The sequence below is a fragment of the Lentzea xinjiangensis genome, assembly GCF_900110955.1.
GTDB lineage: Bacteria > Actinomycetota > Actinomycetes > Mycobacteriales > Pseudonocardiaceae > Lentzea > Lentzea xinjiangensis.
In genome coordinates this window covers 1-57,056 of the sequence record NZ_FOFR01000031.1, presented here as the reverse complement: position 1 = coordinate 57,056, position 57,056 = coordinate 1, and the positions used below count along the sequence as shown (strand labels likewise).

The 57,056-nt window shown below is 71.9% G+C and carries 52 protein-coding genes and 4 pseudogenes (1 of these 56 running past the window's edge); 20 read left to right on the top strand and 36 right to left on the bottom strand.

All coding sequences use genetic code 11. The features are described 5' to 3' along the window. The 6 genes from BMW88_RS38260 to BMW88_RS38235 all read left to right on the top strand — a co-directional run. A protein-coding gene (locus BMW88_RS38260) for a PucR family transcriptional regulator (protein ID WP_143116461.1) crosses the window boundary here: on the top strand, positions 1–987 show its 3' portion. The gene continues 120 nt to the left of window position 1, outside the view; the window shows 987 of its 1,107 coding nt (coding positions 121–1,107); the start codon falls outside the window, past its left edge; the stop codon is at positions 985–987. A 132-nt stretch (positions 988–1,119) separates the two neighbouring features. Continuing rightward, positions 1,120–1,551 carry an NfeD family protein gene (locus tag BMW88_RS38255; protein ID WP_089961274.1) on the top strand — a complete coding sequence of 144 codons (432 nt, stop codon included), beginning with the start codon at positions 1,120–1,122 and terminating at the stop codon, positions 1,549–1,551. Between the two features lie 3 nt (positions 1,552–1,554). Further along, positions 1,555–2,598: an SPFH domain-containing protein gene (locus tag BMW88_RS38250; protein WP_089961271.1), complete on the top strand. Its 1,044-nt coding sequence runs from the start codon at positions 1,555–1,557 to the stop codon at positions 2,596–2,598. A 134-nt stretch (positions 2,599–2,732) separates the two neighbouring features. Further along, positions 2,733–4,040 carry a Na+/H+ antiporter NhaA gene (gene nhaA / locus BMW88_RS38245; protein ID WP_089961268.1) on the top strand — a complete coding sequence of 436 codons (1,308 nt, stop codon included), beginning with the start codon at positions 2,733–2,735 and terminating at the stop codon, positions 4,038–4,040. A 123-nt stretch (positions 4,041–4,163) separates the two neighbouring features. After that, on the top strand, positions 4,164–4,613 hold the full coding sequence (locus tag BMW88_RS38240; RefSeq protein WP_089961265.1) for an NAD-binding protein: 450 nt from the start codon (positions 4,164–4,166) through the stop codon (positions 4,611–4,613). A gap of 406 nt (positions 4,614–5,019) precedes the next feature. Continuing rightward, the gene (locus BMW88_RS38235; RefSeq protein WP_089961262.1) at positions 5,020–7,080 is read left to right on the top strand and encodes an acyltransferase family protein; all 2,061 of its coding nucleotides are present in this window, start codon (positions 5,020–5,022) and stop codon (positions 7,078–7,080) included. A gap of 240 nt (positions 7,081–7,320) precedes the next feature. On the opposite strand, the gene BMW88_RS38230 is transcribed toward BMW88_RS38235, so the two are convergent. After that, positions 7,321–8,523, bottom strand: a complete 1,203-nt coding sequence (locus tag BMW88_RS38230) for a cation:proton antiporter (protein WP_089961259.1) — start codon at positions 8,521–8,523, stop codon at positions 7,321–7,323. Positions 8,524–8,682: 159 nt separating this feature from the next. On the opposite strand from BMW88_RS38230, the gene BMW88_RS44210 reads away from it, so the two are divergent. The 3 genes from BMW88_RS44210 to BMW88_RS38215 are packed head-to-tail and all read left to right on the top strand — an operon-like array spanning position 8,683 to position 11,007. After that, positions 8,683–9,291 (top strand): TetR/AcrR family transcriptional regulator, encoded by a 609-nt coding sequence (locus tag BMW88_RS44210; RefSeq protein WP_089961258.1) that lies wholly within the window; start codon positions 8,683–8,685, stop codon positions 9,289–9,291. Next, a complete protein-coding gene (locus BMW88_RS38220) occupies positions 9,288–10,538 on the top strand; it encodes a glycosyltransferase (RefSeq protein WP_089961255.1) in 1,251 nt (416 codons plus the stop codon). The genes BMW88_RS44210 and BMW88_RS38220 overlap by 4 nt, the downstream gene beginning before the upstream one ends. Further along, entirely contained in the window at positions 10,525–11,007 is a 483-nt protein-coding gene (locus BMW88_RS38215; protein ID WP_089961253.1) for a DUF6653 family protein, read from the top strand. The genes BMW88_RS38220 and BMW88_RS38215 overlap by 14 nt, the downstream gene beginning before the upstream one ends. Here the strand turns inward: BMW88_RS38215 and BMW88_RS38210 are convergent. Then, a complete protein-coding gene (locus tag BMW88_RS38210) occupies positions 10,995–11,774 on the bottom strand; it encodes an ABC transporter permease (RefSeq protein ID WP_089961249.1) in 780 nt (259 codons plus the stop codon). The genes BMW88_RS38215 and BMW88_RS38210 overlap by 13 nt on opposite strands. Beyond that, positions 11,771–12,670 (bottom strand): ABC transporter ATP-binding protein, encoded by a 900-nt coding sequence (locus BMW88_RS38205; RefSeq protein WP_089961378.1) that lies wholly within the window; start codon positions 12,668–12,670, stop codon positions 11,771–11,773. Before BMW88_RS38205 ends, BMW88_RS38210 begins: the two co-directional genes overlap by 4 nt. 245 nt (positions 12,671–12,915) lie before the next feature. On the opposite strand from BMW88_RS38205, the gene BMW88_RS38200 reads away from it, so the two are divergent. Further along, positions 12,916–13,134 (top strand): DUF3188 domain-containing protein, encoded by a 219-nt coding sequence (locus tag BMW88_RS38200; RefSeq protein ID WP_089961247.1) that lies wholly within the window; start codon positions 12,916–12,918, stop codon positions 13,132–13,134. Between the two features lie 43 nt (positions 13,135–13,177). Beyond that, on the top strand, positions 13,178–13,384 hold the full coding sequence (locus BMW88_RS38195; RefSeq protein WP_089961243.1) for a three-helix bundle dimerization domain-containing protein: 207 nt from the start codon (positions 13,178–13,180) through the stop codon (positions 13,382–13,384). Positions 13,385–13,417: 33 nt separating this feature from the next. Here BMW88_RS38195 and BMW88_RS38190 read toward each other — a convergent pair whose 3' ends face one another. After that, positions 13,418–13,834: a hypothetical protein gene (locus BMW88_RS38190; protein WP_143116460.1), complete on the bottom strand. Its 417-nt coding sequence runs from the start codon at positions 13,832–13,834 to the stop codon at positions 13,418–13,420. A gap of 79 nt (positions 13,835–13,913) precedes the next feature. Then, positions 13,914–14,768 (bottom strand): class I SAM-dependent methyltransferase, encoded by an 855-nt coding sequence (locus BMW88_RS38185; protein WP_089961237.1) that lies wholly within the window; start codon positions 14,766–14,768, stop codon positions 13,914–13,916. 126 nt (positions 14,769–14,894) lie between these two features. Between BMW88_RS38185 and BMW88_RS38180 the strand changes: the two genes are divergently transcribed. Genes BMW88_RS38180 through BMW88_RS38170 form a run of 3 tightly spaced genes read left to right on the top strand, consistent with a single transcriptional unit; the run spans position 14,895 to position 16,994 of the window. Continuing rightward, positions 14,895–15,314 (top strand): DUF3592 domain-containing protein, encoded by a 420-nt coding sequence (locus BMW88_RS38180; protein ID WP_089961233.1) that lies wholly within the window; start codon positions 14,895–14,897, stop codon positions 15,312–15,314. A gap of 22 nt (positions 15,315–15,336) precedes the next feature. Continuing rightward, a complete protein-coding gene (locus BMW88_RS38175; RefSeq protein ID WP_089961230.1) occupies positions 15,337–15,816 on the top strand; it encodes a cation:proton antiporter regulatory subunit in 480 nt (159 codons plus the stop codon). Positions 15,817–15,818: 2 nt separating this feature from the next. Then, positions 15,819–16,994 (top strand): cation:proton antiporter, encoded by a 1,176-nt coding sequence (locus tag BMW88_RS38170; protein WP_089961226.1) that lies wholly within the window; start codon positions 15,819–15,821, stop codon positions 16,992–16,994. Between the two features lie 126 nt (positions 16,995–17,120). Here the strand turns inward: BMW88_RS38170 and BMW88_RS38165 are convergent, their stop codons facing one another. The 5 genes and pseudogenes from BMW88_RS38165 to BMW88_RS38145 form a co-directional block, all read right to left on the bottom strand. Further along, complete coding sequence (locus tag BMW88_RS38165; protein WP_245778342.1) at positions 17,121–18,128, bottom strand: PEP-utilizing enzyme; 1,008 nt, start codon at positions 18,126–18,128, stop codon at positions 17,121–17,123. A gap of 520 nt (positions 18,129–18,648) precedes the next feature. Beyond that, positions 18,649–18,963: a hypothetical protein gene (locus BMW88_RS38160; RefSeq protein WP_218148380.1), complete on the bottom strand. Its 315-nt coding sequence runs from the start codon at positions 18,961–18,963 to the stop codon at positions 18,649–18,651. A 743-nt stretch (positions 18,964–19,706) separates the two neighbouring features. Beyond that, positions 19,707–20,411 (bottom strand): cold shock domain-containing protein, encoded by a 705-nt coding sequence (locus BMW88_RS44390; RefSeq protein ID WP_342715340.1) that lies wholly within the window; start codon positions 20,409–20,411, stop codon positions 19,707–19,709. Positions 20,412–20,441: 30 nt separating this feature from the next. Further along, positions 20,442–20,645, bottom strand: a pseudogene (locus tag BMW88_RS43800) (cold-shock protein); the annotation flags it as partial. Positions 20,646–20,761: 116 nt separating this feature from the next. Further along, the gene (locus BMW88_RS38145) at positions 20,762–20,989 is read right to left on the bottom strand and encodes a hypothetical protein (protein ID WP_089961216.1); all 228 of its coding nucleotides are present in this window, start codon (positions 20,987–20,989) and stop codon (positions 20,762–20,764) included. Positions 20,990–21,712: 723 nt separating this feature from the next. Between BMW88_RS38145 and BMW88_RS38140 the strand changes: the two genes are divergently transcribed. Together BMW88_RS38140 and BMW88_RS38135 are read left to right on the top strand one after the other, a co-directional pair. Further along, complete coding sequence (locus BMW88_RS38140) at positions 21,713–25,045, top strand: ATP-binding protein (RefSeq protein ID WP_177221624.1); 3,333 nt, start codon at positions 21,713–21,715, stop codon at positions 25,043–25,045. Between the two features lie 139 nt (positions 25,046–25,184). Continuing rightward, positions 25,185–28,610, top strand: coding sequence for an ATP-binding protein (locus tag BMW88_RS38135; protein ID WP_089961210.1), 3,426 nt, complete (start codon positions 25,185–25,187; stop codon positions 28,608–28,610). Between the two features lie 84 nt (positions 28,611–28,694). On the opposite strand, the gene BMW88_RS42550 is transcribed toward BMW88_RS38135, so the two are convergent. From BMW88_RS42550 to BMW88_RS42545, 13 genes and pseudogenes are all read right to left on the bottom strand, one after another. After that, on the bottom strand, positions 28,695–28,865 hold the full coding sequence (locus tag BMW88_RS42550; protein WP_177221623.1) for a hypothetical protein: 171 nt from the start codon (positions 28,863–28,865) through the stop codon (positions 28,695–28,697). 1 nt (position 28,866) lies between these two features. After that, positions 28,867–29,490, bottom strand: coding sequence for a response regulator transcription factor (locus BMW88_RS38130; protein ID WP_245778341.1), 624 nt, complete (start codon positions 29,488–29,490; stop codon positions 28,867–28,869). A 112-nt stretch (positions 29,491–29,602) separates the two neighbouring features. Beyond that, positions 29,603–30,661, bottom strand: a complete 1,059-nt coding sequence (locus BMW88_RS38125) for an NAD-dependent epimerase/dehydratase family protein (RefSeq protein WP_177221622.1) — start codon at positions 30,659–30,661, stop codon at positions 29,603–29,605. Positions 30,662–30,721: 60 nt separating this feature from the next. Continuing rightward, complete coding sequence (locus BMW88_RS38120) at positions 30,722–31,786, bottom strand: NADase-type glycan-binding domain-containing protein (protein ID WP_245778353.1); 1,065 nt, start codon at positions 31,784–31,786, stop codon at positions 30,722–30,724. Positions 31,787–31,954: 168 nt separating this feature from the next. After that, positions 31,955–32,029: pseudogene (locus BMW88_RS43795) on the bottom strand (zinc ribbon domain-containing protein); the annotation flags it as partial. Beyond that, positions 32,029–32,589, bottom strand: coding sequence for a phage tail protein (locus BMW88_RS38115; RefSeq protein ID WP_089961200.1), 561 nt, complete (start codon positions 32,587–32,589; stop codon positions 32,029–32,031). The pseudogene BMW88_RS43795 and the gene BMW88_RS38115, both read right to left, overlap by 1 nt. After that, positions 32,586–34,520: a putative baseplate assembly protein gene (locus tag BMW88_RS38110; protein ID WP_089961198.1), complete on the bottom strand. Its 1,935-nt coding sequence runs from the start codon at positions 34,518–34,520 to the stop codon at positions 32,586–32,588. Before BMW88_RS38110 ends, BMW88_RS38115 begins: the two co-directional genes overlap by 4 nt. Further along, positions 34,520–34,930 carry a GPW/gp25 family protein gene (locus BMW88_RS38105; RefSeq protein WP_089961196.1) on the bottom strand — a complete coding sequence of 137 codons (411 nt, stop codon included), beginning with the start codon at positions 34,928–34,930 and terminating at the stop codon, positions 34,520–34,522. Before BMW88_RS38105 ends, BMW88_RS38110 begins: the two co-directional genes overlap by 1 nt. Then, entirely contained in the window at positions 34,927–35,241 is a 315-nt protein-coding gene (locus tag BMW88_RS38100) for a PAAR domain-containing protein (protein ID WP_089961195.1), read from the bottom strand. Before BMW88_RS38100 ends, BMW88_RS38105 begins: the two co-directional genes overlap by 4 nt. Positions 35,242–35,261: 20 nt before the next feature. Further along, a complete protein-coding gene (locus BMW88_RS38095) occupies positions 35,262–36,959 on the bottom strand; it encodes a VgrG-related protein (protein ID WP_089961192.1) in 1,698 nt (565 codons plus the stop codon). Beyond that, positions 36,956–37,720 carry a CIS tube protein gene (locus tag BMW88_RS38090; RefSeq protein WP_245778340.1) on the bottom strand — a complete coding sequence of 255 codons (765 nt, stop codon included), beginning with the start codon at positions 37,718–37,720 and terminating at the stop codon, positions 36,956–36,958. Before BMW88_RS38090 ends, BMW88_RS38095 begins: the two co-directional genes overlap by 4 nt. Positions 37,721–37,749: 29 nt before the next feature. Then, positions 37,750–38,190 (bottom strand): phage tail protein, encoded by a 441-nt coding sequence (locus tag BMW88_RS38085; RefSeq protein WP_089961190.1) that lies wholly within the window; start codon positions 38,188–38,190, stop codon positions 37,750–37,752. A 25-nt stretch (positions 38,191–38,215) separates the two neighbouring features. After that, positions 38,216–38,680 (bottom strand): hypothetical protein, encoded by a 465-nt coding sequence (locus BMW88_RS42545; RefSeq protein ID WP_089961188.1) that lies wholly within the window; start codon positions 38,678–38,680, stop codon positions 38,216–38,218. 22 nt (positions 38,681–38,702) lie between these two features. On the opposite strand from BMW88_RS42545, the gene BMW88_RS38075 reads away from it, so the two are divergent. Then, on the top strand, positions 38,703–40,832 hold the full coding sequence (locus BMW88_RS38075; protein WP_089961185.1) for a hypothetical protein: 2,130 nt from the start codon (positions 38,703–38,705) through the stop codon (positions 40,830–40,832). Positions 40,833–41,132: 300 nt separating this feature from the next. On the opposite strand, the gene BMW88_RS42540 is transcribed toward BMW88_RS38075, so the two are convergent. The 4 genes from BMW88_RS42540 to BMW88_RS38060 are packed head-to-tail and all read right to left on the bottom strand — an operon-like array spanning position 41,133 to position 43,756. Next, the gene (locus tag BMW88_RS42540) at positions 41,133–41,291 is read right to left on the bottom strand and encodes a DUF6760 family protein (RefSeq protein WP_176947121.1); all 159 of its coding nucleotides are present in this window, start codon (positions 41,289–41,291) and stop codon (positions 41,133–41,135) included. Further along, positions 41,288–41,752 (bottom strand): hypothetical protein, encoded by a 465-nt coding sequence (locus BMW88_RS38070; protein ID WP_089961182.1) that lies wholly within the window; start codon positions 41,750–41,752, stop codon positions 41,288–41,290. The genes BMW88_RS42540 and BMW88_RS38070 overlap by 4 nt, the downstream gene beginning before the upstream one ends. Continuing rightward, positions 41,749–42,189, bottom strand: a complete 441-nt coding sequence (locus tag BMW88_RS38065; protein WP_089961179.1) for a phage tail protein — start codon at positions 42,187–42,189, stop codon at positions 41,749–41,751. Before BMW88_RS38065 ends, BMW88_RS38070 begins: the two co-directional genes overlap by 4 nt. A 43-nt stretch (positions 42,190–42,232) precedes the next feature. Next, positions 42,233–43,756, bottom strand: a complete 1,524-nt coding sequence (locus tag BMW88_RS38060; protein WP_089961176.1) for a phage tail sheath family protein — start codon at positions 43,754–43,756, stop codon at positions 42,233–42,235. A gap of 266 nt (positions 43,757–44,022) precedes the next feature. Here BMW88_RS38060 and BMW88_RS38055 point away from each other — a divergent pair, with 266 nt between their 5' ends. Continuing rightward, positions 44,023–44,898: a hypothetical protein gene (locus BMW88_RS38055; protein WP_089961173.1), complete on the top strand. Its 876-nt coding sequence runs from the start codon at positions 44,023–44,025 to the stop codon at positions 44,896–44,898. A gap of 74 nt (positions 44,899–44,972) precedes the next feature. On the opposite strand, the gene BMW88_RS41455 is transcribed toward BMW88_RS38055, so the two are convergent. Next, the gene (locus BMW88_RS41455; protein ID WP_143116458.1) at positions 44,973–45,185 is read right to left on the bottom strand and encodes a hypothetical protein; all 213 of its coding nucleotides are present in this window, start codon (positions 45,183–45,185) and stop codon (positions 44,973–44,975) included. 201 nt (positions 45,186–45,386) lie between these two features. Here BMW88_RS41455 and BMW88_RS38050 point away from each other — a divergent pair, with 201 nt between their 5' ends. Further along, the gene (locus tag BMW88_RS38050; RefSeq protein WP_245778339.1) at positions 45,387–47,114 is read left to right on the top strand and encodes an eCIS core domain-containing protein; all 1,728 of its coding nucleotides are present in this window, start codon (positions 45,387–45,389) and stop codon (positions 47,112–47,114) included. Positions 47,115–47,231: 117 nt separating this feature from the next. On the opposite strand, the gene BMW88_RS38045 is transcribed toward BMW88_RS38050, so the two are convergent. The 4 genes from BMW88_RS38045 to BMW88_RS38030 form a co-directional block, all read right to left on the bottom strand. Further along, positions 47,232–49,316, bottom strand: coding sequence for an ATP-binding protein (locus BMW88_RS38045; protein WP_089961170.1), 2,085 nt, complete (start codon positions 49,314–49,316; stop codon positions 47,232–47,234). Then, a complete protein-coding gene (locus tag BMW88_RS38040; protein WP_089961364.1) occupies positions 49,313–50,002 on the bottom strand; it encodes a Pvc16 family protein in 690 nt (229 codons plus the stop codon). Before BMW88_RS38040 ends, BMW88_RS38045 begins: the two co-directional genes overlap by 4 nt. Before the next feature lie 25 nt (positions 50,003–50,027). After that, positions 50,028–53,054: a PD40 domain-containing protein gene (locus BMW88_RS38035; protein WP_089961167.1), complete on the bottom strand. Its 3,027-nt coding sequence runs from the start codon at positions 53,052–53,054 to the stop codon at positions 50,028–50,030. 128 nt (positions 53,055–53,182) lie between these two features. Then, on the bottom strand, positions 53,183–53,806 hold the full coding sequence (locus BMW88_RS38030; protein WP_089961164.1) for a helix-turn-helix transcriptional regulator: 624 nt from the start codon (positions 53,804–53,806) through the stop codon (positions 53,183–53,185). 211 nt (positions 53,807–54,017) lie between these two features. Between BMW88_RS38030 and BMW88_RS38025 the strand changes: the two genes are divergently transcribed. Then, positions 54,018–55,268, top strand: coding sequence for a COG1470 family protein (locus BMW88_RS38025; protein WP_245778338.1), 1,251 nt, complete (start codon positions 54,018–54,020; stop codon positions 55,266–55,268). Between the two features lie 52 nt (positions 55,269–55,320). On the opposite strand, the pseudogene BMW88_RS38020 reads toward BMW88_RS38025, so the two are convergent. The 4 genes and pseudogenes from BMW88_RS38020 to BMW88_RS38005 form a co-directional block, all read right to left on the bottom strand. Continuing rightward, positions 55,321–55,514, bottom strand: a pseudogene (locus BMW88_RS38020) (carbohydrate ABC transporter permease); the annotation flags it as partial. A 593-nt stretch (positions 55,515–56,107) separates the two neighbouring features. Further along, positions 56,108–56,320: a hypothetical protein gene (locus BMW88_RS38015; protein ID WP_089961157.1), complete on the bottom strand. Its 213-nt coding sequence runs from the start codon at positions 56,318–56,320 to the stop codon at positions 56,108–56,110. Beyond that, on the bottom strand, positions 56,317–56,691 hold the full coding sequence (locus BMW88_RS38010) for a hypothetical protein (RefSeq protein ID WP_245778337.1): 375 nt from the start codon (positions 56,689–56,691) through the stop codon (positions 56,317–56,319). The genes BMW88_RS38015 and BMW88_RS38010 overlap by 4 nt, the downstream gene beginning before the upstream one ends. A gap of 194 nt (positions 56,692–56,885) precedes the next feature. After that, positions 56,886–57,056 (bottom strand): annotated as a pseudogene (locus BMW88_RS38005) (IS5 family transposase); the annotation flags it as partial.

The window sequence follows — 57,056 nt, the reverse complement described above, 5'->3', positions numbered from 1 at the left end:
GCGGGCGCCACCGCGGCAGAAGACGGCCTACCGCTGCGAAACCTGATCACAGGGCATCTCGAGGAGATGTGGCGGTCATGGGCGTCCCTGCCCGGTGTCACGGGCGCCCGCACGACCGACGACCTGAAACGGGTCGGTGAGAACGTCATCCGGGCGGCCGAGGACGCCGTCGGAGAGCTCACCAAGGGCTACGAGGAGACCCAGCGCTGGACAGTGCGCAGGGAGGAGTCGCTGCGACGCGAGTTCATCGACGACCTGCTCACCGGACACGATGTCGGCCATCTCGCGGAACGTGCCGAGCGCTACGGGTTGCGGCTCGCGGGCACGAACGTCGTGGCCGCGGCGTGCTCATCCAAGCCCTTCCTCGACTCGGACGCGGCCTCGGCGAACGTGCAGTCCGCCATGAGCCTGCGCTTCAGCTCCCGCCAGGTGCTCGTCGCCACGCGAGAAGGGCTGCTCGTGTGCGTGGTGCCGCACGACCTCGCAGGCGCACCGGAGGAGTTCGCCCGCCGCGTCGGTGAGGTCGTCGGGCGGGGCGCGCAGTGGCGGGTGGGTCTGGGTCAGCCCCAGTCCGGACCCGGCGGCACCGTTCGCTCGTTCGAACAGGCGCGCAATGCGTTGGAGCTGGCCGACCGCCTCGACCTGGCCGACCGGTTGGTCAAGGCTGCGGACCTCCTCGTCTACCAGGTGCTGCTGCGCGACAGCGCGGCGCTGGGCGAACTCGTCACGGCCGTGCTGGAACCGCTGCGACAGGCCAGAGGCGGAGCCGAGCGCCTGGTCGACACGCTGACCGCCTACTTCGCTTCCGGGCGGGTGACGACCGCGACCGCCCAGTCACTGGGCATCGGCGTTCGCACGGTCACCTACCGCCTCGACCGCGTCCGCGAGCTGACCGGGTACCGCGCCGACGATCCGGCTCAGGGGTTCACCCTCCAGGTCGCGGTGCTCGGCGCTCGCCTGCTCGGCTGGCCCAACTCGGCGCCGTGACTGCCGGGCGTCGGCAGTCAGCGGCAGCCGAAATGGCCGGGTCGGTGCCTGTGCTGGAGCACGAAACGGGCCGACGATGGTGGGGAGACGTCGCGTGTTCGACGCGCACCTCCACCTGAGGAGGGTCGCACCATGGATCCCTGGCTCGTCTGGCTGGTCATCGCTCTGGTCCTGGCCATCGCCGAGCTGTTCACCCTGACGGCGGCGCTGGGCATGCTCGCCGCCGCGGGCTTCGTCACGGCGGGCGCGGCGGCGCTCGGGTTGCCGGTGCCCGGCCAGCTGATCGTGTTCAGCGTGGTGTCCGCGCTGGGGGTTCTGCTCGCCAGGCCCTGGGCACGGCGAGCGATGTCGCAGCCGCGCCTCGAACGGTTCGGCGTCGAGGCACTCGTCGGCGCCTCTGCCCAGGTGTTGCGCGAGGTGAACGCCCACGAGGGACTGGTGCGTCTGCGCGGAGAGGAGTGGACGGCCCGTTCCTACGACGAGTCCGTCGTCATCCCAGCCGGGAGCACGGTCGACGTTCTGCACATCGACGGCAGCATCGCCGTCGTCTACCCACGGGAGTGAGCCATGTCCACACTGCTCATCGCCGGACTGGTGCTCGCGGTCTTCGCGGCGTTCACGGTCTTGCGCGCAGTGCGCATCGTGCCGCAGGCACGCGCGCGCAACGTCGAACGCCTCGGCCGCTACCAGCGCACCCTCACCCCCGGCCTCAACTTCGTGATCCCGTACATCGACCGCGTCTACCCGGCGATCGACCTGCGCGAGCAGGTGGTGTCCTTCCAGCCGCAGCCGGTGATCACCGAGGACAACCTGGTCGTGCAGATCGACACGGTGCTGTACTTCCAGGTCACCGACCCCCGTGCCGCGGCCTACGAGATCGCGAGCTTCCTGCAGGCCGTCGAGCAGCTCACCGTCACCACCCTGCGCAACGTCGTCGGGTCGATGGACCTCGAGAAGACCCTCACCTCCCGCGACACGATCAACAGCCAGCTGCGCGGCGTGCTCGACGACGCGACCGGCAAGTGGGGGCTGCGGGTCAACCGCGTGGAGATCAAGGCCATCGACCCGCCGCAGACGATCAAGGACGCGATGGAGAAGCAGATGCGCGCCGAGCGGGACAAGCGCGCCACCATCCTCACAGCCGAGGGACAACGGCAGTCGCAGATCCTCACCGCCCAGGGTGACAAGCAGGCCGCCGTGTTGCGCGCCGAAGGCGATCGTGCCGCGGACATCCTCCGCGCGGAGGGACAGTCCCGTGCGATCGACCAGGTGTTCCAGGCGGTGCACCGCAACGACCCGGATCCCAAGCTGCTCGCCTACCAGTACCTCCAGGTGCTCCCCCAACTGGCCAAGGGTGAGGGGAACACCTTCTGGGTGATTCCGAGTGAGGTCACCACCGCTCTGCGCGACGTGTCGAAGGCGTTCTCCGAGGCGTTGCCGCGATCCGGAGCCGCCAGGACCGACGACTCGGCCGAGACCGCGGCCGCGCAGGCGGAGAAGGACATCGCGCAGGCGGGCGAAGCGGCGGCGATCGCGGTGGCGGACGCCGAGGAAGCCGCCGGGACAGGGCCTGGGGGCACCGTGCTCGAACAGCAGCTGGCGGATCGCTGAACGCACGCCGACAAGATCACATCCACGGCGCGGCACACCCGATCGTCAGGTACGGTCGGGTGGTTGCCGTGTGAACGGCATGGTGTGCCGGGAAGTCTGGTCGGCGTTGCGGCCGACGACACCCGGAGTGAACCTTGCACCAGCAGAAGACCCGGTTGTTCAGCCGCGGTTCCTGGCCCGAGGCCACGCGCATCTCCGACCTCCTCCGGCTGGAGACCGTCGGCGGCGTCATCATGCTCGCCGCCGCCGCGATCGGCTTGATCTGGGCCAACTCACCGTGGGCCTCCGTCTACGAGACCTTGCGGTCCGTGGAGATCGGTCCCGAATCACTGCACCTGCGGCTCAGCCTGGCCGAATGGGCGTCCGACGGTCTGCTGGCGATCTTCTTCTTCGTGGCCGGCCTGGAGCTCAAGCGGGAGTTCGTCGCCGGTGACCTGAGAGACCCCCGGCGCGCCGCCGTGCCGGTCGCGGCGGCGTTCGGCGGTGTCGCGGTGCCCGCGCTGATCTACACGGGCATCAACCTCGGCGGTGGTCCCGCACTGGCGGGCTGGGCCATCCCGACCGCCACCGACATCGCGTTCGCACTCGCGGTGCTCGCGGTGATCGGGCGCTGCCTCCCGTCAGCCCTGCGCACCTTCCTGCTCACCCTCGCGGTCGTGGACGACCTGATCGCGATCGTGATCATCGCGCTCTTCTACACCGACCACCTGTCGGTGCTGCCCCTGGCGTTGATGTTCGTCCCGCTGGCGCTGTTCACCGTTCTGGTGCAGCGCCGGGTCCGCTCGTGGTGGTTGCTCATCCCTTTGGCCGTGGCAACGTGGGCGTTGATGCACGCTTCCGGGGTGCACGCCACGGTGGCGGGTGTGCTGCTCGGTTTCGCCGTGCCGGTGATCCGCCGCTGCGGTGAGGGCCCCGGACTCGCCGAGATCTTCCAGCACCACTGGCAGCCGCTCTCGACCGGCGTCGCCGTCCCGGTGTTCGCCTTCTTCGCGGCCGGTGTGTCCATCGGTGGTCTCAGCGGCTTCGTCAGCTCACTCACCGACAGCGTCACTCTCGGCATCGTGCTCGGCCTCCTGGTCGGCAAGCCGATCGGCATCACCGCTGCCACCTACCTCGTCGCGCGGTTCACCAAGGCGGAGCTGGACGACGACCTGGCGTGGATCGACGCGGTCGGACTGTCGGTTCTGGCCGGTATCGGGTTCACCGTCGCGTTGCTGGTCAGCGAACTGTCCTTCGGCGAAGGCAGCAGCGAGTACAGCAACGCCAAGGTCGCCGTCCTGCTGGGGTCCGTGCTCTCCGCCCTGGTCGCGACCGTGATCCTGCGCATGCGCAACCGGGTCTACCGACGCATCCACGAGGAAGAGAACCGCGACGCGGACAACGACGGCATCCCCGACGTGCACCAAGAAACGACGCAAAACAGCCGAGCCACGAACGAGTGACTCTCCCGCGGCCACGCCGGGTGTGTAACGCCGGGACCACCACCGACGGTTATCCTCCCGTACGAGGTGTGCCGGGAAGACTGGTCGGCGGCTGGTTTGCCGTGCCGTCTCCCGGGAGTCGCAGTGAGCTCACACACCGTCCTCACCGGCTTCGGAGAGCGCGGCCGGCAAGTGGTCGGCGCGATGTACGAGCCTCAACTGCAGTTCCTCGCCGTGCTCGACATCGATCTCACGTGCGCCGGCGGAATCTCGCGATGCGGTGCCCGGTCGGTGATCGGCAACGGCGCCGATGTCGTCGCACTCCGCGAAGCCGGCGTCCCGCACGCCGGCCGCGTGATCGTCACCGCGTCGGATGACATGGTCGCCCTCCGCGTCCTGACACGCGACCCCGAGGACCTGGTGCTCGTCGAGCGGGCCGTTCTGGCACACGAGGTCGGCAAGCACCTGTCCGAATGGGCACCACATGTCCTCGACGCCGTGCACAGCAACGGCCACCGCTGGCGAGACCAGTCCGAACCACACGTGCTGAGCGCAGGAGACCTGCTCCTCGAACTGTGCACCGAGCCCGCGTGAGTGCTCTGCCGAACTCCGGCGTTCAACAACGAACAGACCGCGAAGCGGTTGTGGAGGCCTCATTGCGCACGATCACGCACGCCGTGACTGACGGGGTTCGCCGGATTCCGTGGTATCGCTCTTTGAGCGCGGTGTACGCCGCCCTTGCTCTGATGCACGGCGCAGTCGGTGGACTGTGGCGTGTTGGGTGGCATCTTGTGCTGGCGGTCCTCTTCGCTGTCGTTGCAGCATGTCTACTCGGGGAGGTCCGGCGTCTGAGCCGGAGAGCCTGCGCGGGAGCTGAAGACCCGAGCCGCCGATTGGCGCACACCCGGCGAAGACCGGTACGGTTTCCGCGCTGACGTCCTTCGAGACGTCATGGTGTGCCGGGAAGTCTGGTCGGCGACAGAGCCGAACCACCCCGGAGATGATCTTGTCTGTGCCTGTTGCCGGCGATGTGCGCACGACGATCCCCGGTCGAGGTGGGCGACGGCGCCACCGGCCCGAGATCCAGGGGCTTCGCGCTCTCGCCGTCGTGCTGGTCGTCGTTTACCACGTGTGGCTGAGCCGGGTGTCGGGCGGTGTGGACGTCTTCTTCTTCCTGTCGGGTTTTCTCCTGACAGGCCAACTGGTCCGCGCGGCGGAGAGCGATGGGATCGGTTTCGCGGCCCTCTGGGCCCGCATGATCAAACGGCTGTTCCCGGCCGCGCTCGTCGTACTGGCGGCGACGATGGCCGTGAGCATCCTGGTCCTGCCGGAGAACCGCTGGCTCCAGACCATCAAAGAGGCCGTCGCCGCCGCGCTGTACCTCGAGAACTGGCAGCTCGCGGCGGACTCGGCGGACTACTTCAACCAGCACGACGAAGCCAGCGTCGTCCAGCACTTCTGGTCGCTGTCCATCCAAGGTCAGTTCTACCTGGTGTGGCCGCTCCTGATCGCGGTGGCGGCGCTCATCGGCGCACGCGTGGCACAGTCGGTCCGCACCTCGGCGGCATGGTGCCTGGCAGTGGTGTTCGCCGCGTCGTTGACCTACTCGATCATCCTCACCGAGACGCACCAGCAACTCGCATATTTCCATTCACTCACCCGAGTGTGGGAGTTCGCGCTCGGCGGCATGCTCGCGTTGGTCATCGAGTCCGTGGCGCTGCCACGCTGGTCACGCGTGGTGCTCGGCTGGGCAGGCGTCGTCGGCCTGGTGGCGTGCGGCCTCGTCCTGCAGGTCGGTACCGTGTTCCCCGGCCATGCGGCGCTGTGGCCGACGCTGTGCGCCGCGGCCGTGGTCACAGCGGGAACGACCGGAAGCCGCCTGGGAGCGGACAGATGGCTGAACTCGCGGCCCCTGCACTACATCGGCGATCTCAGCTACGCGCTCTACCTCTGGCACTGGCCGGTGCTCGTGTTCTACCTGGTGCTCCGGGAGCGCACCGCTGTCGGCCTCGCGGGAGGATCGGTCATCATCGCGGTGTCCTTCGCACTCGCCGTACTGACCTACCACCTGGTCGAGCACCCGGTTCGCGAGTCCCGTGTGGGCACACGCTCGCGCTGGGGGGCCTACGCATTGGGCGCCACGATGCTCGTGCCGGTACTGGTCGCCGCCGGTCTCTGGAACGAGGTCAGCGTGCGCAAGGCGCGAACGTACGCGAGCCTCGTCGCCGACCCGGACCACCCGGGTGCCCTCGTGCGACAGCCCGGATTCGAGTTCTGGGGCAACCCGGACGCCGCGTTGGTGCCGCCCTTGGTGGCCCTGCCTCGAGACTTCGCCGCCATCGAGGGCGCCACCTGCACACGAGCCGCCCACAACACCGTCCTCGAGATCTGCACGTCACCGGTGTCTCCGCCGGCGACCAAGCGGATCGTGGTCGTCGGTGACTCGCACATGCAGCAGTACCTCGCGGCTCTGGCTCCCATCGCCCGCCGGCACAACTGGCAGATCATCCACATGCTCAAAGGCGCCTGCCCGTTCTCCGTGGACGCCGACTCGATGCCAGGAGACCGCGAGTGCATCAAGTGGAACGCCGACGCGGCGCAGGAGATCATCCGCATGAAGCCGGACGCGGTCTTCACCAACGGCAGTCGCAACGTCCGGGTCGGCCTCACCGAGGAAACGCCGTCCGGCTTCGTCGCCCAGTGGCGCAAGCTCGAAGAGGCGGAGATTCCCGTAGTTGCCGCGCGGGACAATCCGAGGCACTCGTTCTCCCCACCGCAGTGCGCCGCCACGTACGGTCGGGAGGCGCCGCAGTGCAGTGTGCCGCGAGCGGACCTGCTCGCGCCGGAGGCACCGTACTCGCTGATCGAGGACCTGCCGGGCAACACGTCTTTCGTGGACTTCAGCGACTACTTCTGCACCGAGGACCTGTGTCCGCCGCAGATCGGCAACGTACAGGTCTACCTCGACGACAACCACGTGAGCGGCACCTACATGGGCACCATGAGCCCGATCGTGGAGGAGGCACTGCTGGCTCAGCTCGCCGACCTGGCGGGGGCGTGAGGTCAGTTCGCGCCCAGTGCCCACAGCTCTCGGCGACGGTTCAGCAGCTCGGTGAAGAGCACCGCATCGTGCACGGGTAGAAGCCACTCGTCATCGATGGACATCAACAGGACGGCCGGTCCTGCCTGGGCGTACAACGTGATGCCTCCGGACAGAACGGTCCACGGCCGCAGCTCCGGAAAAGCCGGTCACGGCCCAGCCCGAGCGCCGCCCGGACGAGGATCAGGTCGAGCGGTTCCATCAGTCCTGCTTGCGTTCCTCCGGCTGACCTGTGGGCAGTCCGTCCGGTGGCTCGAAACTCAGCGCCTTGGCCACGGGCACGTCGGTCGAGGAGTGCAGCACGATCGACAACGCGATGGTGATCGCCACGAGGTCGAAGACGTGCTCGCCGGTCGGGATCCCGGCTTGCAGGACGAGCAGACCGTAGACCACCGACGCGAACCCCTTGGGCCCGAACCACGCCGCGGCGGACCGTTCCCGTGCGGGCAGCGGCGTGCGCAGGAGGGACAGCATCATCGCCGCCGGGCGCACGAGCAGGATGGCGATGACGGCGACCGCCCAGTCCCCCGCGCTCAGGTGCGAGATGCGTTCAGGCGTGATCAGCGCGCCGAAGACGAGCAGCGCCGCGAACTTCGTGATCTCCGAGAGCAGGTCGCCGAAGTGCTCGAAGTGTTCCGCCGCAACACGGTCCAGGGTGGCGATGGTCGAGCCCGCGGCGAACGCGGCGAGGTAGGGGTTGGCGTGCGTCAGGTGGCAGGCCGCGTACAGCATCACCGCGATCGCCAGCGGGCCGAGTGCCTGCAGCCGCGGTTCGGCGGTGAAGATCCGCAGCCGCCACGCCAGCACGACGGCGGCGGGGATGACGATGCCCAGTGCGAGCCCCGCGGCCAGTTCGATGCCGATGGTGGCGAAGTCGGTGTCCCTGTTCGCGGCCGTGGCCAGGAAGATGAGCACGAACGGCAGCGCGAGACCGTCGTTGAGTCCTGATTCGACGTTGAGCAGGCGCCGCAGCCGCGCCGGCACATCGGTTCGGCCCACGATCGCGGAGGCGAACACGGGGTCGGTCGGCGAGAGGATCGCGCCGATCAGGAACGACGTGGTCCAGTCCAGGCCGGTCAGGAAGTGCGTCGGCACGGCGATGCCGACCATGGTCAGCGGCATGGCCAGACCCAGTGCCCTGCCCGAAAGCCGCCACCCCTGTTTCAGGTCCGGCAGTCCCGCGCGTTGGCCGTCGGTGAACAGGACGGTGAACAACGCGAGATCAGCGAGGACTGTGACGAACCCGCTGTTGGACGGGATGTCGACCAGCCCGAGACCTCCCTGTCCGATCACCGCGCCGGCGACCAGGAACATCAGCGCCGTCGACAGGATGGTGCGGGCGGCGAGACCGGACAGCGAGACGCTGATCAGCAGAACCACACCGAACGCCAGAACCAGTGCCATCACAGGACTCCGCCCACGTCGACCGGGCCCACCACGAGGTCGTGATGAGCGTTGCCGACCAGACTTCCCGGCGCACCGCGCGCAAAGATGCCGCAAAGATCCAAGCAATGCAAACCGACCCCCTGGACACCGGCTGAACATGTGTTCAATACTTAGAACATGCGTTCAGCCTCCGATCTGACGGCACGAGCTCGCATCCGTGACGCGGCACTCGCGCGGTTCGGCACCGATGGCATCGCGGGCACCTCGGTCCGCGCGGTGGCTGCGGACGCCGGGGTCTCGCCCGCGTTGGTGGTGCACCACTTCGGTTCCAAGGAGGGACTCCGTCAGGCGTGTGACGACTACGTCCTCGACTCGATCCGCAGCGGCGGTGCAGCGGCGTCCGAAGCTCTGGGCGAGGTGTTGCAGGCGGCGACACCGGTCCGTCGGTACCTGGCCAGGGCGTTGCTCGACGACACCCCGGCGGCCGGCGCGTTGTTCGCCGAGATCGTCGACCGCACGCAGGCGTGGCTCGCAGCCGGCGAGGACGAAGGCTGGGTCCGCGGTTGCGCCGACGCACGGGCGCGAGCGGTCACCTACGTCTCGTGGCTGCTGGCACCGCTGGTGCTCGGCAACCACGTGGGCCGGCTGCTGGGCGGCGACCCGGCCGAGACGACCACAGCGGTGCGCGGTACCCGCGCCGGTCTGGAGATGCTGACCAACGGCCTGTTCGCCGACGACCGCTGGCTCGCCGCGTTCACCGCGATCGACGAAAGGAAACACCGGTGAAGGTCCTGCTGGTCACGCATGGCACACGTGGTGACGTCGAACCGTTCCTGGCACTCGCGGTGGCCCTCCGACGCGAAGGCCACCACGCAGTGCTCGCCGCTCCCGAGTCCTTCGCCGCGAGTGCCGCCGCGCACGACGTGGAGTTCGCGCCGCTCGACGAGGGGCCGAACAGGCTGCTCAAGGACCCGGTCATGGTGAAAGCGGTCGAAAGCGGCTACCGGGGGTTGCGCGGCAAGATCACGGCCATCTCGACCATCAAGCGCATCAAGCCGTTGATGGCCGACGTGCTGCGTGACGTCGGTGCGGTGGCGCGTTCCTCCGGTGCCGATCTGCTAGTGCACACGCCGAGCGTGCCCGCCCAGCACGCGGCGGAAATGCTCGGCGTACCCGCCGTGCTGGCGACACTGCAGCCGGGCTGGGTGCCGACGTCGGAGTTCCCGTGTCCCATGGTGCCGCTGCCGCCGGTCCCCCGGTTCCTCAACCGCGCCACCTACCTCGCCGTGGCGGCGACCTTGAGGGCCTACAGCGGTGTCGTCAACGCCTGGCGGGCCGACGACCTCGGACTGCCACGCGGTCGCGGACCCCGGCACGCCCTCGTGCTGCAGGCGTTCAGCTCAGCCGTCACGCCCGTCGACCCCGCATGGCCTCAAACCGTGCGCACCACCGGTTTCTGGTTCCTGCCGCGAAACCCGGACTGGTCACCGGACCCGGCACTGAGCGCATTCCTGGGCGCAGGCCCGCCACCCGTCTACCTCGGCTTCGGCAGCATGGCCGGACGCGACGCCAAGCGCACCGGCGACATCGTCGCCGAAGCGGTCCGGCAAGCCGGCGTCCGCGCGATCGTGGCCACCGGCTGGGGCGGACTCGCCACACACTCGTCCGACAACCTGCTCGTCATCGACCAGGCACCGCACGAGTGGCTGTTCGGCAAGGTGGCGGCCGTCGTGCACCACGGAGGAGGAGGCACCACCGCCGCCGCCCTCGCCGCAGGCGTGCCCCAGGTCGTCTGCCCATTCGTCGCCGACCAACCCCACTGGGCCCGCCGGATGCACGCCGTCGGTGTCGCGCCGCCAGCACTGCCCCACAAGAAGCTCACCGCCGCCTCGCTCAGTGCAGCGGTCAGGCAAGCGGTGAACGATCCCGAGATGCGCCGACGCGCCACCGAGCTCGGCGAACTGATCCGCACGGAGAACGGTGCCACCACCGCAGTCCACGACCTGGAGGAGATCCACGATGGACGTCGCTGACCGCATCGCGAAGACCTTCGGTATGACCGACGAAGCATGGCGACGGCACGCCAACCCGTGGAGCGTCTGGACGCGGTTCGCCGCGATTCCCCTGATGTTGTTCGCGATCTGGAGCCGCACGTGGATCGGCTGGTGGAGTCTCCTGCCGATCGGCGCCGTGGTCGTCTGGCTGTTCGTCAATCCGCGAGCGTTCCCGCCGGTGCGGGAACCTCGCAGCTGGGCGGCACGGGGCATCTACGGCGAACGCGCCTGGGTCCAGCACCGCGACCTCGTACCACCGGACCATCGGGCGGTGTTGCGCCTGCTGGTCACGCTCGGCGTCATCGGGTTCGGCATGATCCTCTGGGGCCTGATCGCCCTGGAGGTGTGGCCGACGGTCTTCGGCGCCACCGTGGTCGTGGTGGCACAGCTCTGGCGGATCGACCGCTTCGGCTGGCTGTGGGAGCGTCACGAGGCTCAGCGGTCCTGATCGGCGTTGCGCCACCACAACGAGGTCGCCACCACCCCCGCCGCCCCGACCGGCACGACCAGCACCACGCCGAGCAGGCCGGGCGACGCCTGGTCCGGACCGGCCACGCCGCTGAACAACGCCGGTACCGACCAGGGGAAGTACGCGCCGTAGCCGAGCGCGGCGACGATCTGCGCGCAGAAGACCGAGCCGATCATCACCGCCACCCCGGGTAGATATCCCCGGCCGACGCTGGACGCGAGAGCAACCGGCGTGGTGAGCAAGAACGTCATCCCCGCGGTCACCACGACTACCAGCGCGCCGGACCCCAGTACCTCAGCCGACCAGCCCGGCAAGCCGAGGACCACACCCGCCAGCAGGCCGAGGACGAGCAACTGGAACGTCAGGGCCAGGCACCACATCAGGGCCACGACGAACTTCGCCGCGACGATGGAGGTCCGGGAGGTCGGCATGGCCAAGAGGTCTTTGACGGTGTTCTGGCTGAACTCCCTTCCGAACAGCCACACCGAGACGAGACCGAACACCAGCATCCCGCCGAGGGCGGCGATCTGGGAGAGCAGGGAGAGGTACGTCGGCCAGTCCGCCTGTCCCCCGACGAGCGCGGCCTTGGTGCCGATCAGCCCGAGCGACCGGGCGCGGTCCTGGTCCTGCAGGATGAACATGAACAACCCGCCGACCGCCGTGGCGACCGCGAACGTCGCGGCGGTCACCCACGGCACGCGGGATCGTCGCGTCTTGAGAACCTCGGTCGCCACCGCGTCGATCACGACCCCACCTCTCTCAGGAAGAAGGTCTCCAGGTCGTCCTGTTCCACGACCAGCCGGGTCGGCGGACAGCCGGCGGCAACGAGGACGGTGGCCACGACATCGGGTTCCCGCACCGACTGGGCGTCGGCCAGGACGAGAGCGCCGTTCTCCGACCTGACCGGGACAAAACCCGCCGCGGTCAACGCCTGCTCGGCCGCCTCCGGATCACGGGTCGACACGCTGAGACGTTGCCGCAGGAAAGCGTTGAGATCAGCCGCTTCCAGCTCGCGGACGAGGCGGCCGCGGTGGATCACACCGATGCGGGTCGCCAGTCGTGCCACCTCGGTGAGGATGTGGCTGGACAGCACCACGGTGACTCCCCGGTCGTGGCTCAGCTCGCGCAGCAGCTCACGGATCTCCACGACGCCCGCCGGATCCAGGCCGTTGGCGGGTTCGTCGAGGATCAGCAGGTCGGGTTCGTGCACCAGCGCTTTGGCCAGCCCCAGGCGTTGCGCGTTGCCCAGCGACAGCGTCCGCGCCCGTTTGTCCGCGTACACGGCCAGATTCAGCCGCTCGACCACCTCGTCCACCCGGCGGCTCGCCGACACACCTCTCAAGCGCGCCGCCACCGTCAGGTTCTCGCGGACCGTGAGCTCCGGGTAGGCCGCGGGTGTCTCCACGAGGTAGCCCACTCGTGACCACAGCGCGTGCTCGCCCGGCCCGACAGCGGTGCCCAGCACGTGAACGGACCCGCTCGTGGGGCGCACCATGCCCAGCAGCATGCGGATGGTCGTCGTCTTGCCCGCACCGTTGAGACCGAGCAACGCGTAGGTCTCCCCCGCCGAGACCCTCAGCGACAAGTCATCCACCGCAACGACTTCGCCATAACGCTTGGTGAGACCACAGGCATCGATCATGGGAAGCTCCTTCGCGACGGCATCGTCGAACAACGCCGACCAGGCTTCCCGGCACACCAGGAACGAGCTTACCGCCGCTCGGAACAAGGAGCTGACCGCGCCAGCCTTCCTTCGGACGGACTCCACGACTGCCGACGCCCGGCAAGGAACGGTCACCGTGTTTGCGCGGTCGGACCGTGTTGCCCGGCCCACCCCACCGGCGAGCATGAAACAGAGGACACCGAACCGGTGAGGGGAGACCGATCATGGACGAGAAACTCCGCTGGACAGCACCTGGGCTGGTCCTGCTGGCTGTGGTCGCCGTGCTGGCCACCACCGTCACCGAGGAGAGCCCTCTCACCGCGGTGCTGGTCGTGTTGGCGATCGGTCTCCTGGTGGCTGGGTACGCATTGCGCTTCCGCAACCGGACGCGGCAGGTCCACCGACGAGACGACGAACCTCGGCCGTCTGTCCACATGCGATGAACACGGCGCCACCACGGATCCGAGACGCAGAGGAGGAAGCGGAGTGACCGTTCAGGTCGAAACCCCGAACGAGGAGGTCCGTGAGGTGCTCGACGGACTGGCGACCGAATTCAGCGGTGTGCTGTCCAGGGCCGTCGTCTCCAGAACGGTGCTCGACGCACATCAGGACCTGAACGGACAGACCGTGCCCGATGCACTGGCCGAGATGTTGCACCACCTGGCTCGGCACCGGTTGACCACTCTACAGTGAGACGACCTCTCGGCAGGGTTTCGTGCCTTGCTGTCAGTTCGGTGCGGCGGTCTGGCTCTTTTTGAGCTCGTTGAGCGCTCGCCAGAACCCGTCGAACAGGTCCCGCAGCTGCACCCGCCAGGTCAGCGCACTGGACAACGCTTTGCCGAGCGCCCTGAGCATGCTCGCCACGATGCGGACGACCTGTGCGATCTTGGCCGTCGCCTGGGCGGCCACCAACGGCGCCGCGGCGCCCACCGTGCAGGCCAGTTCGATCGCCCAGCTCACCAGGGCACCGGCGAGCGTGGCGCGCAGGTCGCGGATCGCGACCCTGATCCCGCCGACCACCTCCGCCATCGCGAGGGTGATGCCGGCGATGCCGTGCGCTCCGCCCGCGGCACCCTTCGCGATGCCCGCCACGTAACCGATGGGGTCGATCGCGGCACGTCGAGCAACAACTCGAGGGAACATCCATCACACCGAAGTAGTCCGCGAACTTCTGGTTCGCGGAGCCGGACACCCGCGGGAGCACGCCGGGCCGACCGGGTCTTCATGCGCCGTCCTTCACGCAGTACGCGGTGCGTTCGACCTCGGACACCGACATCTCGCGGCCGGACGCGTGCACGTAGCGGTCCGAGAACTCCTGCGGACCGAGCTGTTCCACCTGCCGCCACCCGTAGGACTCGACGAACCCCGCCACCTCCTCCGGCATCAGGCCGAACTTCCAGACGCGCCTCTTCGCCACGAACTCGCGGTGACCCGCCTCCGCACCGAACATGGCCGTGCCGTCGAGGAAGTCTCTGCGCAGGAAGGTGAACACCAGCTCGCTACCGGCAGGTGCCTGCGCCAGGAAGTCGAAGGTCGCCCGCACGGCGTCCTCGGTCAGGTACTGGGTGACCGCCTCCCAGACGAAGAACACCGGCTCGTCATCGCGATACCCGCTCTCCGCCAAGGCGTTCGCCAGACTCCGCTCCTCGAAGTCCACCGGCACCAAGGTCAGCCGCGCAGGCACCGACCCGAACACAGCGATCAGCCGGTCGCGCTTGACCTCCACACTCGCCGGTAGATCGACCTCGAACACCCTGCCGTCCCAGGCTCCGCACCCGCGGGTGTCGAAACCCGCGCCGAGCACGACCGCCGTGCGCGCCTGCGTGGCGTCCAGGCGATCGTCGATGTACCGCTTGCGGCACAACATGCTCGCCCACAGGCCGGGAATCTTCTTCTCCGTGGCGGAGAACAACGCGGTGCGCATCGGCCGCCAGCGCGCCGCCGCCACGGCCAGCCGGCCGGAGGCGGGCAGTATGCGGGCGGCGAACTCGTCCCGGACGAGCGGGTGCTCTTCGAACTGGTCCACGGCTGCGATGACCATCGGACCGATTGCCGTTCCAGTGACAGCGGCGTCCATGAGGGCTCCTCGAAGTCGGCGTCGTTCAACACACGCCGACCAGGCTTCCCGGCACACCTGTCGCGGAGTCTACAACCACAACGGGCTCGCCTACGCTGATTCCGGCGATAGATCCGGAGGGACGGCATGCGGCAAGCGTCGGGTCTGGTGCTGACGGGGTTCGTGCTGCTCGTGCTCTTCGCCATCGGGACCGTCCTGCTCGATCACCGCGCCGCGGACCTCGAAGCCCACGGGGCACGCGTCGACGGCGTGGTGATCGCCGTCCACCAGGGGATCCGCAACTCGTGGTCGGCTGATGTCGGCTACACCGTCCAAGGCGTGCGACGTGAAGGACTGGTCCAGCTCGACCACACCGGCGCGACGCTTCGACGGAGCGATGCCGTCACCGTGATCTACGACCCCGCTGATCCCGAACGCATCGCCCTGCCCGGCATGCCCAGCGATCCGGGGTGGGCCATCACCGCGATGTCACTGTTCTTGGTCTTCGGACTGGGCTTCGTCGGCGGCGGGTCGATCCGCGCGTTCCGCGCCGCTCGTGCCCGGTGAACCGAGTTGCCATGATGACCGGATGGACGTCAACGAGGTTCTGCTGCCCGGCGTCGGGCTGCGCTACGAGTTCACCAACGCCGACGGCGACCGCATCGGCATCGTGGCACGCCGCGAGGGCAGCTTCGAGGTGATCCGCTACGCCGCCGACGACCCCGACGAGGCCCAGCCGCTGTTCCGGCTCACGACGGCCGAAGCGGACACCGTGGCGGAGATCCTGGGCGCACCGCGGATCGCCGAGCGGTTCGCCGACCTCACCAAGGAGGTCCCCGGCCTCAGCGCGGGTCAGGTCGTCGTGCCCGCCTCGTCGGCCCACGCCGGCAAGCCGCTGGGCGCCACGCGGGCGCGCACCCGCACCGGGGCCTCCATCGTCGCCATCGTGCGCGGAGACGCCGTAATCGCCTCCCCGGCGCCCGACGAGCTGTTGCAGACCGGTGACGTCCTCGTCGTCATCGGCACCCACGACGGCATCAACGGCATCCGGCAGATCATCGAGAGCTGACCGTGCACACCTCGCTGGCCCTCTTGCTCGAACTCGGCGTCATCCTCGTCGGGCTCAGCGTGCTGGGCGCGGCGGCCCGGCGGTGGTCGTTCTCCCCGGTTCCGCTGTACCTGCTGGCCGGGCTCGCGCTCGGCAACGGCGGCATCGCGCCCGTTCCCGCCGCCGGCGACTTCGTCGAGGTCGGCGCCTCCATCGGCGTCGTGCTCCTCCTGCTCACCCTCGGCCTGGAGTTCGACACCGCCGAGCTCACCCACAGCCTGCGCCGCCACGTCCCGTCCGCGGTGCTCGACCTCGTCCTCAACGCGGCCCCCGGCGCCATCGCGGGCTGGTTGCTCGGCCTGCCGTGGCCCGGCGTGCTCGCACTCGCGGGGGCCACCTGGATCTCCTCCTCCGGCATCATCTCCCGCCTGCTGGTCGACCTGCGCCGGCTCGGCAACCGGGAGACACCGGCCGTGCTGGCGATCCTCGTCATGGAGGACTTCGCCATGGCGATCTACCTCCCGGTGCTGGTGGTCCTCGCCTCCGGCGGCACCTGGTGGCAGGCGCTCATCGGCGTGCTCGTCGCCATCGCCAGCGTCACGGCGGCGTTCACCGCCTCGCACCGCTGGGGCCACCACGTCAACCGCTGGCTCGCCCACCCCGACGACGAACAGCTCATGCTCCGCGTCCTCGGCACCACCCTCGTCGTCGCCGCCCTCGCCGAACTGGTGTCCGTCTCCGCCGCCGTCGGAGCGTTCCTCGTCGGACTCACCCTCACCGGCGAGACCGCCGAACGGGCCCGCGGCGTCCTCACACCCCTGCGCGACCTGTTCGCCGCCGCGTTCTTCCTCGCCATCGGCTTCGCCGTCAGCCCGGCCGACCTGGTCCCCGTCCTGCCCGCCGCGCTCGCCCTGGCCGCAGCGGGTGCCCTGACCAAGGTGGCCACCGGCTGGTACGCCGCCCGCCGCGACGGCGTCGCGCCACGCGGACGCCTGCGTGCCGGCACCGCCCTCATCGCCCGCGGCGAGTTCTCCATCGTGATCATGAGCCTCGCCGGGGCTTCGACTCCAGCCCTGGGTCCCGTGGTGACGGCCTACGTGCTCGTCCTGGCCACCATCGGGCCCCTGCTGACCCGCTGGGCCGGAGACTGGCTGCGCCCGCGGACACCGGCCGGCAGAGCACGACGCGAGGGACGGTAGGCGTTGGCAGGGTGAACGGTGGCATGACGGGTGCAGCGATGCTATCGACCAGTACTGCGGCAATCCCTTCCCCACCACCCGTATCCGCGGCGCGATCCCTCCACTGTGGAGGCCATTGCTACCGGGTCAGCCCGATACCAACCGAACCGTGCCCGCTCCGCCATCGATGGTGATGAGTTGACCGGTGGCGATCTCACGTGTGGCGTTGCGGACGCAGATGACCGCGGGAATGCCGTACTCGCGAGCGACGGTGGGTCCGTGCGCAAGTGGCGAACCGGTCTCGGTCACCAGGCCGGCCGCGGTCATGAACAGTGGTGTCCAGCCAGGATCCGTCGTGGGCGCCACCAGGATCTCGCCCGGCTCGATGTGCGCACCGGCGGGATCGCGGATCACCCGTGCCCGGCCGGTCGCCCGGCCGGCAGCCCCGGACATGCCGGTCAGCACGCCGTCCTCCGCAGGTGCTGGAGGGATGAGCGCCTCCAGGTCGGTCCCGCCGGACAACAGCGCACCCGGTACGGCCGGGCGTCGCAGTTCGCGCTCGTGCTCCGCGCGACGGGCTGCGACCACCTCGCGGAAGCCGGCCCCGTCGTGCACCGCTGCATGCACCTGGTCGAAGTTCAGAAACATGGTGTCGTCCGGACGTTCTGCGAGTCCGCGTGCGACCAAGCCCTCACCGATCAGGAGCAACTGCCGCCGTGCAGCCTGGATCACGGGCAGCCAGGCGAACTTCGCGATCTCCCGCAGACCGGTGAGCTGACGCGAGCGGCGCATGAGGAACACCGCGAGCCATCCTCGAACCGGCCGCTCGGCCCGCACCCGCCGCGACAGCGCCTCGATCATCTCCTCCGCTTTCGCCGCCGCGGCCGCGAACCGCCCGCCGGGCTCCTGTTCCGGGTGGTCGACTCGGAGGTAGTTGGCGATGGTCGCGAACAACGGTGACAGCACGTATCCCGTTGTGCGCAAGGCATCGGTCGTCATGCGGACGGCGATGTCGACGTCCTGGCACACCTGTGAGCCGCGTGCAACCACACCGCCTCCAGTTAGCATGCATCCATCGCAACGTGGGGAGACATGCGTGTGGCGAGCTGCGGTTGTTGTGCTGACGGGCCTCGTTCTGCTCGGGCTCTTCACCACCGGCGCCGTGATGCTCGAAGACCGCGCCGCGGAGTTCGAGGCGCGCGGAAAACACGTCTCCGGAGTTGTGACCAGGGTGTACGGCGGGTTCCGCCAGTCGTGGACGGCCGATGTCCGCTACCGGGCCGGCGGTGTCGAACGGACCGGATCGATCAACATCGACCGCGCGCCCAGCTTCGAGGTCGGCGACCCGATCACCGTCATCCACGACCCGTCCGATCCGGAGCGCATCGCCGCGCCCGGCTTTCCCAATGACCCACCCGCAGCCGTGCTCGCGATGGCGCTCACCCTCCTGGCAGGCGTGAGCACGTTCATCGTCGGGCTGGTGCACCTCGCCCGCGCCGGCTTCTCGCGCGGCGAGCGGCGGGGCCGGATCGGTTCGCGGCTTGCCGGGCGACCTCGATCCTCCCGGCAGCCCCCGCGCCACGCGCGCAGACCAGGTCAGTCCGACCAGTCGTGCCGAACCTGTGAACACCGGGGCGGAGACTCCTGCTCGAAGTTGCCGACGCCCAGGGCGAAATCAGACGACCTTGACGCGGCCTGGCCGCGTCGTCGCGTTCGGCATCGCCGATCTGAACGCCGCCGAGCACCTGCCCGACCTGAGCATCCACTCGACTGACCCCCGGATCAGCTTGCTCTGGCTGATCTCCTGCAGGTCCGGCACGACGGCCACGCACTCGGTCACCGGCGCGTCGGAGCGGTAGGCGGCGGCGCGAAGCACGATGCCGATCTGCTCGACGACGATCGCGATTCCCCACTTGCGGTAGACCGGCTCCTCGCTGCCGTCCGAGTGGGTGAACCCGGCGGCTGTGCCGGTCGTCTTCGCCGTCGTCACCAGACCACCACCGCGCTCCCGCGGTGGCTGTCGTCGAGGCCGATGGCCACCTGCCCGAACCGGTGCCCCTGGGCTGGTCCGACTCGGGCAAACGGGTCGAGGTCAAGATGATCCCCCCGCAAGAGCGGCCGGTTCGCGGTGCACTCGGCCGGTGACGTGATGTTCGGCAGGCGCTACGCCGCACCCGCTCAGGAAGAAGCGAGCGGCCGCGCCGCTTCGGACAACATCCGCGAGGTCGCGCGCAAGGCCGTCGACGCGGGCGCCGACATCGTGGTGGCACACGACCCGCACGTGCTGCAGACCCGTCGCAGCGCCACACCTACGATCATGCCGAGCGAACAACAGAACCTATCTACCGCAGGTCAACGCATGTGTGCAGAGTCCTGGCACCCCACAAGCCGGCGTTCTCCCGCGCCGTCTGCTCGATCAACGCCACCACGGCCAAATCGACCTGCGGACGCCCAGTCCGGTTCGAGTAGGTCCACTTCTTCGCGATCAAACGCCGATGCCACCGCAACACCGCGCCTGGAGCCACGAATCGGTGCTCCCTCAACCAGACGGGCAACCGCCGCACCGATGCGGGCAGCACTGCACGATCAGCCCAGTCCAGACGCGGACGGCCAGGAGTCCGGCGCAACACCAGAGCAGTCGCAGTGCCACACCCACGATCATGCCGCCAGAACGCCAGAACCCGATCACCGCAGTTCAGCGGGCGAGTGCAGAGTTCTGGCACCCCACAACGGTCAGGCGCGCTCGACGGCGTCGGCCTGCGGTCCCCGGTCGCTCTGGCGAACGCGGAAGCGCACCCGCTCGCCGGCCACCAGGGGCTCGCCGGAGACCACCGAGACGTGCACGAAGAGGTCGGGCCCGCCCGCGTCGGGGGTGATGAAGCCGAAGCCGCGGTCCGCGTCGTAGCGGGCCACCGTACCGTCGCCGGCGCGGGCCGCGGGCCGGGTGGCCGAACGGGCCTGGCCGGGGGCCGCGGCGGCCTCCACCGGCTCGCCGGCGGCCACGAACCGCACCTCGCGCGCCTGACGACCCTGGTCCACGGTGACCGTGGTGAACGAGACCCGATCGCCCTCGGCCGGCAGGTACCCCTCGTCGACCAGGGCGCGCACGTGCAGGAAGACGTCACCCGCCCCGTCGTCGGCGGCCACGAAGCCGAACGACTTCTCCTCGTCGAACCACAGGACGGAGCCGTCCGCGCCGTCGCCGGGCGCGACCAGAGGGGCGCGGCGGACCCCGGCGTCGAAGCTCAGCGGCACCACGTGCTGGGCCTGCGGACCCCTCTCACCCGCGGTGACGACGAAGGCCACCCGCTGCCCGGCCGCGAGAACACCCCCGGTGACGATGGCGGAGGAGTGCACGAACACCTCCGCACCCCCGCCGTCCGGCGCGGCGAACCCGTAGCCCTTGGCCGGCTCGTACCAGGAGACGGTGGCGAGCACACCCAGGGCCGCGTCGGGCGCGACGTCCCCGGTGACGGCGACGTGCAGCGCCTGCGGACCGCGGGGTCCCTCACCGATCTCGAACTCCACCGTCTGGCCCTCGCGCAGCGCCCGGGCCGCGCCCTCGCCCTGCACCTGCGAGACGTGCACGAAGACGTCGGCGCTGCCGTCGTCGGGGGCGAGGAAGCCGAAGCCGCGCTCGAGGTCGTACCAGCGGACGGTTCCCTGCTGCACAGTGCACTCCTGGTCTCACGGGTGGTCGAGGGTCCAGTGTCCCAGGCGCCGGATGTACATCCTGACCCCGACGCGCGGCAGGCCCGCCGTGAGTACATCGCCGAAGGCAACGGGGTTCACACGACGTCACCAGCCGTTGCACGAGTGGGCGGACGCGTGGGGTCGCGGGCATGGCCTCTCAGCGCCGCACCGACATCTCCGATGGAGTCGATCGCCGCGCAGATCTCGGCGACGTCCCGCTCGACGGGTGCCGGGACGTTGTACAGGGCCACTTGCACCGCGAGCCCCTCGGCCTGCGCATCGTTGATCACCTCGACCAGCGCAGCCGGGTCGACGCCGGCCATGATGGCGTTCCGGAATCTCGTCAGCTTGGCTTCCGCGTCAGCGAGCCTCTTCTTCGTGGCATCGCGACTGACCCTCGATCACCGGTTCTTGTGAATCCATCAGCTGATGGCGTCCTGAAGAAGGTCCTCCCGCAAATAGACCGCTCCGGGATGTGACGTGAGCACCGGAGATCCAGGAGCCAGGGTGTGCGTAGTTGCGCCCCGCACCCGATGGAGATACCACCGATGCCAAATTTCGGTCAACACTGAAGCTATGGAGACTGTCAGCTTGAAGTAATGACCTGCGACAGAAGAAAGGAATGAACCGCGATTTCCGTCTCTGCGGATAGACGGCACGAAGGATGCGAATACGGGTTCCCGCCGCACACAGCGGGACCTCGAACTCCCCGATGCCGCACCGTCCGGGGGGCCTGGACGGAGTACAGCACCCCACAGGTTCAGACCACTGATCCCACCCTCGTCCACACAGTCACAGATTCCACAGGGTCAGGAATATGGAAAGTTTCGAAACTTCCCCGAAGACGACCGAGACCATCCAAACAGGAATTACCACGCTTCTGACCGCCGCAAACAGCAATTGAGACGGAGGGCGATAGACATTCTTCAGGGAACGTTGCCATGATGAAGTGACCAAAGGGAAGCTCCGATACCAGTCGGCGCAATACACCATCAGCACATGCCGCCATTCGGCCCCCATTCCGCAGGGAGGGTGTCCCGATGTCGATGAGCACAACCGCTTCGCTGGTGGTCAGGCTGCTCGGCCCGGTGCGCGCGTGGCGCAACGGCGCGGAGGTCGACCTGGGCACCGCGCGCAGGCGCGCTGTGTTCACCCTGCTCGCGATGCGGGCGAACGAGGCGGTCTCCAAGGACGAGCTGGTCGGCGGGGTGTGGGGCGACGCGCCGCCCGCGACCGCCGGGGCGAGCGTCTACACCTACGTCTCCGCGCTGCGCGGGGCGCTGGAGCCGGAACGGTCCAAGCGGTCCGCCGGGGTGGTGCTCACCTCGTCGGGAGCCGGGTACGCGCTCCGCCTGGACCCCGAGGCGGTGGACGTCCACCGCTTCGACCGGCACCGCGAGCGGGCGGAGAGCCTGGCGCGGCACGATCCTGAGCGGGCGGTGGCGGAGCTGGACGCCGCGCTGGCGCTGTGGGAGGGCGAGGCGCTGTTCTCCGTGCCGGGCCGGTTCGCCGAGTCCCAGCGGTCGCGGTTGCACGAGCTGCGGCTGGCGGCCGTGGAGCGGCGCGCCGAGCTGGCGCTGCTGCTGGGCAGGCACGCCGACGTGGTGGCCGAGCTGTCGGGGCTGATGGTCGAGCACCCGCTGCGGGAGGGTCTGCGGGCGCTGCTGATGTCCGCGCTGCACCGAGGTGGCAGGCAGGCCGAAGCGCTGGAGGTGTTCCGCGACGCCCGGCAGGTGCTGGCGACCAAGCTCGGCATCGAGCCAGGCGACGCTTTGCGCGAGGCCCACCGCCGGGTGCTGGAGGGCGAGGCTGCCCACCGCTCACCTACGGCCGGACCGGCCGAGGCTTTCCTGACAGCCCCGGCCTCGTCTTCCGCCGATCCCCCCGCGGCGGCGAGCGCGCCGCGACAGGCGTTGGCTCCCCTAGTCGGCCGGCGGAGGGAGCTCGGCCTGCTGCGGCGCGCGGTGACCGGTGTGGCCGCCGGCCGGGGCGGAGTCCTGTGGCTCGAGGGTGAGCCGGGTATCGGCAAGTCGTCCCTGCTGGCCGCCTGCCTGGTCGGCACGGAGGTCCGCGTCGCCCGGGCCGCGGCCGACGAGCTGGGCGGCCGCTTCCCCCTCCGCGTGGTGCTCGACGCCCTCAACGTGTCGGTCGCGTCCCCCGACGCGCGCCGCGGCGAGCTGGCCCGGGACCTGCTGGCCAGGACCGGCGACCGCCACGCCGCGGGCGACCCGGTGCTCACCGCCGTCGAACGCCTGGTGGAACTGGTGCGCGAGCTGAGCGCGGAAGCCCCGCTGGTGCTGGCACTCGACGACTTCCAGTGGGCCGACGAGGCCAGCGTGCTGCTGTGGCACCGGCTGCTCCGCCTGTCGCACCGGCTCCCCCTGCTCCTGATCGCGGTGACGCGGCCGGTGCCGCACCGCGAGGACATGGCGCGGGTGCGGCGCGCGGTGGTGGAGACCGGTGACCTGATCATCCTCGAACCGCTGACGGACGACGAGGTCACCGCACTGGTGACCAGGCTGGTGGACGCCCCGCCCGGCCAGGAACTGGACCGGCTCGCCGGATGCGCGGGGGGAAACCCGCTCTACGTCAAGGACGTGGTCTCCGCGCTGGTGCGCGAGAACGCCGTCGAGTTTCGCGCCGGACTCGCCGAGGCGCGGGTGACGGGCCACGACATGCCGGCATGGCTGGTGACGGCACTGGCCAGGCGGCTGGCGTTCTTCTCGGCGGAAGCACTGGGCCTGCTGCGCTGGGCCGCGCTGCTGGGCACCGCGTTCGCGCCCGGTGACGCGGCGGTCGTGGCGGGACGGCCGGTCAGCGAGCTGGTCGCCGCCCTGGAGGAGGCGATGGCGGCCGGCGTCCTGGTCGAGGAGGGCGCCGGGTTCGCCTTCCGGCACCACTTGGTCCACCGCGCCCTCTACCTGGGCATCCCGGCCGCCGTGCGGGCCGCGCTGCACCGCCAGGCCGCCCAGGCCCTCGCCGCAGCCGGGTCGCCGGTCGAGCTGGTCGCGCGGCAGCTGGCCACCGCGTCGACCGCGGTCGACCCCTGGGTGGTCGACTGGCTGCTCGCCAACGCCGAGCTGGTCGCGGCGCAGGACCCGGACCTGGCGGTCGCGGTGCTGCGGTCCGCCGTCACGCAGTCGGACGTGCCCGTGGGAGATCGCGAACGGCTCGCGGCCCGGCTGGCCCGCCTGCTGTTCGGGCTCGGCCGCCGCGCCGATGCCGAAGCCCGCTACGCGCTGGCCCGCGCCAGGGATCACGCCGTGATCGCCGAGATGCGCTGGGTCCTGGCCGCCTCGTACCACCGCGACGGCCGCACCGCGGACGCCGCCGAGGTGCTGCGATCGGCGGCCGCCGACCACACCACACCCCCCGTCTGGCGGTCCCGCCTGCAGGCGCTGACCGCGGACGTGCTGACCGGGGACGAGGGCGAGACCGCCGCACACCAGGCGCTGGAGCTGGCGCGGGAGGTGCGCGACAACTTCACCGTGGCGCAGGCCAGGCGCGGGCTGTGGCGGGCCGCGACAGCCCGCGGCGACCACGCCGAGGCGTTGCGGCAGGTCGACCAGGCCCTCGCGGTCTCCGTCACCCCGGAGGCCCACGCGGACCTGGTGGGCGACAAGGTGCTCACCCTCCAGCACCTCGACCGCCTGGACGAGGCCGACGAGCTGCTCCGCGCGACGCGACCGCATCCCGCCGCGGTGGCGCAGTGCTACTGGCGGGGTCGCTGGGCGGAGGCGCTCGACCTGGTCGACGGCCACAGCGAGCCGCCGCCGAGCCCGTGGCCCCGGGACCGCGGTCCGACGCCTCCCGCTCACGGCGTCGCCGCGCTCGTCGCGGTCCGCCAGGACCGGGTGGACGTGGCGCTGCGGCACCTGCGCGCTGTGGCAGGCCGCCGGGACGACTTCCTGGACGACTTCCGAGCCGCCGCCGAAGCCACCATCGCCGAACGCGCCGGACGGGTGGACGACGCGCTCGCCGCGCTGACAGGGATGCTCGCACCCGGCCGTGCGGCGCCCAACCCGCGGTGGCTGCCACCGCTGACGCGGTTGGCGCTGCTGGCGGGCGACCGCGGCCTGGCGGCACGCGCGGCCGGGCTCGCCCGGGCGCGCCCCGAGGCCGTCGCGGTGGCGCTGCGCTGCCGCGGGCTGGTGGACCGCGACCCGGCCCTCGTGCTCGACGCGGCGGCGCGATACCGGGAGGCGGGCCGGCCGGTGGAGCTGGCAGAGGCGCTGGAGGACGCCGCCGCGCTGCTGGCGGGGCGCGGCGACTGGGCCGCGGCCGACGCGGCGGTGAGGGAGGCCGTGGCGGTCTACCGCGGTTTCGGCGCGGAGTGGGACGCGCGGCGGGCCGGAGCGCTGGTGCGCCACGTGGCCTGAGAAGGGGAGGACGTGCACGTCGATCACGGCGGCACCAGCGGGTGATCGGGGGTCGGCGCGGTCGATGGCGCCGGCACCGGGTCGCGGCGGCGGGAGGACGTGCGCCGTGACCTGAGGAGCCTTCGGGAAGGCAGGCGAGATGTCGGCGTTGCGGTTGGTCGTGCTGGGGCCGGTGCGTGCGTGGGTCGGGGATCGCGAGGTGTCGCTGGGATCGGCACGCCCCCAGGCGGTGTTCGCGATGCTCGCGCTGCGCGCGGGCGCGGCGGTGCGGCGGGACGACCTGGTGGCCGGCGTGTGGGGCCAGGACGCGCCGGCCACCGCGGAGGGCAGCGTCCACACCTACATCTCGTTGCTGCGCAAGGCTTTGGAGCCGGACCGGGCGCGCGGGGCGGCCTCGCGGGTGCTGGAGTCGGTCGGGTCGGGTTACCGCCTGCGGTGGGCCCCGGATGCTTCGGATCTCGCGGAGTTCCGCGCGCTGCGGGCGCAGGGTCAGCGGCAGCTGGCGGACGGCGACGCGGACGCGGCGCTGGAGTCGCTCGACGCGGCGCTGGGACTGTGGCGGGGCGAGGCGCTGGCGGGCTTGAGCGGGCCGTTCGCCGAGACCCGGCGGCGGGAGCTGGCCGCGGAGCGAACCGCCGCGCGGGAGCTGCGCGCCGAGGCGGCCATGGCGACCGGCACGCACACCGACGTGATCGCGGACCTCGGCGCGCTGGTCGCGGAGGAACCGCTGCGGGAACGGGCGTACGAGCTGCTGGTGCTGGCACTGCACCGCGGTGGGCGCGGCGCGGAGGCACTGGAGGTGTTCCGCGACGCCCGCCGGGTGCTGGTGACCGAGCTGGGCGTGGAACCGGGGCCGGGACTGCGCGCCGCGCAGCAGCTCGTGCTCGGCGGCACGCGGACCGCCCCGGCTCCCACCGCCAACCAGCCTCGTCCAGCACCGCGGGACGCATCGGCACCGGTGGCCGGCACCTTCGACGAGCCGGTCCTGCTGGGCCGTCACGCCGAGCTGGCCGCGATCTCGCGGGCGGTCGGCGACCTGTCAGCGGGACGCGGCGGGACGCTGTGGGTGGAGGGCGAGATGGGCATCGGCAAGTCGGCGCTGCTGGCCGCCGCACTGGTACGGGCCGGGCTGGCCGGGCACCAGACCGCCCACGCCGTGGCGGACGAGCTGGACAGCCGCTTCCCGCTCCGGCTCGCGCTGGACGCCCTGGGCGTGGACCCCGCTGCCACCGACCCGCGGCGTGCGGACGTGGCGCGGGCACTGCGCGAGCGGCAGCCCGTCGGGTCGATCTTCGCGAGCGGCGACCCGCTCTCGGGTGGCGTCGACAGGCTGGTCGCACTGGTGGAGCGGCTGTGCGCGGACGCACCCCTGGTGCTGGTGCTGGACGACCTCCAGTGGGCCGACGAGAGCAGCATCGAGGTGTGGCGCCGGCTCGGCGCGCTGACCCGGCACCTGCCGCTGCTGCTGCTGGGCGCGGCGCGGCCGGTGCCGCACCGGCCGGAGGTGGCCCGTCTGCGCCAGTTCTCGGAATCCGGTGGCGTGGTGCTGGACCTGGCACCGCTCGGTGACTCGGACGTGGCGGACATCGTCGGGCGGCTGGTGGGCGCGCCGCCCGGCCCTGCGCTGCGCGAGATCGCCGCGCGGGCGGGCGGCAACCCGCTGTACGTGCGGGAGGTCGCGGACGCCCTGCTGCGCGAGCGGCTGGTGGTCGTCGACACCGACGTGGCCGAGGTGGGCGAGCACGCGTTCGACCGGGTGCCCAGCTCGCTGGTTTCTGCGGTCGGCTGGCGCCTGGACCTGGTCTCGGCCCCCACGCGCGAGGTGCTGCGGTGGGCGGCGCTGCTGGGCGGTGAGTTCTCAGTCGACGGGCTGGCGGTCGTGCTGGACCGTCCGGTGGCCGAGCTGGTGACGCCGCTCGAGGAGGCCGCCGCGGCGGGGGTGCTGCGCGACGCCGGGACGTGCATCGCGTTCCGGCACCCGGTGCTGCGGCAGGTGCTGTACGAGAGGACGCCCGCGGCGCTGCGCAACGCCTTGCACCAGCAGGCCGCGCAGGCACTCGCGAGCGCCGGGGCGCCGGTCGACCACGTGGCGGAGCAGTTGCTGGCCGCAGCCGGGGACTTCGGCGCGTGGGTGGTGGACTGGCTGCTGGTGCGAGCACCCGCGCTGGTCTACGAGGCGCCGCTGGTCGCGGTCGAACTGCTGCAGCGGGCGCTGCGGTCCACGGCCGTGACCGCCGAGCACGCCGCGACGCTGCGGGCCCACCTGAGCAGCGCGCTGTTCCGCATCGGCCGGGACGCCGAGGCCGAGCACCACGCCCGGCGGGCCCTGCCGGGGCTGCGCGACCCCGACCGGATCGCGGAGGTCCAGTGGACGAGGGCCTACGTGCCCTTCCGCGCGTCGCGGCCGGAGCAGGCGCTGGCGTCGCTGCGGGAGACGCTGGCCGGCCAGGAGCTGCCCGCCGCGTGGCGGGCCCGGTTGCTGTCGCTGCTGGCACTGGTGCAACGCGCCGGGCTCGACGACCTCGACGCGGCGGCGGCGAGCGCGCGCGAGTCCATCGAGGTCGGCGAACGCGCGGCCGACCCGTTCGCCATCGGCCAGTCCCTGGAGGTGCTCTGGCAGGTCGACGCGGCGCGGCGCGACTACGTGAGCGCGCTCGCCTACCTGGACCGGGCGCTGGACGTGGTGGGCACCGACTTCAGCCTCACCGACCTGAAGCTGGTGCTGCTGGACAACCGCGTGTTCACGCTGCAGTGCCTGGACCGGCTCGACGAGGCGACCGACACGATCCGGTTGGCGTTCGACGCGGCCGGGCACGGCGCGCCCGTGGCGGCCCTCCAGGTCGGCGCGGCCGTCCACCGGTTCTGGCTCGGCGGGTGGGACGAGGCGGTGGACCGGCTCGGCGCGGCGCTCGGGGACGACTCGGGCATCACCGGGTTCGGCCTGCGCGAGGGCGCGTTGATGCTGCTGCACGGCGTCGCCGCACTGATCGCCGCGCACCGGGACGATGACCTGGCGCTCAAGCGACACCTGCACGCGGGTCTCACGCTGCCCCTGGCGACCGCGGCGAACCGGGAGAACTGCGACTTCCTGGTCGCGGCGCGGGCCGCCGCGGCGTACCGGAACGGCGACCACGCCGGCGCGATCGAGTTCCTGGGCGGGATCCTCGACACCCGCTACGCCCAGATGATGCTGCGGCACCAGTGGCTGCCGGAGCTGGTCCGGATGGCGCTGGACTGCGACGACCGGGCGACCGCCCGCGCCGCCGTCGAGGCCTGCGAGGCCGAGGCGGCCAGGGAGTCCACCGCGGCCAGGGCCGCCGCCGCGGCGCGGCGCTGCCGGTGCGTGCTGGCGGAGGACCCGGACGGGCTCGCGGAGGTCGCCGCGCACTACCGTTCGGTGGGCCGGGTGTTCGAGTCGGCGCAGACGCTGGAGGACCGCGCGGTCCTGCTCGCGCGCAGCGGGCGTGAGCAGGAGGCCGGTGCCGCGCTGCGCGAGGCCGTCGGTCTCTACCGCGGGCTGGGCGCCGCGTGGGACATCCGCCGGGCCACCGACCGCGTCGGCTGAGCGCCGTGGCCGAGTCGTTCACCGAGCAGCCGCCGTCCCGCCCGGCGGCGGAGCTCACCTGCACGACCCCGGTCGCGGTGGGTGTTACTCATCCCCCTCCTCCGGCGCGCCGATCACCCCGTCGGCCGACATCACCCAGCCCGTGTCCGGCCGGGCGCACTTCGTCGCGGTCGTCTCCCGCAACCCCCGCCGTGCCAGGTCCACCGCCCGCCGCAGCCTGGCGCGTTCCCGCTCGGCCACCAGGGTCTCGTCCACCTCAGATCATCCCCTTCCGCAGGGCGTAGGCGACCGCGTGCGGCCGGTTGCGCAGGTTGAGCCTGGTGGTCAGCCCGTAGAAGACGTTCTTGATCGTCCGCTCGGAGTAGCACAACTGCCCGGCGATCTCGGCGGTGCCCAGGCCGTCGGCCATCAACCGCAGCACGTCGGCCTCGCGCGGCGTCAGCTTGGGCACGCTCGTGTCCGGCGACACCAGCTCCCGCTGGAGCTGTTCGACGTGCCTGAGCAGCTCCGCGACCAGGCTGGGCGGCATGACCCCACCGCCGGAGGCCGCAGCCAGGACGCTGCGCAGGACCCGTTCCCCGGTCGCGGCGGTGCGGGGCAGGATCGCCACCACGCGGTACTCCACGGCGGCGAGCACGTCCTTCTCACCGACCTCGTCGAGGACCAGCACCACCGGTGCCCCGGCGTCGGCGACCACCCGCCGCAGTTCGGTCAGCACCTCGGGGCCCATCCGGTCGGCGGCGACCACGACCACGTGGGCCCGCGTCCGCCGGTCCCAGTCCAGGACCTCGATCTCCGCCCGCGAGCCGAGGTAGCTCGTCAGCCCGGCCATGCTCAGGTGATCCGCCGTCTGCACGACGACCCGCACTCGCTCCACCACTGCCTCCCACAGATCCGGTTCCCCGGTTCCGAGTCTGCGAGGCACGGCTTCACGCGCTCTGAAAAGCGTCTATAAAAGTTCTTCATCGGGGTTGGCCGGCGTGAAGGGGACGCTAGGCGACGACCTCGTCCGCTTCGCTCCAGTGCCGGTGCAGCGCCAGCAGCACGTCGTCCAGGCCGTGCGCGGGCGACCAGCGGGGATAGTCGCGCCGGAACTTGCGGGTGTCGCCGATCCACCACCGCGGGTCGGCGACGCGGGGTTGCGGCGAGTAGTCGAACGGCACTTCCACACCCGTCAGGTGCTCGTAGCGCGCGATCAGCTCCAGCACCGAGGCGCCGCGCTCGCGCCCACCGCCCAGGTGGTAGACCTCACCGGGCCGCGGGTCCAGGTGGAACTGCCACAGGGCGTCCACCAGGTCGCGAGCGTCCAGCACGTCGCGCACCTGCTTGCCGCCGTGATCGACGACCGGGTACGGCACCCTGCGCACGGCGCTGCGCACCAGGTGCGATACGAAGCCGTGCCCGCGCACGCGCGCCTGCCCGGTGCCGGTGACGCTGCCGCACCGGAACACGCCGACCTTCATACCGAGCTGGCGGCCGTGCTCCTGAGCGACGAGGTCGGCGGCCAGCTTCGACACGCCGAGAAAGGTGCGGCCGGCCCGGTCCAGCCGGATCGACTCGTCCACGCCGTGCTCGTGGAACCGGTGGGACGGGTCCAGCTCCCACCGGGTCGCGGTCTCCACCAGGGGCAGCGCGTCCGGCGCGTCGCCGTAGACCTCGGTGGTGGACACCAGGGCGAACACCGCCTCGCCGCAGTGCCGCCGCACCGAGTCCAGCACGGTGACCGCGCCCACGGCGTTGATCCCGAAGCCGATCGACGGCCGCTCGGCGGACCAGGCGCTGCCCGGCTGCCCGGCCGCGTGCACCACCAGCCGGACGTCCGCACCCCACACGCGCAGGACCTCGTCCACGGCCGCCTGATCGCGCACGTCCACCCGGTGGTGCCGGTAGTTCGGGACGCGCCGGGCCTCGGCCACCGCCCCCGCCGGGCCGAAGAACTCCTGCCGCGGCTCGTCGTCGATGCCGACGACCAGGTCGAACCGCGGTGCGAACCGCCGCACCGCCTCACCGCCCACCAGCCCTGCCGAGCCGGTGACCACTGCGATGTCCACGGGTACTCCTCTCCGTCCGTGCGCGATCTCTTCACGCCGGCTCCGCCTGGCCGGACTCGGTCACGAGCGGCGGAAGAACTCGACCTCGCCGAGCGCCACGTGCCGGCCGGCACCCAGCCCCGCGGCGGACTTCACGACCAGGCGCACCGCCACGACGTCGCTGATGCCGGTGTCGGTGCGTTGCGGACCCGGCTGGTCGTTCAACGCCACCGCGATCGTGCGGGTGACACCACCGGAACTGGTCACCATCAGGTCCGCGGCCGTCGGCCGGGCCTGCTCGCGGAACTGCTCCGGCTGCGCCGAGGCGCCCGAGTGCACGACGACCGACAGCAGCCGGAACGGCTGGTCGAAGGTGAACTCGACCGCGTCGCCCACGGCGGGCGCGCCCCAGTACCGGTTCGACAGCCCGTCCACGGCGGCCGCGGCCGGGTGACCGGGCACCTCGGCGGTGGCCGCGGTGCGCGCGGGCGCGATCGGCGCGGGCTTGGCCAGCCTGTCGCGCAGGTCCTCGAACAGCTCCACCGCATTCGGGTAGAACACGATCCCGGCGAGCACCAGCGCGGCGACCGCGAGCAGCGCGGCCAGCCGGCGCAGCCACTTCGAGGTGTCGCCGCGGCGCGAACGCCGGCGGCGACTCGCGGTGGTGATCGCAGTCCCGTCCTGGAGCGGGGTGGCGCACCGGCGGCAGAACCGGCGGCCCGGTGGGTTGGTGGTGCCGCACACCGGGCAGGGCGGACCGTCCACCTCGGCCTCGACGCCGAGGGTGGGCAGCGGACGCTTGGCCTCCGGCCGCCCCGGCAGCACGGGTCCCAGCACCACGGTCGACGGGCCTGTCCCCACCGCCGCCTCCGTTCCGGCCGCCGTCTGAACCCGAGCGACTTCCGGCCGACCGGCCGTGCGAGCGACGGGCTCGTCGGTCGTCGACGTCGCGACGTCCTTCCCGAAGCGCGACCGAGCCCACGCGCGCCAGCGGGCCCACAGGCCCGGCCGACCGGCGGCGGGGTCCTCCCGCTCGCGGCCCAGGCCGGCCACCGGGCCCGGCTCCGCCAGGCCGACCGGACCTTCCTCAATGGCCGTCTCGATCCGGGACGCCAGGTGGTGGTCCTCCGCCGGCTGCGGGCTCACCGGCTGATGCCCTGTCGGAGCATCCCGCACGGCCGGATCCTCGTGCGCGGCTTCCTCACCTGCCGAGGCCTGCGCCGTTCCCGTCCCCACCGCCGGGGCCGATCCGGCCGTCCCGCCGGCACCGGCTCGCTCCGGCCGAGCGGCCTCGGCGGACCACCCCAGGTAGGTGCCGCAGTTGCCGCAGAAGTCGTCACCGTCCTGAACAGACGCACCGCACTGCGGGCACGAGCGCACCACGGCCATCACACCCCATCCGCGGGCGGCCCGCCCAGCACCTCGACCGTGCACCGGACGTGCACCGGGCACACCACCCCCACCAGCGCTTCGACCCGGTCCCGGTCCACCGGACCGGCTGACCCCGGCCACACCCGCACCACGACCACTTCGGCCGCCGGACCGGGCAGCGGCGTGTCGGGCATGCCCGACCAACGCACCCCCGGGCCGTCCGCCACGTCCGCGCGCACGCCCAGCGACAGCTCCAGCCGCTCGACCAGCCCGCGCACCGTGCCGCGCTTGCGGTGCAGCTCCACGGCCCGCCGCACCAGGGCACGCCGCAGCGGCTCCGGCCACGCCGGGTCCAGTCCGGCCGCCACCCACGACGACAGCCACGCCAGGAAGTCCTCCGGCGCCAGCGCCGGATCCAGATAAGCGGGCAGGTTGTCCAAAGTGGACAGCACGGCCGACAGCACGGCGTCCAGGCCCGCGGTGAACCGTTGCGCGAAGTCGTCCGCCGCGTACAGCGCGGGCAGCATGTCCCCCAGCGGGTGCCTGCTCGGCAGTTCCGGCAGCGCGGCCCTCGTCACGGCGCACCGACCGCGACCTGGTGCTGGTGGGAGAAGACCAGCGCGTTGGGCGCGACGTCCAGCCGGTCCACCGGCGCACCGCGCGCCCCGGTGATCGGGTTCGCCGGGAACATCCGGATCTCGTCCACCAGCAGCACCCCCGGCACCGCCTGGAGCACCGAGAACACCTCGCCGAACTGCACCGGCCTCCCGAAACCCCAGCCGGCGCCGTCCGGTCCGCCGCGCAGCGGGTTGAGGTACCGGTACAGCGCGGCGAGCGCGTCCTCGCGGACCAGGTTGACGTCGGCGGCGGTCAGCCGGGCCACCACCGTGATGCCCTGGTAGCGGGGCGGTTCCACGACCAGCCGGGTGCCGAGCAGGCGCCGCTCGTCCAAGCGGCGGGCGACCGCGGCCAGCACCTCGTCGGAGGGCTCAAGCTGCTCGAACCGCAACCGGTCGCCCTCGTCGGCCACCGCGTCGGGCACCACCAGCACCCGCGCCGCCCCCACCTCGCCCTCCACAGGCAGGCAGCGCACGCGCGCCAGCGACGGCACGGCCTGCCGCGCGATCAGCTCGTGGTCGTCGGCGGTGACCGCGCGGTCCTGCACCCGCAACTGGTTGGGCGCCCGCAGCTTCGCCTCGGCCACGGTCTCGGCGTCCACGCCGCCGATCGCGGCCTCCCGGTTCTCCACCGCCGAGATGTAGGGCACCGAGCTGCGCAGCACCGAGATCGCGCCGCGCGCCACGTTGCCCGACCGGCCGCCGCCGGTGCGGTAGCGCGGAACCCTCAGCACCGCGCCCTTGGACGGCACCGCGCCGTAGCGGCGCAGTGTCCCGTCCGCCTCGCGCACCGCGGGCGGGAACAGGAACTCGCCGCTCGACGCGTCGAGCACCACGTGCCGGTCGTCGGGACCGGAGAGGCCGAAGTCCTCCACGACCACCCAGTCCTGCCAGCCCTCGCCCGCCGCGACCTGCACGACCACCGGGTCGCCGTCCAGCAGCACCGGGGCCCTGGGCACGGTGAACCGCTGGCCGGGAACGCCCGCGGACTCGCCGAGCGGCACGTCGACCTCGGTCTCGGCGTGCTCGGCGGCGGTGGTGCCGCCGATGGTGTAGGCCTCGGCCTCGCGCACCGTCGGGGACTCGGAGTAGAACGGCTGGCCTGGCACGGGTTCGGTGACTCGGCAGCGCAACCAACCGGCACGCTGGCCGGCGATCACCGACATCGTGTGGCCGCCCGGCACGTGCAGCACGACCTCGCCGGGCCGGTTGAGGCCGCCGGTGCTGTCCTCGTCCACCTCGCAGGCGGCCCAGTCCCCGCCGTCCCACGCCTCCCACACCAGCGGCGGTTGCCGCGGGTCGACGCCGACGCCCTCGACCCGGCTCTCCAGCCTCAGCACCACCACGCAGTTCGGCACGGCGGCGGTGAGCCCGAACAGGGTGGCGTCACCAGGCTCGGGCGAGGCCTGGAAACACGCCACGTCCTTGCCCGACTCCAGGTCTCGCGTCCGGTCGGCGTGCTCACCGGGCGCGGACCGCGTCACCAGGCGCGCCAGCTCGCAGGGCACGATCGGCAGTGCGCGGGTGGTGGCGAACACGGTCGCCTCGGCGAACTCGGTGCTCACCGTCGCGACCTCGGTGCCCGCGGGCAGCGACACGGTCTCGACCTGCGGCGCGGACAGCCAGAACGTCACCAGGGCGCTGGCCGCCGTGGGCGGGAACAGCCGCACGCCCAGCAGGTCGAGGAACGCCAGGTAGTTCTTCTCCGGCACCCGGTTGAGCCGGTAGACCAGCTGGTCGACCATGTGCGCGAAGGTCTCGATGAGGGTGACGCCGGGGTCGGACACGTTGTGGTCCGTCCACTCAGGACAGCTCTGCTGGACGTACCGCTTGGCCTCGTCCACGAACTGCTGGAAGCGCCGGTCGTCCAGGTTGGGCGCTGGTATCGCCATCAGCCGGCCTCCCCTTCCTCGGAAGGGATCGTGTAGAAGGGGAAGACCAGGTTGCGCTGGTCGTTGGTGGACTTCACGGTGTAGCGGATGTCGATGTAGAGCGTTCCGACGTCGACCGAGTCGAACGCCACGACCACGCCGGTCACGTCGATGCGCGGCTCCCACCGGTCGAGCGCGGCGCGCACCTCGCGCGAGATGTGCCCTGCGGTCGCCCCATCGGCCGTGGCGAACACCAGGTCGTGGATGCCACAGCCGAACTCCGGGCGCATCGGGCGCTCGCCGGGCGCGGTGCCCAGGACCAGCCGGATGGCCTCCTGGACCTCCTGGTCGCGGTCGACCATGCCGATACCGCCGGTGGTGCCGGCCCGCATCGGGAAGCCCCAGCCGCGGCCGATGAAGTCGGCGCTCACAGCGGCCCTCCGATCTGCACCGTGCCGGGGCGCGGCGCCAGCTTGGCCTTGCAGGTGGTCTCGTCCATGACCGCAGCGGCGGCCAGCCCTGCGATGAGGACGCCACGGCGCACGATGGCCGGCGAGACCAGGATGATGTTGGGGGCCGCGTTGTGCGGCACCACGGTGCACACGTGCACACAGTTGATCGTCGCGGCGGGCTTGCCCTCGATCAGCACCGTCATCAGCCGGGACGCCGACAGCGGGTTCAGCGGGGGCCCGATCGTGCCGCCGTGGAGCGTCTTGTCACCCTGCCGGGCAGCGAGGGGCATGTCGCGGTCTCCTCACGTGGTCAGTTGAGCTTGATGAGGGCGCCCTTGAGCGTGAGCACGCCCTGTCCGGCGTCGATGGTGATGCCGGTGCTGGTCAGCGACACCGAGCTGAGTACGCGCGCGCCGCCCGGCCCGCGCACGAACAGGTCGATCTTGTTGCGCTTCTCGTCGAGCACGACCTCCAGCCGCTTGTCGCCGGAAGCCAGCCGGACACCCGACTGGGTCATGCCGTCCAGCAGTTCCAGCCGGTTGCCGGAGCGCGAGACCAGCGAGCGGCGGTTGACCTTGCCGCGCCTGCCGTCCACCAGCGGCAGGTCGTGCGCCGACGGCTTGTCGACGCCGTTGTAGAGCCCGCCGATCACGTAGGGCCGGTCCAGGCTGCCCTGCTCGAACCCGACCAGCACCTCGTCGTTGACCTCGGGGCTGAACACCCCGCCACCGCCCGCGCCGCCCCACTGCACGGTGCGCACCCAGTCGGTGACGTACTTGTCGTCCAGCCACGGGAACTTCAGCCGCACCCAGCCGCGCTGGCCGCCGGCCTCCTTGATGTCGGTGACGATGCCGGTGGCCAGGCCGGGCATGCGCGGACCGCGGGCCGGCGCGTTGCCTCCCGTGACCAGGCCCGCGAGGGAGCGGTCGTAGGAGGCGCTGACCGTCAGCGTCGTGTAGTAGCCGGTCTCGGGCTCCAGCACGTGCCGCGCCGCGGTCACGGTGTAGGCGCCGTCGAAGTCCTGGCCGGAGTTGGTCAGCGTCACCGGGTCGCCGGCGCGGAGCTTGGGGTTGCCGGTGACGACGGCCTCCAGCTCGCCGAAGCCCGCGCTGGTGGACGCCTCCAGCGAGCGTGCCGCGCGGGTCGCCTCGGCCTGCGTGGCGTACGGCGTGTCGGTGACCAGCAGGGGCGCCTTGGTGCGGAAGGCGATGTTGGCCTCACTCGCCTTCAGGCCGGGCTTGACGGTCTTGCTGGCGGTGTTGGGCCGCACCGCGACCAGCGCCTTCTTGGTGGCCACGTCCCAGCTCCGCACCTCGACGCCGTTGGCCTGGTCCGCAGTGGTCAGCACGGCGCGCAGCGCGACGGTGTTCTCGCCGAACTCCAGCACGTGCGGGTCGTTCGTCCTCTTCGGCGCGGGTGCCTTGCTCGCCGGCTTGAGCTCGACGAACTCCAGCCGTCCCGCCTCGTCGATCCGGACGACGGCGTCGTGCTCCTGGGCGAGCATCTGCAGGAAGTCCCAGTCCGACACGCCCGCCTGGCTCAGGTGCCGGTAGGTGACGCCCACGACGTCAAGCCGGCCCGCGGTCAGCCCGGCGCCCGTGGCCACCTTCCGCACGATGGCCGCCGCCGACATGTTGCGGAACGCCTGGACCTTGCGGCCCCGCATCAGGCGGTGCGCACGGCTCATCGCCCGGATCACGGTGTACGAGCCGGTGCCGTCGCGGTCCAGCTCCAGCGCGGTGACCTCGCCGGTGAACACCTGCTCGGTGGTGGTGACGCTCGAGGCCGCCAGCGACACCGTGAGATCGGTGCCGATCGTGATGTGGGTCTTCTTGAGCAGCTCGTTCTTCTCGTCGGAGTACGTCAGCACGGCGCAGTCGGGCAGGCCGACGTTCTCGTCCACCACGCACCGGACCAGCTGGTCGGCCTCGCCGATCAGCGGGATGCCGTTCGCGCGCACCAGCGCGCTCGCGGCGATGTTGTCGCCCTCCACGTCCGGCCCGGTCATCGGTCCTCCCCTGTCTCTCCCGCCACGCCCGGTACCAGCAGCTCCGTGCCGGGAACCAGGACCACGGGGTCGTCGATGTCGTTGGCTTCCGCGATCACCCGCCAGGCGGTCGCGTCGCCGTACTCGCGCCACGCCAGCTGCGGCAGGCTGTCCCCGGCGACCACCTGGTGCGTTCGCCGGGCCTCGCGCGAACCGGACGTCGGGTTCTGGCCGGGTGTGCCCGCCCCCGCCTCCTCGATCGCCAGCGAGCAGGTGGCGCGCAGTGGTTTGCCGTCCACGTCGAACAGCGAGTAGTCCACCGACAGGCTGGACAGCACGCCGTCGAAGGACACCGACTTGGCGGTGCCCCACTCGAAGCGGACCCACGGGCTCGCGGGCTTCTTCTTGCGCAGACTGGCTTTCGTGGGCACGCAGGCGGTCATCAGCTTCTCCACGCGCTCCTCCACCGAGTTGTCGTGCTCGGCGGTCGCGTCCAGGAACACGTCCACGCTCAACGACCGCGGCCCGCTGCCGACGAACTCCGGCAGCGCCGCCTGGCCCGCCATCCGCGCCGGCTTCCGCCGCCACTCGACGCTCTTGCTCAGCGCCAGCTTGTCGGGGTTGAACTGGAACTTGACCGTGGCCAGCCGCGCCCCCGGCTTGGCACCGCTCTTGGCGGGCGGTTCCATGATCACCAGCTGGGCCTTGACCAGGCCGGAGCCGAAGTACGCCGCCGCGGCCTTGCCCGCCTTGGCGACACCGGCCTGGAACTTCGATGCCACTCGTCCGCCCTCCTCCGGCTTCCGCCCGCTCAGTCGTCGCCGGACGCCTGGAGGCCCTCGTGGGCGAACTCCAGCGTCTCCACGGCGGCCTGGGACTGGTTCGGGTCGAAACTGGGGCCCTGCCAGCGAACCGGGATGATGCCCATCACCTGCCAGCTGACGATCGGGGTCAGGTCGGGCGCCAGCGCGACGATCTCGCCGTCCTCGCGGTCGGCCTCCCTGATGACCTCGTTGAACCACTTGAGGACCTTGGCCGAGTCGCCGGTCACCGGGCGGGTCATGGTGATGTTGGACCAGGTGATGCGCGAGGGCAGGCTCCACGTGAACCCGTTGTTGCCGCCCTCGGCGTACTGCTCGACCTCCACCTGCGCGCCGAGGCCGTCGCAGGTGTGGAACATGCCGAGGTCGTCGCCGGCGATGGTCAACCGGAAGAAGACGCTGCTGGCGAACACGTCGTCGCTGTCGCTCATGGGTGCTCCTTGGTCAGGCGGCCGGCTAGCGGCGGCGGTCGTGCAGTCGGCCGGTGCGTTCGCGCCCCTCGCGCAGTTCCGCGCGCAGCAACCTGCCGAGCGGGTCGAGCAACCTGCGGGCCAGCTCCTCGAGGTCCAAGGGCTTGCCGCCGTCGGCGCGTTCCCCGGTCAGGGGCTGGCCGGCGGTCAGGGGCTGGCCGGCGGCCCGGGGCTGGCCGGCGGTCCTGAGCTGGCCGGCGGCCCGGGGTGCGGGCTTGTGCGGCGGCTCTGACACGTCCGCGGCCCGCCGCTGGACCGCGACCTGCTTGGCACCCGGTTGTGCCGGGGTCCGCACGCCGCCGAGGGCCGGTGGCGCGCCGTTCGGGTGCGGGTGTGCGATCGGTGGGAGCTTCTGACCGCTGTCGAGAGGCCGGGGCGGGGCCGGGCGCACCACCGGTGTCGCGCCGGTCTCCCGCCGGGACGAGGCGTCGGTGCGCCGCTGGACGTGCACGGCAGAACCCGCGGCAGGAGCGGTGACAGGCCGCGCGCTCACCGGCGCTGGCACCGGCTGCGGCCTCGGCGCTGCGTTCGCCGCCGGTGCCTGTGCAGGGGCCGAGCGCGGTGCTGGGGCTGAGGTCGAGGCCCAGGTCGGCGTCGAGGTCGCTGCCAGTGCCGAGATCGACGTCGCTGCCAGTGCCGAGATCGACGTCGGTGCCGGTGCCGAGATCGACGTCGGTGCCGGTGCCGAGATCGACGTCGGTGCCGGTGCCGAAGTCGGTGCCGAGGTCGAGGTCGAGGTCGGCGGAGAAGTCCGGCGGCTCGTCCCCACCGTGCTCCGCTGCACCGCGTCGGACCGCGAAGACCTCCGCCGGCCGACCGCCGGCGATGCCAGGCGCGCGTCGGCCGGTCCGCGCGCAGAAGGTCCGTGGCCCGTGGCAGCCGATCCGTTCACCACCGGTGCCGCCGCGTTCCGGCCGCCGAACCACCGCGCCCTCGGGGACGCCTGGCCCGAACTCGCCGAGAACCGCACGTCACCTCCCGCCGGAGCACCGGCCTGCGGATCGGCCGGGCGTCGCGTCGCCGGCGCGGAATCCAGGCCGGTGGGCTCGTGCCGGGCGCCCGGCCACTGGGGCCGGACCACCGGCCGCGCCGCCGCGTGCCGCACCGGCTGGGGCAGGCCCGTGCCGGTGTTGGTGGCGAGGGGTCGTTCGGGGATCAGCGGCAGCACGCGCGGACGGGACGCCTCGCCCCGCGGCGTCACCCGACCGCGCTCAGGCGCGTCGCGCCGCTCTGGAGCGCGGTGCGTCGACGGAGTCGAGGACGCCGACCGCTGGACAGTGGTCTCCCCCGACGACTGGAGCCGGGTCACCGGCACCACCGGCAACCGGCCAGAGGCCGGTGCGGTCGCGTGGCCGGGCCGCCCCACCGCAGGCGTCATGCCGCCGATCGCGCGCTGCACCGGGCGGTCCGTCCCCAACGGGGACACCACCTCCGAACCCGGCGGTGAGCTCGGCGCGGCTCCGTCGCGCCGCACCGGCGCGCCCGCCGGGGACACCTCGGGCCCGTTATCGGACACCCCGCCACGAGACGGAGACCGCCGCGCCGCGGACCCGTCGAGCGGGGGCGGAGGTTGCCGCACGTTCGCGTGGACCACAGGGGTCGCCGGCCCGCGGTCTGCCGACCGCTGCACCGGCGGGACCTCCTGGCCCCGCACCGCCGGTCCGCCCACGGGACTGGCCGGCAGACCGGCCGGCGGAACGGTCGCCGGACCACTCGCCGAAACAGCCGCCGGAACGTTCGACGGACCACTCGCTGGACCGCTCAACGGACCACTCGACGGACCACTCGACGGAACGCTCGACCGCGGCGCGTTCGCACCGGTGGACGGAGCCGCCGTCGCGGTGCTCTGCGATGCCGCCGACCGGCGTGCCCCCGCCTTGTCCGCGGCAGCCGCGGTGGTGGGCAGTTCCGAGAGCGGCTCACCGATCCCGGTGCCCCGCTTGGACCGAACAGGCCCGTCGGGCCTCGGCGCCGCGCTGCGCCGCACCACCGGTGGTCCGCCCGCCGGTGGCACGGCCGATCGCACCACGGGCACCCGCTCACCACCTGCCGGTCGCGCCGCCACAGGCCCCGCACCGGCCGTCGGCGGCATCGCCGTCAACGGCTCCCCGAGCACCGGTGCGGGCCGCTGCACGACGGCGGCTGCTCCCGGCCGCTCCCCCGCTGCGGCCGTCTCCGTGGCGACGACCTCGGGGGACCCGGCCCCGACCACGGGCAGCGGCCGGGCGGGCGGCAACGGAGGCCTGGCGACCGTCAACGGAGGCCGGACCTGTCGCAGCTCGACCGCCGCGGTGGCGCCCACGCCCGAGGGCGCCGGGACACCGGCGGGCGCACCAGCACCCGACGACGTCGCACCCGCCGCGCCGACGGTCTCACCGCCGCCGGAGCGCTTCGGGCCCTCCGCCGCCCCGGCAACGGCGGAGGGCTTCGATCCGGACCCCACCGCGCCGGAGCGCTTCGGCACAGCGGCCGCCACGCTCCTCCGCACCACCGGCGGGACACCGGAGTCCTTCGGCCCGGCCACGTCGCCGGGCAGCCCCGGTCGCGTGGACCCGGCGGTGTCCCGGGGCCAGGCCACCAGCAGCGGCCCGCCGCCCGAGTAGCGCGACCGCTCCGACACCTCCGGCCCGGTCACCCCGCCGATCAAGCCGGACGGGGCGCTCACGCTGACCGAGTGCCCCAGCTCGCCGCCGAGCCGGGGGTCCTGCCACGAGGGCAGTCCATCCCGGAACCGCAGGCCGTCCCCGATCGCGACGCTGCTGCGCTGGACCACCCCGCCCAGTGGCGGGAGGGCACGCCACCCGCCGTCCCACGCCGGGGCGGCCGGAGCGGTGACCTGTGCGGGCGCGGGCTCCTCCGCGGGCCGGGTCCCGCGCCGCCATCGATCCCAGAACCCCATCGGGTCACCTCCCCTCGTTCACCCTCGTGTTGATGCGCGCGATCTCGCGGACCCAGCTCTGGCGCTCGTGGTGCGCCAGGTCGAGGATCTCCTCGCGCGGCCAGTGGAAGTGGTAGGCCACGTACGCGACCTCTTCGAGCAGCCGGTCGGCCGCGTACGTCACGATTCCCCCAGGCGGCCACCGGCGAGGTCGACCTCGAACGCGGATCCGCACGACGGGCAGGACACACCGGCCCTGGTGTGGCCCTCGCTGTTGATCCGCCGGTAGAAGTCCTGGAGGAAGGCGATGTCGGTGGCGTACATCTGTTCCACCACCCCGGCGTGCACCTCGCGGACCGTGCCGAGCCGCGTGATGACCTGGCTGAGCAGCACCACGCTGAGGTAGCCGGGGTTCTCCTTGACCCGCAGGTCGATCTGGGGCCGCAGTTCGTCGCGCGCAGTGGCCAGGCGCATCCGGCCGTGCCGGTGCACCACGCCGTCGGGGTCCACGTAGCCCCGCGGCAGTTCGAAGTCGAACTCCGTGCGCAGCCCGCCGCGCGCGCTCGGCGCGGCCGACCGCTCCGGCTCGGTGCTGGGCTCGACCAGCTCGTCGAGTTGGTCGAGCGCGATCGTCCGCCGCCTCATTCGACCGTGATCTCCTCGAACACGAGGGTCACCTTCTCGGTGGCGGCGCTGGACTCCCCGGCCTTGAACGAGGGGCCCTCCCACTTGCTGGCCCACGCGCGGTAGAGCGTCATGCGGCGGACTGTGGCGCCCTCGGTGTCCTTGACCTCGATGGTGATGTCCTGCCGAGCCGCGGTGACCGCACCCTTCTCCAGGGTTTCCTTGAGCCACTTGGTGAACGTCTCGCTCTGGTCCAGGCCCCTGGTGAGCGTCACCTCGCCGCCCTTCTGCGCGCCGGGCTGCTTGCGCAGCACCGGTTTGCCGGTCGGGGTGACCTGGGAGACCTCGACGACGTCCTCCTCGACGGTCAACCCGCTGACCTCCTGGAGGGACTCGACGGTGAACCCGCCGAGCTGAACGCCGAAGATGTGGGTGGAAAGAGCATCGCCCTCTGCCATGGGTGGTGCCGCCTTTCTGGTTCACGCGCCCGCGCGGGACGGCTCATTCGCTGACGAGACTGGTGCTGTCGGAGAACTGCGACAGCTGGAAGATCACGAACTCGGCGGGCTTGACCGGCGCTACGCCGATCTCGCACACGACCTGGCCGAGGTCGATCGACTCCTGCGGGTTGTTCTCGCGGTCGCACTTGACGTAGAAGGCTTCCGCCGGGGTGCGGCCGAACAGGGCGCCCCTGCGCCATTGCTCGGTGAGGAAACCGGTGATGTTGCGCCGGATGCTGGCCCACAGGCGGTCGTCGTTGGGCTCGAAGACCACCCACTGGGTGCCCAGCAGGATCGACTCCTCCAGGTAGTTGAACAGCCGGCGCACGTTGAGGTAGCGCCACGCCGGGTCGGAGGACAGCGTGCGGGCGCCCCAGACGCGGATGCCGCGGCCGGGGAACGAGCGCACGCAGTTGACGCCGATCGGGTTGAGCAGGTCCTGCTCGCTCTTGCTGACGTTGAGCTCCAGGTCCACCACGCCGCGGATGACCTCGTTGGCGGGCGCCTTGTGCACGCCGCGCTCGTTGTCGTTGCGGCTCCACACACCCGCGATGTGCCCGGCGGGCGGCACGAGGGCGTTGCGGCCCTTGAGCGGGTCGAAGACCTTGATCCACGGGTAGTACAGCACCGCGTACTTGGAGTCGTAGTTGGCCTCGTCCAGGCGCCAGGTGCGGATCTTCTGGGCGTTCATCCCCGGTGGCGGGTCGAGCAGCGCTACCCGGTCACCCATCTGCTCGCAGTGCGAGATCATCGCCAGCTGGACGGTCTTGACGCCCTCCAGGTCGATCAGGCCGCGTTTGTAGGCGCTCATCAGGTCCGGCGCCACCACCATGGTGACCTCGTCGACGCTCTCCAGCCCGCCCATGCCGGTGCGCGCGTCCGGGTCGCCGAGGTACTCCTGGGCGTCCAGCCTGGCCACCGCCTTCGACGGGGCGGGAGCGGTCGGCAGCGCCACCTGCTGCTTGTCCGGGCGCGCCAGCGCGCCGTTGGCCCGCTCGGTGACGCTGATCAGCTTGGACCGCTCGGACACCTGCGTCACGACGTAGTTCTTGACGTTCTTCTTCGTGGAGACGTCGTAGGTCTCCACGACCTTGCCGCCCTGCTTGACCAGCAACTTGAACCGGTCCTCCGGCGGGTTCTCGCCGTCGGCGTCGGCCACCTCGACCGCGATGTCGCCGCCCGCGCCAGGCAGGGCCGAGACGTGCAGGCCGCCCAGCTCGACCGGCGCGGGCGCGGCCGGCTCGGCGTCCGCGTCCGCCTGGGCACCGCCGACGCGCACCACGTACGCCGCGCCACCGCCGTTGGCGAAGTAGCCGTACACGGCGTGCGGCAGGTAGGCGTCCTCGACGAATCCGCCGAACAGCTGGACGTACTGGTTCCAGTTCGCCACGAGGGTCGGCCGGTGGAAGGGCCCCTGCTCGGCGAAGCCGACGAAGGCGGCCACCGCCGTGCCGACGCCTTCGATCGGCCGCGCGCCTGACTGGACCTCCTCCACGTAGACGCCCGGTGAGAGGTACTGCGGCATGGTCGCTCCCCTGTCTTCTCCACTCCGGCACTGATCCGCCCTGGCTCCACCAGCCTGCTGTGGTCGCGCTTTCACAGGCAGGGCTCGCAGACCCCCGCCGGGGGCAGAGCCGTTGCCCCAAAAGACATCCGCACCTTTCGGTCACTGCGGGGAGACGCGGGGGCAACCACCTTGCCCGAGCACTGCCCCGGACGGCCTTCTCCACCGCCCGCGGCAGGGATAGGCATGTGATGACGTGCGTCATTCGATCTCGGACGGAGTTCTTCATGCCCAGGCACCAACGTCAGACGCAGGCCAAGCATCCGGCGAGAGAGATCCGGCACGTCGACGAGCCGAGCGAAAGGGTGTCGATGGCCACCCTGACACCGGCGGCGCTGCCCGAGCTCCAGCGCACGATCGGCAACGCCGCGGTGGCCAGGATGGTGGCCGACCGGCAGAACGCCACCGGGACCAACCACGCCGTCCAGCGGTCTGCCGAGCACGACGGCTCGTGTTCACCGGAACACAGGCACGACGACCTGTCCGTGCAGCGAGCCCCCTCGGCCAACGGCGAGACGTCGTCGCAGAAGTCCGCACAGCCGACCTACGCGTTCGCCGACGTGAAGGGAGCCAACCCGAGTCTGTGGACCGACCTGAACGACAACTACTGGGTCGGCACCGGGCCGCCCCCCGGGCAGTACATCGTCCAGGTCGAGCAGCACTGCGGGTACATGTCGACGTACTGGTTGACGCACGGGCACGGGGCCGGCGGTCTCCGGTTCGCGGACCTCGAGGAGTCCGAGCGCATCCGGGCCTCCGACACGGTGCGCCGGTGGGGCGCCTCGGGTGGGCGGCAGGCGCAGACCGACCACGCTGCGGGGGCGACGGGCGGTCACCCGGTCACCCTCGCGAGCCTGGACAGCGACGTGGCCGCCGGCGAACTGCCGCCGGGCACGCTGATCTGGTTCGGCAACGACGCGCACGCCGAGGCCGCGGTGGTGACGGCGAAGGGCCAGTTCCTGATGTACGACCCCAACACGGGCATGACGACCACGCGCGACCCCAACGGCTTCCGTTCCTACATCGCGACCAAGAACGTCTTCGTCGTCAAGCCGGGCGCGGGCGCGGATCCCGCTACCTGCAAGTGCTGCGTGGTCATGTGACCGGTCACCACCGGCGCCCCGGTCCCGAACCAACCGGCCCGGGGCGCCCGAACTCACCTACGAGCAGTGGCCGGCTACCCGTTGCCGAGCACGTCCTGGTGCGCGAGAGCGGGGTCGTCCCGCACCGCCTCGTCGGAGCTCTCCCCGGCCTCCACCTCTGGAGCACCCGGCGGTCGCCGGTCTCCGGCACCACGTCGACGACACCCGCTGCCGCCAGGGGTGCGGTTCACGATCGGGCAGTCCTCCGGGACGCGGCAGACCGAGCCGAAGGCCATGGACGTGGACAAGGCACCCCCTGTCGGTGGAGAAGCCGGACGACGAGATGGAGTGCACCGCCATGGGCAAGGGCAAGAAGCCGGCCCGTCGGCGCTGAACCCGGTGGAGCGCGAGGCGGCCCTCGACGACCGCCTTGCGCGGAAGGTCCCCCTGCGGCTCCCGGTGGACGAACGTCGTCACTCGGATTCCCGGTGACGTGATCGGAGGCAACGATGCGCACACACGGCGCGCATGGCCGGGAGGAACTGCCAGGTTCCCACCCGCGGCGCCGGGACGACGACGCGGCGGCCCAGCACCGCGCCGAGGAGGCCCTGGCCGGTTCCTCGCCACCCCGGGTGATGTCACCGGACGCGCTGGTCCGGCTGCAACGCAGCGCCGGAAACGCCGCGGTGGCCGACCTCCTGGCCCAGCGGCAGGCGATCCAGCGGTCGGCGTTGCACGGGGTGCTGCGTGCCCCGGGACGTCCGCTCGACGACCACACCCGCGCCGACATGGAGAGCCGGCTGGACGCGGACTTCTCCGACGTGCGAGTGCACGACGACGCCGCGCGCGACGTGGCTGACCAGTTCGACGCACGGGCCTTGACAGCGGGCAGTCACGTGGTCATCGGCGAGAGCGACGGCGACCCACACACACTCGCCCACGAGTTGGCCCACGTCGTCCAGCAACGTCACGGCCCTGTTGCGGGCACCGACAGCGGGCACGGCTACCAAGTCTCCGACCCCTCCGACCGCTTCGAGCGCGAGGCCGAAGCGGTCGCGACCCGCGCCATGTCCGGCCCGTCGCCCGCGCCGATGATCGAACATCACGCGCACGGGCACGCGCACACCGGCGTCGAGGTCCAACGTGCCTCGGACGTCGAGATGACGGACGACCTGTCCGACGACGACCCGTTCAGCGGCATGACCCCCGCGGAGCTCGCGAAGCTGGAGCAGGGAGCGATGTCATCGCAGGCGGAACGGGCGAGCCAGACACCGGCCTCGGCGCACGCCGGTGAGAGCGAGGTGCAGAACTACAACAGGTTCATCGACGCGCTCATCCGGGAGCTGCGCAAGCAGGACCCGCCGTGGTCCGTCTACGTCGACAAGCCGGACATGCAGGGCCGCAAGGAGTTCAAGGCGACGCTGCCGGTGCGGACCGAGGAGGGCGCCCTGCAACGCCAGCACGCCGCACCGCACACGTTCGACGAGCAGCCGGCGACGCAGGCGCTCAGGTGGATCTCCAGCGTCGTCAAGGTGTACCTGCAGAACGGCGACCTCTCACGCAAGGTGCCCAAGTCCAACCCGATCGAAGTGCAGGCGGGCATCACCGGCGGCCGGATGGTCATCTCCGCCAACGACCGCCGCTCGGCCGAGAACCTGCACCGCCTGGTGGGCAGTGTGGGCGGCGACATGGCCGAGTTGCTGGCGGCGATGGCGAACAAGAACCGCGAGCAGGTCTGGCCGCCCAGGCGGGGCCTGCCCGAAGCCGAGGAACCGATCGGGAGCAGGCTCGAAAGGCACCACAGGCAACTCGCCGACGTGATCGAGAACGGTCTCGAGAACTACGGGCAGGTCTTGACGGCCATCCGGACGGTGGAAGTGGCGGACAAGGGTGTGCCCGGCCTGCACGCCGAACGCCGCATCCACAGGCACCTCGGGGAGAAGCTGCCGGAGGTCATGGCGGGGACGAAACGGCCGTGTGCCACCTGCTACGCGCTGCTCTACCCGAACAACCTGGACATCCGCCCGGGGGCGTTCTACGGGAACTACGCCTCCAACGCCGACGTGCCGGAGTTCACGTCGAAGGACCAGGACGTCGAGGCCAGGGCGCGGAGGGTGGTCGCGAGGCTGAAGGCCGCCGGCGTCACGGCCACCTGGGACTCCCGGCTGCTCAGGTCCGGCGTGCCCGGCTTCGTCGACGTCGAGGAGGTCGGCTCGGATTCGGAGACCGGGCAGTGAACCGCGGATCCCCGGTCGTCCCGGAGGACGGCCGGGGAACACCGGGCGCACCAGGTGATCACTGCGCACGCGTTCGCCTGTGACCGGAAATTCGACCCGACCGCCACGTGGTCCCCTTCACGCGGAACTGGCTCCGCTGTGCGGTCGCGGGACTGCGAGCCACCGCCCGAACTCGCTCTCCAGGACGAGCCGGCCGAGTTTGCGGTACTCCTGGCGCACCGACGTCATCACGTCGGCCATCGCCACCGGGCGGTCGGCGGCGGCGGCCAGGTAGGCCGCGGTCACCGCGCACGCGCGGATCGAGCCGCCCGCGAGCTCGAAGCGCTCCGCGCAGAACGCGAGGTCCACGTCCTCTGCCCGCGGCACGGCCGGGCCGAGGCAGCGGTCCCACAGTGCCAGGCGCTGCTCGGCGTCGGGCACCGGGAAGTCCGCGATGACGTCGATCCGGCGGGTGAAGGCCTCGTCCACGTTGGACCGCAGATTCGTGGTCAGCACCGCGATGCCGTCGAAGGACTCCATGCGCTGCAACAGGTAGGCCGACTCGACGTTGGCGTACCTGTCGTGCGCGCTCTGCACCTCCGACCGCTTGCCGAACACGGCGTCGGCCTCGTCGAACAGCAGCACCCCGTGCACGCCCGCGGCCTCGGTGAAGATCCGCTCCAGGTTCTTCTCCGTCTCGCCGACGTACTTGTCCACCACCGTGGACAGGTCCACCACGTACAGGTCCATGCCGATCTCGGCCGCGACGACCTCGGCGGACATCGTCTTGCCGGTGCCGGACTCGCCCGCGAACAACGCGACCACGCCCCGTCCGCGGCCGCCGCCGGGGCGCATCCGCCACTCCCCCAGCACGCGCTCGCGGTGCCGGGCCCGCACGACCAGCTCGGCGAGCTGCTGCCGGGTCTGGTCGGGCAGCACCACGTCGTCCCAGCCGACGCCGGGCACGATCCGCCTGGCCAGGCGGTCCAGGCCGGCGGCGTTCTGCGCCCGCACCCCGGCGCGCACGTGGCCCAGCCCGATCGGCTTGCCCTCCACGGTGGCCAGGTGGCCGGCCACCGCCACCGCCCGCTCGATCTCCTCCGAGCCGAGCCGGTAGCTCGCGAGGTGCGCCGCGAACGCGGGTTCGCCGCCGAGCGCTCGAGCCCACCACGCGGCCCGCGCGGCAGGCGGCGGCGCGGTCACCGGTACCGACAGCACCGGCCGCGAGGTCCACCTCGGGTCGCAGTGCTGCCTGCCGTGCAGGACCACCGGCAGGTCGCCGGCGAGCGCGACCAGCTCGCGCAGCAACCGCACCCGGTCGGGCGCCAGCGGCTCCAGCGGGCCGAGCACGACGCCCGCGCCGCGCAACCGCGCCTCGCGGATCACCGCGGAGAGCTCCGGGTGCTCCCGGTCGGCCAGCGCCACCACGTCGAGCACCACCGCCCCCAGGCCGGCGGCGGCCAGTGCCGCGACCGCCGTCGGGCCCGCATCCCCGCCTGTGTCGTGCAGGTGCACCGGCGTGACCCCGGCGAGCAGTCCCGCGCCGAGGCGTTCCGGCAGTTCCGCCACCGGGGTGCCGGCGCGAGCCACAACCCGCGCGAGTCCGGTCACCACCGGATCGGGTGTGTCGTCCCCGAGCAGGTGGGCCACCACCCGGTCGGGCACGCGCAGCGCCCTGGACAGCATGGGCGCCGTCGGGTCCTGCACCTCCACCAGTCCACCGGCGACCAGGGGCGCGGTGGCGCCGAAGCGGAACCGCCCAGGACCGGCGGCCGGTTCTCCGCACAGCTGGAGCGCCAGCCCCACGGTCGCCCGGCGGCGCGTGATGTCGTCGTTGAGGTAGCCGTAGAGCCGTTCGAAGCGCGCGTCCACGTCCGGCGCCAGCGCCACGAGCAGGAACTCCACGTCGACCGGTGCCAGGCCGAAGTCACGGGCGAGCACGGCGATCCGCAGTCCTGGCGCGGCCGAGGAGTCCGGCTCGGTCGACTGGAGCGGCGGTTGCCGCGGCGCCTCCAGCACCCCCTGGACCATCTCGGCAGTGAGGTACAGACCGCGAAACGGGTCGTCCGGCGCGTGATCGGTGGCCTGACGCGCCGCCACCGCACGCCTCACCCGCGCCTCGACGGCGCTCAACCGCGCCCACAGGTGCACCAGGTCCGCGTCATGGGGTGACGCGGCTCCCCGCACCGGATCGACGACCACCCGGTCGCTCACCTCGGTCATCGGATCGCCCCTCCGCGTCGCCGCCGCGGACCCGGTACCGGCTTGGGCCTGGTCACCGCGAAGCCGTCGCCCTCGGCGGTGGCCGGCCCCTCGTAGCGCAACCGGCGTGAACGCTCGCCGGACTGCGCCGCCGTCTCCAGCACCACGCCCTCGGTGACCGGTGGCCCGGCCTTGGTCCACTCGCCCGCCAGCGGCGCGATGACCTTCAGGTCGATGGACGGCTTCAGCTCGCCGCCCAGCGCCGACCACATCTCCGAGGTCGCCCGCCCGTCCGGCGGCTGGGCCGAGTTCAGGATGACCCCCAGGCCCAGCTCCGCCAGCGTCCCGGTCAGCCACTCGTCGGCCATCCGCTCCACGCGCACCAGAGATGCCAGCACCTCCGACAGCAGCCGGTGCTCGTCCTGCGGCCTGTTGGTCCACGCCGTGACCAGGTAGGCCAGCTCGAACCACCGCGCGGGGCCGCGCCAGCCGATCAGCACGCCCTCGTCGTCGTAGCTCTCGACGCCACCCGCGTGGCGGCGCATCACGTCCTCGCGGATGTCGTACAGGAACACGTTGACCGTCGGGGCGTTGCGCCGCGCGGCCCAGTCCTTGGTCGGCGCGTCGAACGACAGCTCTCCCCCGCCGCCGGGCACACCGGCGGCGGTCAGCATCCGCCGGATCGCCTCGTCCACCTCGTGGATCACGGGCACCTCCTCCTCGTCGCCGGGTTCACCTGCGCGCCACCATGTCCGGCGGCCCGATGGACCCCGCCACGACCAGGAACGGCGTGGTGGCGGGGCGGAAGCCGGGGCCGGTCGCGGTGATCGTGCGGGGCCCGGTCTGGTCCTTGGTCAGGATCAGCAGCTGCGCGGTGAACCGGCCGTCCGCGCGCGGGAGCGCCGGCGCGGCGGAGGCGGTGATGCCGGGCGTCCAGGTCAGCCGGACCGGGACGCCGGGCGGGAAGTCCTCGCCGCGCACCGACGTGACGAACCCCGGCTCGCCGATCGGCGGCACGGCCACGATCCTCGGATGGAGCACCGTCATCGGTGCGGCCGCGGTGTTGTCGTCCGGGGTCGCGTCGGTGCCGGTGGTCCGCAGCACGCCACGCACCTCGGCCCGCACCGCCGCGTTGGGCGCGAGCACCACCTGCACGACCTGGGTGGCACCCACCACGAGGTCGGGCAGCACGCAGCTCGTCGGCGCGCATCCCGGCGGCAGTGCCGCGACCGGCACCTGCGCGGGCAGCAGGAAGTCCAGCCGCAGCCCGGTGGCCAGGGAACCGCCGCCGTTGCGCACGGTGTAGGTCACCACCGCCCGGCCGCCCACGTAGGACGGGTCGGGCTGCACCGTGACTGCCAGCGCGGGGCCGGCCGGCGAAACGGGCGGGGGCGGCGGCAGCACGGTCGGTGTGGTGGTGGTGGGCGGCTCGCCGACAGTCAGCACGGTGTCGTCCGCGTTGTCCGACGGCAGCACGTCGAGCACCGTGCCGGCCACCGACCAGTCCAGCCGGTGCACCCCGGTCACCACGCCCACCACGTCGGCCACCACCTCGACCGGCGTGCCGGCGGCCACCACGCCGAGGTCGCACCGCAGCTCCTCGACCACGCACGTTCCGCCCGACGTGCGCAGCCCGGCCAGGCGCAGCCCGGTGGGCACGGCCACCGTCAATGCGGTGCCCGGCGAGCTCGCCGGGCCGCGGTTGAGCACGGTCACCGGGATCGGGACGGTGCGGTCCACGTCGACCGACGCCGTCGGCGGCGCTGCCACCGCGAGGTCGACCGACTGCTGCCACGTGGGCTCCTTCTGCCTGCCGGGCAGGCGGGTGGCGATCCGGTTCAGGGTCCTGGTGCCGGGGTCGAGCACCGCCAGTTCCTCCGGTGACCGGGCGTCGCCCGCCCGCCGGGTGGTCAGCGCGATCCGGCCGTCCGGCGCGTACGCGGCGTCACGCGGCTGGAACGGGCCGGCGGGGTTGGTCACCGGCGCCGCGCACGAGCCGCCGCCGAGCAGCACCTCGCAGCCCTGACCGGTCAGCCTCGCCCGCAGCAAGCCGTCGAACTCGCGGTTGAACACCAGTTCGCGCCCGTCCGGGCTGAACGCCGGGCTGTCGTCGGTCACCGGGCAGTCGCTGCCGCACACCAGCGCGCTCAGGTCGCGCTGCTGGTCCAGCGTCCCGGCGCGGGCGGTCCAGATGTGGTTGTCGCGGACCTCTCCGGTGGGCCCGTCGCTGACGATGCCGCGGGTGAACGCGAGCGTGGTCCCGTCCGGCGACCACGCGGGCTGGGTGTCCTCCTCGTCCGAGACCTCCGGCGGCGGTCGCAGCGCACCGGCCACGGCGCCCGTGGCGGCGTCGACCACGACGATCCGGCTCTGGCCGCCGTCGGGGCGCACCCCTCCGGGAGAGCGGCGGGCGAAGGCGATGAACCGGCCGTCGGGCGAGAAGCCCGCGTCGAACTCCCAGTCGGCGGGCTGCCGGTCGGCGACGGGCACCCGGCGCGGGTTGCCCCCGTCCGCGTCGACCAGCCACAGGCGCTGCACCCGGCGGTCGCCCTCGTCCTCGAACCGGCTCAGCAGGATCTGCCGCCCGTCCGGCGAGTACGACTGGCGGGTCGCCCAGGGGTCGAACCCAGGTCGTGGCCGGAACAGCAGGTTCGGGTCGTTGACCGCCTCGGGGTCCTCGCGCAGCACGGTCACGCCGAGGTCACGCGGGTCGGAGCCGTCGGGGCGGATGTCCTGGAGGGTGGCGGTGAACCAGGTCGGGGCGCTGGTGCGGGAGACCAGCAGCCGCGGCCCGGAGCCGTCGACCTGCCAGCTCGGCGAACTCAGGTGCCGGTTCTCGCCCAGCAACAGGTCGGGCGGCGCGGTGAGCGGCAGGCCAGGAGTCGTGTCGGCGCGGTAGACCTTCACCGCGTTCGGGTCGGCCGGGCAGCTGCAGACCTGGTCCAGGCTCAGGAACAGCAGGCGCGAACCGTCGGGCAGCCACGCGGGCCAGTGACCGCGCCACGCGGCCTGGTCACCGCCCAGCAGCGGGGTGCCGACGCCGGTGCCGGTCAGCACGCGCACCTGCGGCACGTCGCCTGTCCACAGCGTGTAGGCGATGCGGCCGTCGACCGGGTTCCACGCGGGCTCGCCGGCGTCGCCGTTCGGCTCGTTCGTCACCCTGGTGACCGCTCCGCCCGCCACCGGCATCCGGTAGATCTCCCGGCTGCCGTCGCGGTCGCCGGAGAAGGCGACCTGCGTGCCGTCCGGGGAGAACGCCGGCCACGACTCGTCGGAGCCGGTGCCGGTCAGCTGCCGCGGTTCGCCGCCGTCCACGCCGACCAGCCACAGGTCGCCGCGCGAGCCGAACACCACGGTCCGCAGGTCGGGCGACAACTGCGGGTGCGCCGCGTCGTGGCCCTTGGTCAGCACGCGCACTCCACCGCCGGCATCGCGCAGGTACACCTGGGGCCGGGGCTCGTCGCGCAGGCTGGTGAACACCACCAGGCCGCCGCGGGCGGACACGTGGTCGTCGTAGTGGGCGGGTCCCTCGCCCATCAGGGGCGTGGTCGGGCCGAGCTGGTTCGGCTGCGGGTCAGCCGCATGGCCGAGGCTGCGGTGCTCGGTGCCCGCGAAGGCGATGCGGCCGGTCACCGGATCCCCTGGCTGGGCAGCCGCTTCCGGCACGCCGGTGATGTCACGCACCACCACGGTCACCCCGCACGCCATCACGACCGCCGCGAGCGCGGCGAGGGTGCGGGTACGCGCCCTTCTGGACAAGGTTCCACCTCCGGTCACGGACCTGTCGCCAGCGATCGTCGCCGCGAGCGGCGTGCGCCGGGGAGGTCCGGTCGGGCAGGGTCGGGGAAGACCCGTGGGCTGTTGGGGCAACGGGGTCCGGGCGGTGCTCAGATGAGGCCGTGGCGCATCACGTAGCCCACTGCGTGGGCACGGTTGCGCAGCTGGAGGCGAGTGGTCACCTCGTGCAGCACGTTCTTCACCGTGCGCTCGGAGAACGACATCCGCGTGGCGATCTCGGCGGTGTCGCACCCCTCGGAGATCAGGCGCAGCATGTTCGCCTCCCGAGGGGTCAAAGTGGACAGTGTCGGCCCGTTCGGGTCGAGCACGCTGCGCTGCAACCGGCCCACGTGGTCCAGCAGCCGGCCCAGCAGGTCGCCCGGCAGCACCGCCTCGCCCTTGTGCAGCGCGACCACGGTGGCCACCAGGCGGTCCTGGTCCGCCTCCGCGCGGCGGACCACCGCCGCGACCCCGCAGTCGATCGTGGTCTGCAGGGCGTCCTGGTCGAAGCGGCCGACCACGACACCCGTGCGCGTGCCCGACGAACGCCGCAACCGCCGCAGCAGCGATGCCGCCGCCTGGTCCACGACGTCCACCACGACCAGTGCCACCGCCGCGCGCTCGTGGTCCTGCCGGTCGAGCACCTCGACCTCCGGGCGCGGGCGCAACTGGTGCGTCACGCCTGTGCGCAGGACCGGGTCCTCGGCGTACACCGCGACCGGGATCCTCGTCATGACTGCCTCCCCTGGCGAGAACCAGACCGCCTCGGCGATCCTCGTACCGCCATCCTGCGCACCTGGACCGAGCCTGGGCGGGCGCAGCGGCCACCAGTGCACTTGTTTGCCCCCGAAGTGCCCTTTTCTCCCTGCCCCAACGGGTTCCGCCCTGCCTACCGTTCGACCGGTGAGCACAACGACCGAATTCGGTCTCCCGACCGTGGCAGTCATGCCCGGTTCGGAGGCGAGCACGAAGCTGACGGTGCGCAACGACAGCGACATAGTCGAGGCGTACGAGTTCGAGGTGGTGGGCGAGTGCGCACCGTGGACCTCGGTCGAGCCCGCGCGGCTCTCGTTGTACCCCGGCACGTCCGAGCAGGTGACCGTCCTGTTGCGACCCCCGAGGTCGCCGGAGGTGCGTGCGGGCGAAATACCGCTGGGCGTGCGCGTCCTGCCGGCGGAGCGCCCCGAGTCGATGGTGGTCTCCGAGACCACGGTCGTCGTCGAGCCGTTCCTCCAGCAGCGCGCCGAGTTGGTGCCCGAACGCCGCCGGGCGTGGCGCAGCGCGCGTTTCCACGTCGAGGTGCACAACGACGGCAACACCCCGATCAACGTGGCCTTGGTCGCGGCCGAGTCCGACGACCAGCTGCGCGTCACCGTGCCCGCCGAGCCCACGGCCGTGGACCCCGGGATGCGGGTGGAGCTGCCGGTGCGGGCGCGCGTCGGCAAGGTGCTGTGGTTCGGTTCACCGCTGGCCTGGCCGGTGCGGCTGACCGCGACCTCGACCGCCGGGGTGCTCCCCGCCTCCGGCGAGGCCACGCAGGCCGAGGAGCTGGAAGGCGAACTGCTCCAGCTCCCGGTGTTCCCCAAGTGGTTGCTGGCGCTGCTGGCACTGTTGCTGGCGCTGCTGCTGGCGTGGCTCATGCTGGTGCGCCCCGCGGTGCAGAGCGCAGCCAGGGAGGCCACCGACGGCCGAGCCGAGGAACTGGTGGAGGTCGGCAAGCAGCAGGCCGCCGCTGCCCAGGACCAGCCGTCGCAGGGGCAGCAACCGGGCGGCGATCAGCCCCCGAGCGGTCAGCACCAGCAGGGGCAGCAGGGGCAGCGCGACGCCGGTGGCGGCGAGCAGAGCTCCAGCACCATCGAAGTCCGCACCAACACCGGCGGCCAGGGCACCGGCACCTACGTCGTGCCCGCGGGGAAGGTCTTCCGCGTCACCGACCTCGTGCTGGCCAACCACCAGGGTGACGAGGGCGTGCTGACCATCGCCTTCGGCGAACGCACGGTGACCACGATCGCGCTGGAGACCTTCCGCAACCAGGACTACCACTGGGTGACGCCGATCGACGTGCCGGAGAACAGCACGGTGAGCGCGACCGTCGCCTGTGCCCGGCCGGGCACGCCTGCCAGCGGCCGGCAGGCGCCGAACTGCCTGCAGCTGCTCAACGTCAGCGGCGCGCTCGCGGACATGCCGCGGGGGTGACGGTCCGCGGTGGACTCCGGTCGCCGGTCGTCCGCCGACCGGCAGCCGCGGATCAGCCGTTGACCGCGCCCACGATGCGCCTGGCCAGCAGCACGAAGAGCACTACGACCGGCAGTGTCCCCAGCACCGACCCGGTGAGCACGAGCGGGTAGTCGGTGTAGTAGCCGCCGGCCAGGCGCGACAGCGCCACCTGCACGGTGTCTCGTTGGGGTCGAGCACCACCAGTGGCCAGAAGAAGTCGTTCCACCGTTCTCCTTGATCTGCGCGAGCATCCACGCCGGGCAGGTGATCGTGGCGAAGGTGTCCTGGTTGGTGGCCACGTTCCAGTCCTGGGTCCACGAGACGACCAGCGCGGTTTCCACCGCGCCCAGCGGTCACGCAGCTCGCGCGCCCCGAACCGGCCCAGGTCGGCGACCTTGTCCTCGGACTGGCGGACGCGCGGTGCGTACTGCTCCTCCACCTCGACGACGTCGGCCGCGCCGCTCCCAATGGCCAGGCTGGTGATCAGCCCCTTGTGGTGCGACTCGAAGTCGGGGACCCGGCCGACCACGTCGACCTCCGGGTGCAACCGCTCGTACTCCTCGAACAGCGGGCCCGTAGCCGAACTCCCCGAAGGTCGCCACGGTGATCCGCGGCTTCCCGTCCGCTCCGCCGCACGCGGTCGCCACCAGGGCCGGCACCACCCACAGCGACCCGAGCGACCGACCCGTTCGCCGTCCCATCACGCGCCCCTCTCCGCGTGACGATCAGGTCACCCATCGGGACAGCGGCGGCACGGCAACGGGCCGGAGCGGCCGGTGGTTCCCGTTCTCACCGCCAGAACTGCCCGAAGGGGCGGGTCAGCCGCGGCGGCGGTTCCACTCGTCCAGCAGCGCGTCGATCCAGGCGCCGAGCAGGTCGGCCACCTCACGGTCGCCGCGCAGGAGGTGGTGGTGCAGCTCGGCGCCCGCGGCCGCCAGCTCGACGCGCAGGTCGAGCGTGGCCAGGTCGAGCCCGGCGACGGACGGTCCCGGCAGCGCCGGCTCCTGCGCAGCCGGTCCCGGGGAGGTCACCGCGAACGCCCGGAGTTACGCCCCGCGATCCGCAGGGCCTCGATGTACTTGGGCAGTTCGACCAGCGCCCGTTCCCAGCTGTCGGAGTTGATCTGCCCGGCGAACACCGCGTCGACCACGAGCTGGTCCACGTCGGGCGCGACGTGGCCCCCGGACGCGTCGCGCAGTTTGCGCGACAGTTCCAGCTTGCGCAGCCGCGACCGCACCTCGTCCAGGGTCCGCTCGAGCTCGCCGATCACACCCTCGGCCTGGGCGGGTTCCAGGACCAGCCACCCGCGTCGGGCGAGCTGGAGGAACAGGTCGCCGGCGAACTGCTCCGGCGGGGAGCCGCGACCGGGGCCACCCGTCTCGCCATCGGACCGCACGTCCATCGCATCCTCCGTGCGGGAACCGGTCACCACGTGGATTCCGGCGTCCCAGGTTCGCCCCGTACCAGGGATGTGTTCCGAGCCCACCACGCCACGCGCGGGAAGAGAAGCCCGTGCGGCCCGGTTTGCCTGTCCTTACCTCGTGTTCTGCCCTCCGGACAGGACGGTCGGCCACCCGTGTCCGCTAGGGCCCGTCCTCAAAGCCAGAGGGTGAGGGTGGCCAGGTCGATCATGGCTTGGTAGGACAAGGCGGTCTTGTCGTAGCGGGTGGCGATCGCGCGGAACTGCTTGAGCCGGTTGAAGCAGCGTTCGACGACGTTGCGGCGTTTGTAGGTCACCGGATCGAAGGCGGGTGGGCGGCCACCGGC

Bases quoted from the DNA above. Each gene is read 5' to 3' on its own strand.
- BMW88_RS38185 (WP_089961237.1), bottom strand. From the start codon at position 14,768: ATGGACGCCGCTGTCACTGGAACGGCAATCGGTCCGATGGTCATCGCA.
- BMW88_RS38180 (WP_089961233.1), top strand. From the start codon at position 14,895: ATGCGGCAAGCGTCGGGTCTGGTGCTGACGGGGTTCGTGCTGCTCGTG.
- BMW88_RS38055 (WP_089961173.1), top strand. From the start codon at position 44,023: ATGCCCAGGCACCAACGTCAGACGCAGGCCAAGCATCCGGCGAGAGAG.
- BMW88_RS38050 (WP_245778339.1), top strand. From the start codon at position 45,387: ATGCGCACACACGGCGCGCATGGCCGGGAGGAACTGCCAGGTTCCCAC.
- BMW88_RS38145 (WP_089961216.1), bottom strand. From the start codon at position 20,989: ATGGCCGGCGTCGACCCGGCTGCGCTGGTCGAGGTGATCAACGATGCG.
- BMW88_RS38065 (WP_089961179.1), bottom strand. From the start codon at position 42,189: ATGGCAGAGGGCGATGCTCTTTCCACCCACATCTTCGGCGTTCAGCTC.
- BMW88_RS38215 (WP_089961253.1), top strand. From the start codon at position 10,525: ATGGACGTCGCTGACCGCATCGCGAAGACCTTCGGTATGACCGACGAA.
- BMW88_RS38095 (WP_089961192.1), bottom strand. From the start codon at position 36,959: ATGACCGGGCCGGACGTGGAGGGCGACAACATCGCCGCGAGCGCGCTG.
- BMW88_RS38200 (WP_089961247.1), top strand. From the start codon at position 12,916: ATGGACGAGAAACTCCGCTGGACAGCACCTGGGCTGGTCCTGCTGGCT.
- BMW88_RS38110 (WP_089961198.1), bottom strand. From the start codon at position 34,520: ATGGCGATACCAGCGCCCAACCTGGACGACCGGCGCTTCCAGCAGTTC.
- BMW88_RS38025 (WP_245778338.1), top strand. From the start codon at position 54,018: ATGCCCGGTTCGGAGGCGAGCACGAAGCTGACGGTGCGCAACGACAGC.
- BMW88_RS38190 (WP_143116460.1), bottom strand. From the start codon at position 13,834: ATGTTCCCTCGAGTTGTTGCTCGACGTGCCGCGATCGACCCCATCGGT.
- BMW88_RS38250 (WP_089961271.1), top strand. From the start codon at position 1,555: ATGTCCACACTGCTCATCGCCGGACTGGTGCTCGCGGTCTTCGCGGCG.
- BMW88_RS38255 (WP_089961274.1), top strand. From the start codon at position 1,120: ATGGATCCCTGGCTCGTCTGGCTGGTCATCGCTCTGGTCCTGGCCATC.
- BMW88_RS38100 (WP_089961195.1), bottom strand. From the start codon at position 35,241: ATGCCCCTCGCTGCCCGGCAGGGTGACAAGACGCTCCACGGCGGCACG.
- BMW88_RS38140 (WP_177221624.1), top strand. From the start codon at position 21,713: ATGAGCACAACCGCTTCGCTGGTGGTCAGGCTGCTCGGCCCGGTGCGC.
- BMW88_RS38175 (WP_089961230.1), top strand. From the start codon at position 15,337: ATGGACGTCAACGAGGTTCTGCTGCCCGGCGTCGGGCTGCGCTACGAG.
- BMW88_RS38070 (WP_089961182.1), bottom strand. From the start codon at position 41,752: ATGAGGCGGCGGACGATCGCGCTCGACCAACTCGACGAGCTGGTCGAG.
- BMW88_RS38085 (WP_089961190.1), bottom strand. From the start codon at position 38,190: ATGAGCGACAGCGACGACGTGTTCGCCAGCAGCGTCTTCTTCCGGTTG.
- BMW88_RS38045 (WP_089961170.1), bottom strand. From the start codon at position 49,316: ATGACCGAGGTGAGCGACCGGGTGGTCGTCGATCCGGTGCGGGGAGCC.
- BMW88_RS38010 (WP_245778337.1), bottom strand. From the start codon at position 56,691: ATGGACGTGCGGTCCGATGGCGAGACGGGTGGCCCCGGTCGCGGCTCC.
- BMW88_RS38205 (WP_089961378.1), bottom strand. From the start codon at position 12,670: ATGATCGATGCCTGTGGTCTCACCAAGCGTTATGGCGAAGTCGTTGCG.
- BMW88_RS38230 (WP_089961259.1), bottom strand. From the start codon at position 8,523: ATGGCACTGGTTCTGGCGTTCGGTGTGGTTCTGCTGATCAGCGTCTCG.
- BMW88_RS38235 (WP_089961262.1), top strand. From the start codon at position 5,020: ATGATCTTGTCTGTGCCTGTTGCCGGCGATGTGCGCACGACGATCCCC.
- BMW88_RS38060 (WP_089961176.1), bottom strand. From the start codon at position 43,756: ATGCCGCAGTACCTCTCACCGGGCGTCTACGTGGAGGAGGTCCAGTCA.
- BMW88_RS38135 (WP_089961210.1), top strand. From the start codon at position 25,185: ATGTCGGCGTTGCGGTTGGTCGTGCTGGGGCCGGTGCGTGCGTGGGTC.
- BMW88_RS44210 (WP_089961258.1), top strand. From the start codon at position 8,683: ATGCGTTCAGCCTCCGATCTGACGGCACGAGCTCGCATCCGTGACGCG.
- BMW88_RS38030 (WP_089961164.1), bottom strand. From the start codon at position 53,806: ATGACGAGGATCCCGGTCGCGGTGTACGCCGAGGACCCGGTCCTGCGC.